Consider the following 56,604-nt stretch of genomic DNA (forward strand, 5'->3'; position numbering starts at 1 on the left):
GGTGCCCGTCTCGGCGGCCCGGCGGCGCAGAGGCGCGTACGAGACGAGGGCGATCCGCTCTCCCGGCGTGCTGCGGCGCAGGCAGCAGCGCAGCGGGGCGCCGCCCTCGCCGTCGGTGAACGCCGTCGTCGGACGTCCGGCGTCGTCCGTGACGCGGAGTTCCGCCAGGGCGCCGGGTGCGATGGGGCGCGCGGTGTACGTCGTGGTCGCGGTGGTGGTCGTCATACGGTCCAGCCTCACGCGTCGCCGGCCGCTCCACCGGCGGGTTCCGGACATCGCGTACATCTCACCTTCCAGGTCTGGCGAGGCCCTGATCGGGCGTACGGTCGTCACGATCTCAACTATCAGGAGGTGCGTGTGGCCTCGACCTACGCAGAGTCCCGCCCCCGCGGCGAGGTGACCGTGGAGGGTCTCGTCGCCGACATCGGACGCGGGGCGGCGGAGTTGACGCCCGGCGAGCCGGCCGCCCTGTACGCCGGGGTGGTGGAGCTGACGGCCTCCGTGGACCGCTTGCGGCGGGTGGCCCGGACGGCACGGGACACGGCGGCGGACGACAATCAGGGGTACGGCGAACCGGGCACCGGTCCGCCCGAACTCGCCCTGACGGAAGTCGGTTTCGCCGCGCTCGCCGAGACGCACCGCCGTGCGGTCCTGGTCCACTGCTACCGCATGACCGGCTCCTTCGACGACGCCGAGGACCTCGTCCGGGAGACGTTCCTGCGGGCCTGGCGGGCCCGGGACACCTTCCGGGCCGGGGGGAGCGTACGGACCTGGATGTACCGAATCGCGACCAACGCCTGCCTGGACCTGCTGCGCCGCACCGCGCGCCGCCCCCACTACTACGGGCCACCGCCCTGCTCGGGCAGCCGCACCGATGAGCCGCCCCCGCGGGTCACCTGGCTCCAGCCCTACCCGGACGCCGAGCTGCCGAAGACGGCCGGGGACGCCGTGGAGCCGTCCGGCGGCCTTGAGCTGCCCCTCCTCGTGGCGATGCAGCACCTTCCGCCCCGGCAGCGGGCCGCGCTGGTCCTGCGGGACGTACTCGGGCTGAGCCTCGCCGAGACCGCCGAAACGCTCGATCTGACGCCGGTCTCGGTCGACGGCGCCCTGCTACGGGCCCGAACCGCCCTGCGCGACCTGCTGCCGGGCGGACGTGCGCGGGGGCCGGCCGAGCGCGAGGCCGCTCTCCTCACCCGGTACATGGCCGCCGGCGAGGCCCACGGCCCGGCCGCGCTGGGCGGGCTGCTCGCCGACGACGTGCTGCTGACCGCGCCGCCGAACCCGTACTGGTGCCGGGGCCGGGACGCCGTCCTGGCCTTCCTGCGGCCGAGCCGGGACCCCGGCTCCCCCGACTTCCTGGGCCACCGGCGGTACCTGCCCGCCCGCGCCAACGGACAGCCCGCGGCCGGGGTCTACCTCCGCCGGCCCGGCACGAACGTCGACCGCGCCCACCTCCTCGACGTGCTGCGGGTCGAGGGCGACCGGATCGTGGAGATCACGTCCTTCGAACCGCATCTCTTCCCGGCCTTCGGACTGCCCCTGCGGCTGTAAGCTCCCGCGGCGCGGTACGGCGAAGGGCGCCCGGCCGGACACCGGACGCCCCTCACCACCGTACGAGCCGTACGGACGACCGCCGCTACCGCGCGTCCGCCGCCTGGGCCTTCAGGGCGCGCTCCACGCCCGAGCGGGCCTCGGAGACGAGGCGGCGCAGGGCCGCGTTCGGCTCGGCCGAGGTCAGCCAGGCGTCGGTCTTGCGCAGGGTCTCCTCGAAGACCTGGACGGCCGGGTAGAGACCGACCGCGATCTGCTGGGCGATCTCGTGCGAACGGGAGTCCCAGACGTCCTTGACGACGTCGAAGTACCTGTCCGTGTACGGCGCCAGCAGCTCACGCTGGTCGGTCTGCACGAAGCCGGCGATGACGGCCTCCTGGACGGCGTTGGGCAGCTTGTCGGACTCGACGACCGACGCCCACGCCTCCGCCTTGGCCTCCGCCGTCGGACGGGCGGCACGGGCGGTCGCCGCGTGCCGCTCACCGGCGGCGGTCTTGTCGCGCCCGTACTCGCCGGCGATCTCCGCCTCGTCGAACCGGCCGACCGCGGCGAGGCGCTGCACGAACGCCCAGCGCAGCTCGGTGTCGACGGCGAGGCCCTCGATCGTCTGCGTGCCCTCCAGCAGCGCCTCCAGAAGGTCGAGCTGCTCCGGCGTACGGGCGGTGGCGGCGAACGCCCGCGCCCACGCCAGCTGGTGGTCGCTGCCCGCCTCGGCGGTCCGCAGGTGCGCCAGCGTGGCGTCGGTCCAGCGGGTCAGCAGCGCCCCGCGGGCGGCCGGGTCGGCGTACAGGTCGATCGCGAGCTTGACCTGGCGGTGCAGGGACTGCACGACACCGATGTCGGACTCCTTGCCGATGCCGGACAGCACCAGGGACAGGTAGTCGCGGGCGGGCAGTTCGGCGTCGCGGGTCATGTCCCAGGCGGACGCCCAGCACAGGGCGCGCGGCAGGGACGCCTCGAAGTCGCCGAGGTGCTCGGTGACGAACGCGAGGGACCGCTCGTCGAGGCGGACCTTGGCGTACGACAGGTCGTCGTCGTTGAGCAGGACGACGTCCGGCCGCCGCTTGCCGGTCAGCTGCGGTACGGGCGTCAGCTCGCCGTCCACGTCCAGCTCGACGCGCTCGCCTCGCACCAGCTTGCCGCTGCCCTCGTCGAGGTCGTACAGGCCGACGGCGATGCGGTGCGGGCGGAGCGTCGGCTCGCCCTTGGCACCGACGGGCAGGGCGGGCGCCTCCTGGCGGATCGCGAAGGAGGTGACGACGCCGTCGGCGTCGGTCTCGATCTCGGGGCGCAGGATGTTGATGCCGGCGGTCTGGAGCCACTTCTGCGACCAGGCGCCCAGGTCGCGGCCGGAGGTCTCCTCGAGCGCGCCCAGCAGGTCGGACAGGCGGGTGTTGCCGAACGCGTGGCGCTTGAAGTAGGCCTGCACACCGGCGAAGAACGCGTCCGTGCCGACGTACGCCACGAGCTGCTTCAGGACGCTGGCGCCCTTGGCGTAGGTGATGCCGTCGAAGTTGACCAGGACGTCGTCGAGGTCACGGATCTCGGCCATGATCGGGTGGGTCGACGGCAGCTGGTCCTGCCGGTACGCCCAGGTCTTCATGGAGTTGGCGAACGTCGTCCAGGAGTGCGGCCACCGGCTGTCCGCGGAGTACGCCTGGCAGGCGATGGAGGTGTAGGTGGCGAACGACTCGTTCAGCCACAGGTCGTTCCACCACTCCATGGTGACGAGGTCGCCGAACCACATGTGGGCCAGTTCGTGCAGGATCGTCTCGGCCCGCACCTCGTACGCCGCGTCCGTCACCTTGGACCGGAAGACGTACTGGTCGCGAATGGTGACAGCGCCCGCGTTCTCCATCGCGCCCGCGTTGAACTCCGGCACGAAGAGCTGGTCGTACTTCTTGAACGGGTACGCGTAGTCGAACTTCTCCTGGAACCAGTCGAAGCCCTGCCGGGTGACCTCGAAGATCGCGTCGGAGTCGAGGTACTCGGCGAGCGAGGGCCGGCAGTAGATGCCGAGCGGCACGCTCTGCCCGTCCTTCTCGTACACGCTGTGCACGGAGTGGTACGGGCCGACGATCAGCGCGGTGATGTACGTGGAGATGCGCGGGGTCGGCTCGAACACCCAGACGTCGTCCTTGGGCTCCGGCGTCGGCGAGTTGGAGATGACGGTCCAGCCGCTCGGCGCCTTGACCGTGAACTGGAAGGTCGCCTTGAGGTCCGGCTGCTCGAACGAGGCGAAGACGCGGCGGGCGTCCGGCACCTCGAACTGCGTGTACAGGTAGGCCTGCTCGTCGACCGGGTCGACGAACCGGTGCAGTCCCTCACCGGTGTTGGTGTAGGCGCAGTCGGCGACGACGCGCAGGACGTTACGGCCCTCCAGCAGGCCGGGCAGGGCGATCCTGGAGTCGGCGAACACCTCGTCCGGGTCGAGCGGGTCCCCGTTGAGCGTCACCTCGTGGACGGTCGGCGCCACCAGGTCGATGAAGGACTCGGCGCCGTTCTCCGCGACGTCGAAGCGCACCGTGGTCACGGACCGGTAGGTCCCGCCCTCTTGCGCGCCGGACAGGTCGAGATCGATCTCGTACGAGTCAACGGTGAGCAGCTTCGCCCGCTGCTGCGCCTCTTCGCGAGTCAGGTTGGTGCCAGGCACGCGGTCATCTCCTCGTCATGTGTCGGTCGCGTCATCCTTCCACGGCGGCACCGCGTCGGGCGACGACCTTCTCCGGCGTCTCCTGTCGGCCTCGCGCGGTCGGGGTGACCTCGCTACGGCGCGGACCGAGCTGTCCGGCCACCGTGGCGCCGAACGCCAGTGCCATGCCGGCCAGCTGCACGGCCGTCAGCGCCTCGCCCAGGGCCGCCCAGCCGACCACGGCGGCGGTCAGCGGGGACAGCGGCGCGAGGAAGGTGACCTGCGTGGCGCTGAGGCGCCCGATCCCGCGGAACCACAGCCAGTAGGCGATCGCCGTGCCCGCCAGGGCCAGGTAGAGGTAGCCGCCGACGGCCGCGCCGTCCAGGGCGGGCGGTGCGCCCTCGACGAAGACGGCGAGGGGCGCGATGAGCAGGCCGCCGATGGTCAGCTGCCAGCCGGCGAGCGCCAGCGGGCCGACCCCCTCGGGGGCGCCCCACTTCTTGGCCAGGACGAGACCGGCCGACATCGACGCCGTGGAGGCGACCGCCGCCAGCAGCCCGGCCGCGTCCAGTCCCCCGGTCGCCCTCAGCACGACCAGGCTGACGCCGAAGGCGGCCACGACCCCGGTGAGCAGGGTGCGGGCGGCGGGCCGCTGCCCGAGCAGCAGCGCCGAGAACGCGAGGACGAACAGCGGTCCGGCCGAGCTGACGACGGCCGCCATGCCGCCCGGCATCCGGTAGGCGGCGAGGAACAGGAGCGGGAAGAACGCGCCGATGTTGAGGGCGCCGAGCACCGTCGCCTTCCCCCACCAGGCGCCGCGGGGCAGCACCCGCACGAGGGCGAGCAGCAGCAGGCCGGCCGGCAGAGCGCGCATGAGGGCGGTGAACAGGGGGCGGTCGGCCGGCAGGAACTCGGTGGTCACGGCGTAGGTGGTGCCCCAGGCGACGGGGGCGAGGGCGGTGAGCAGGACGGTCGCGGCCCGGTTCATGACCGGCACCCCTCTCCGGAAGGAAGTCTGCTTGACGGTGATTAGCTTAGTCCTAAGCAACTTACAATCAAGCTACTTTTTGCGGGCGACCGGAAGCGGGCGGATACTCCCCGCATGAGTGCAGAGCGCAGGGACCCGGTCGACGCGATCGTCGAGCAGTGGGCGACCGAACGACCCGACCTCGACACCACCGCCATGGAGGTCTTCGGCCGCGTCTCCCGGCTCGCCCGCGCGATGGGCGACCGCATGGAGAAGGCCTACGCGGGCCTCGGGATCTCCCGCGGCGAGTTCGACGTGCTGGCCACCCTGCGCCGCTCCGGCCAGCCGTACGCGCTCTCGCCCCGGCAACTGTCCGCGACGCTGATGCTCACCACCGGCGGCATGACCGGCCGCCTCGACAAGCTGGAACGGGCCGGCCTCCTGCGCCGCTCCCCCGACCCGCACGACCGCCGGGGCCTCCAGGTGACCCTCACCGAGCAGGGTCTGTCCGTGGTCGAGGAGGCGGTCGGGGCGGGCCTCGCCGTCCAGACGGCGGCCCTGACCGCGGCCCTGGACGCCGAACGGGCCGGCCAACTGGCCGATCTGCTGAGGGAGTTGCTGCTCGCGACAGAACGGTAGGCGCGCCGACGGCAGGGGCGTGGACCGAGACAGGAGGCTCGGCCGCTCAGCCGACGTGCGCGGTGGGCGCCGCCTCGATCACCGCCACCGTCACCGCCGGCTCACCGCGCGGCGCTACCTCGCCGCGCCGCACCCGTCGGCGCGGCCGGCGCGCGGGCAGGCGCCGTACGACGCGCGAGGGCGCCGTCCCCGGCGCCGTACGGCGGTGTGCGCGTACGGACGTCGGGGACGGCGCCCTCGAGAGGTGTGCCGGCGAAGAGTCAGTGGGCCTTGGCGGCCTCGCCCTTCACGGTGATGTTGGAGCTGGTGGTGTCGCCGCGGTCCTTCGAGCGGTCCAGCACCCACACCAGGCCGGTGATGACCGCGAACAGCACGAGCGGCGCGAACACGTAGAGGCCCAGCGTCTCGATGACGCTGAGGCCCTGACCGGGGTCGTCGCCGTCGTCGCGGGTCAGCGCGAGGGCGGGGGACGACATGAGCAGCATCATCAGCGTCGTACCGGCAGCCAGGGCGCCGGCGCGCAGGGCGTTCTTCTTGTCCACGGTGCAAAGCTAGCGAACGCCCTCCGGGCGCGCGCGTCCGGGGTGCCGTATGAGGTGCGAACGCCGCCGCGCCCCTGCCCCGGTCTCACGCGCCGCCCCCCTCTCGCAGCACCTCCATCAGCGCGTGCAGCCTCGGGGACGCGGCCAGCTCCTCCAGCGTCACCGGCCGGCCCTCGGCGTCCGCGATCGGCAGCCGCCAGTTCGGGTACTGGTCCCAGGTGCCGGGGAGGTTCTGCGGACGGCGGTCGCCGACGGCGTCCGGGAGCCAGACGCCGACCATCCGGGCGGGGGTGCTCAGCAGAAAGCGGTGGACGGCCTGGATCTCGGCCTCCTCCGAGGAGGTGTCGCCACCCCCGCCGGTGCCCTGAAGAAGATCGGTCCGGGAGAGGAGGTCGAGCCACTCGCCGGTGTCGGCGGCGGCCTCCGCGCGTTCCTCCTCGAGCGGGCGGGCCAACAGGCCGAGGCGGTCGCGGAGCTCGACGTGTTCGCCGGTGAGGCGGGCGGCGGTGGAGGGCAGGTCGTGCGTGGTGGCGGTGGCGAGGCAGTCGGCGCGCCAGCGGTCGGGGGGCAGCGGGCGGCCGTCACCCTCCCAGTCGCGTTCGAACCACAGGACGGAGGTGCCGAGCACCCCGCGTTCGCGCAGGGACTCGCGCACGCCGGGCTCCACGGTGCCGAGATCCTCCCCGATCACCACCGAGCCGGCCCGGGACGCCTCCACGACCAGGACGGCGAGCATGGCCTCGGCGTCGTAGCGGACGTAGGTGCCCTCGGTGGGCGGCTCGCCCTGGGGGACCCACCAGAGCCGGAACAGGCCCATCACGTGGTCGATGCGCAGGGCTCCGGCGTAGCGGAAGAGGGCGCGCAGGAGGCGGCGGTACGGGGCGTAGCCCGACTCGGCGAGACGGTCGGGGCGCCAGGGGGGCAGGCCCCAGTCCTGGCCGCGGGCGTTGAAGGCGTCCGGCGGCGCGCCGACGGACATGCCGGACGCGAGGTGGTCCTGCTGGGCCCAGGCGTCGGCGCCGCCGGGGTGCACGCCGACCGCGAGGTCGTGGACGATCCCGAGGGGCATGCCGGCCTCGCGCGCGCTGCGCTGGGCGGCCGTGAGCTGGGTGTCGGTCAGCCAGGCGAGACGGGAGTGGAAGTCGACGCGGTCCATCAGCTCCAGCCGGGCGCGGGCGGTCTCGGCGGAGCGCGGGTCGCGCAGCCCCTCCGGCCACCGGTGCCAGTCGGACCCGTGCACCTCGGCCAGCGCGCACCAGGTGGCGTGGTCCTCCAGGGACTGCCCCTCACGGGCGAGGAAGTCGCAGTAGGCGGCGCGCCGGCCCGGTCCGAGCGGCACGGCGGCGATCAGCTCCAGCGCCTCCCGCTTCAGCTCCCACACGGCGTCCCGGTCGATCAACGCCCCCTTGTCGAGGACGGTTTCCCGCAGCCGCGCGGCCCGGTCCCGCAACTCCCGCACCCGCTCGGGGTCCGTGACGTACGCGAACTCGGGGACGTCCTCGATCCGCAGGTGCACCGGGTCGGGGAAGCGGCGTGAGGAGGGCCGGTAGGGGGAGGGGTCGGTGGGAGCCCCGGGCACGGCCGCGTGCAGCGGGTTGACCTGTACGAATCCGGCGCCCAGCGCCCGCCCGGCCCAGCCGGTCAGCTCGGCGAGGTCCCCGAGGTCGCCCATGCCCCAGGAGCGGCCGGACAGCAGGGAGTAGAGCTGGACGAGGAGGCCGTAGGAACGCCCGGCGGGTGTGGGCAGCCGGGGCGGGGCCACGACCAGGTGGGCGCGGGCGGTGCGGCCGTCGGGCGCGGTCGCGGTCACGGTGTGGACGCCCGGCGGGAGTTGGTCGAGGCGGGCGCGGGTCTCGCCCTGCTCGGTCTCGATCAGCAGGCGGGTGCCGGCGGGGAGCGCGGCGAGGGCGTCCGGCTCGCTGCCGCCGCTCCAGTGGACCACGGTCGGCGGCAGCAGCCGTTCGGCCAGTTCACGTTCCCGGTCGGCCAGCGCGGCACGGGCCGCCTGCGGGGTGCCCGCGTCCACGCCGAGGGCGGCCAGGGCGCGGGTGACGGCGGCGGCCGAGGCGGTGACCGTCCGGTCCGGGGAGGGCCGGTAGGAGACGGCGACGCCGTGCAGCCCGGCGAGCCGGGTGAGGTCCTCTCCGAGGGGTGCGGTCATCTACGGCCTCGTGGAGTCGGAGTCCGCGGCGGCGAGCGGCGGTTCGCTGGTGAGGGGCTCGGCATCGGGGAGCGGGGGTTCGCTGGTCAGCGGGGCCTCGGTACGGGCGCCCTCCGCGCTGCACGCGTACAGGTGGGGTTCCTGGGGGTAGGCGGACGGTGCCGCCGGGCGTTTGGAAGGGTCCGGGAGCAGCTGGTGTGCCGGTGCGACCACGGTGGCCTCCTTGTCGGGGACGGCGCCTTCGTACGGGGTGCACGGCGGCGTCGTACGGCGCCTGACAGCGCCTGACGGTGTCTGGCGGGTTACCGCAGAAAGCCCTACCCAGTGGGCGCCGCGGCAGACGTCCCCGCACCGGACAACACGCATCTCGTCACATTCCTCACCCTGACATTCTCCCCAATGTGGAGCGATTACGGCAGAGCGCGCGCCGTCGGGATTCCGGCGTGAACCGTCGGCGCCGGGCCGGCCGACAGACAGGGTGTGAGACTGTTCCGCCCCATGAGGGGCCACGGGGAGGGCGACACGGACGCGGCGCTGCTGCGGTCCGTCGCCGACGGGGACGCCCGCGCCCTGGCCGCGCTGTACGACCGGCACGCCGGCTGGCTGCACGCGCGGCTCACCCGGCGCTGCGCCGATCCCGAGACGGTGCGGGAGGTGGTGCAGGACACGTTCGTGACCGTGTGGCGGTCGGCGGCCGGACACGGCGGCGGGGAAGCCGGTGGCTGGCTGTGGACCATCGCCGCCCGGCGGCTGGTCGACGCGCGGCGGGCGCAGGAGCGCTCCGCGCGGATCGAGACGGCGCCGATGGACACCGACCGGGTGGAGCGGGCACCGGCGGCGGCCCTGCCGTCCGCGGAGGACCGGGTGCTGGCCGGGCTGGAGTTCGGCGACGTCGGCACCGCCCTCGACCGGATCTCGCCGGAGCTGCGCGAGGTGCTGCGCGCGACCGTCGTCGACGGGCTCACCACCCGCGAGGCGGCCCGGCTGCTCGGCATCCCCGAGGGCACCGTCAAGACCCGCGCGATGCGCGCACGTGCCGAACTGCGCGCTGCCCTGGCCCAGTTGAACCCGATCCCGGCGGGAGGCCCGGCATGACCCACCCCCGATGGCACGCGACCGACACCCTGGCCGCCCGCTACGCCGACGGCACCCTCCCGGAGTCCGACGCCTGGTCCCTGGAGACACATCTGGAGCGCTGCCCGGCCTGCGCGAACCGGGTGTCCCGCGCGGTTCGGGAGGGGGCGGCGGGGCCGGTCCTGGGGGAGGTGAGGGAGGCGGTACTCCGGGAGGCTCTGGGTTCGGCACCTACCGAGGCGGGGGCAGCCGCGCCGGCCCCTGCGCGGGAGGCGAGGATGCGCAGGGCTCTGGGCCCGGCACGGACCGCGGCCGCCGGTGCCGTACCGCCGGCGGCCCGCACGCCCCCGCCGGGCGCGGATCGGCGATCCGCCCGGCCCCCCGCCGCGTCGCCCGCACCGGCGACGCGGGACCCGGCGCCGGCCGGGGCCTACGGGACGGTGCCGGCCCCGGCGGAGGCGCTGGACGCCGCCCGGCCGTCGGCCGGGTCCGCCGCACCGGCGGCCGGGCGGGGCACCGCCGCGCGGACGGGGCTCGCCAAGGCCCCGGCACCCCCGCCACAGCCGGCCGAACCCCGGCCGCAGACCCCCGAGCGGCCCTCGCCCACCGCCCCCTTCCCCCGCGCCCGTCTCTGGTCGTCCCGTACCTCCGGCCGGTTCGCCGCGCTCGGCGTCGTCCGGTTCGCCCCGCTCTGCGTCGGCCGTTTCGTCCTCCGGGCGACGCACGGGAGGCGTGCGGCGGCCCGCGTACCCGGTCTCGCCCGTGTCCTGTGGGCGGCGGGGCCCGCCGTGCGGGGAGCCTGGTGCGTCGCCGTGGTGGTCGTGGCGATGGGCGCGGTCGCGTTGGCCCACGGAGCCGGAGTGGCCGGGGCGCGGCCGTTGCTGCTGGCCCTGGCGCCGGCCGTTCCGGTGCTCGGGGTGGCCCTGTCGTACGGACCGCACGCCGACCCGGCGCACGAGATCGCCGCGGCCTCGCCCAACGGCGGGCTGCGGCTGCTGCTGACCCGCACGGTCGCCGTCCTGGCGGTCAGCCTGCCGCTGCTGACGCTGGCCGGGCTGCTGCTGCCCGGCTCGGGGGGACCGGGTGCGGCGGCCTGGCTGCTGCCGGGGCTCGCGCTGACGCTGGCCTCCCTGGCCCTGGCCGGGTACGCCGGGTCGCGGGCCGCCGCGGCGGTGACGGGCGGGGGCTGGCTGTGCGCGGTGCTCGCCCCGGCGCTGACCTCGCCGTCCGGCGCCCCACTGGCTCGCCTGACCGAGCAGCTCTCCGCCGTCCTCGACGGCGCTCCCGCCCAGGGCGCCTGGGCGGGAGCGGCCGTACTGTCCGCCGCCGCGCTGGCCGCCCGGCGTTCCGTCTACGACCGGTTGCCCTGACGCACACCCGCTCACCGACCGGTACACGTCTTCCCGATGGAGATCCCTTGAGCACGATACGAGTGACCGGACTGCGTGTCCGGCACCGCAGAACCATCGCCCTCGACGGGGTGGACCTCGCCCTGGGCCGGGGTGTGCACGGCCTGCTCGGGCCGAACGGCGCCGGGAAGACCTCGCTGATCCGGGTCCTGGCCACGATCGCGCGGCCCGCCGAGGGGAGGGTGGAGATCCTCGGCGAGGACGTCGGGGAGGCCGCGAGGCGCGGCACGGTCCGGCGCCGGCTGGGCTACCTCCCGCAGGAGTTCGGCCACTACCCGGGCTTCACGGTCCGCGAGTTCGTCGCGTACGTGGCCTGGCTGAAGGAGCTGCCCGCCGCCGACGCCCCGGCCGCGGTCGAGCGGGCCGTCGAACGGGTCGGTCTCGCCGACCGCATCGACGCGAAGGTGCGGACGCTGTCCGGCGGCATGGTCCGCCGGGTCGGCATCGCGCAGGCCATCGTCAACGACCCCGACGTGCTGCTCCTGGACGAACCCACCGCGGGTCTGGACCCGGAGCAGCGCGTGGAGTTCCGGGCGCTGCTGCGCGGGCTGGGCGCCTCATCCACGGTGATCGTCTCGACGCACCTGGTGGAGGACGTGGCCGCCGCCTGCACCGAGGTCGCCCTGCTCGACGCGGGCCGGGTCGCCTACCGCGGCACCCCCGAGTCGCTCAGCGGGCTGGGCGCGGACGACGACGCCGAGGGCGTCGGCGACAACCCGATCGAGCGCGGCTACACCGCCGCGCTGCGCGCCCACCGGACCTCGCTCGCTCCCGCGGCAGGGGCGCCGCGATGAGCGTTACGGCCACGACACCGACAAGCGTGCCCGTCCGGGTCCACCCCTTGCGCGCCGAGGTGCTGCGCGGGTTCGCCCCCTGGGCGGGAGTCGCGGTGTTCGTCACGGTCGCCGCGCTGCTGGCCCCCGTGACGGACCGCTGGCAGGGCGGCTGGGCGGAGACCCGGACCGAGCTGCACACCGTCCTGCTGATCGTCGTGCCCCTGGCCGCGGCGGCGGGCTGTTGGCAGGGCGGCCGGGAGCGCCGGCGCCGTACCGAGGAGCTGTGGGGGACTGCCGCGCGCGGGCCGCTGGCGCGGTTCCTCGCGTCGGCGCTGCCGGTGGCCGGGTGGGTGACGGCCGGGTACGTGGCCGCGGCGGCCGGCGCGTTGCTGGCGACCTGGCCGTATGCCCGGGGCGACCGGCCGTGGCTGGATCTCCTGCCGGCGGACGCGGTGGCGGTGGCGGCCGCCGCGGTGGCCGGTCAGGTGCTGGGACGGGTGGTCGCCTGGCGGCCGGCGGCGCCGCTGCTTGCGGTGGGCGGCTATGTGGCGCTGGGCCTGTCGTCGCGGGCGGACACGGGCGCCGGCCGCTATCTGAACCCGGCGCTCCCCGTCTCGGAGAGCGTGGTGGCGGGGGCGTGGCAGCCCGCGGCCGCGGCGGTGTGGGTGGCCGGCCTGGCGGCGGCCTGTGTACTGGCGTACGCGGCGCGGCGCCGGTACTCGGCCCTGCTGCCGCTCGCGGCGGCGACGGCCGCGGGCGCGCTGCTGGTGCAGGACGGGGCCGGACCGTGGCACCCGAACCCGGCCGACGGCCGCCAGGTGTGTGACACCTCGACCACCCCGCAGATCTGTGTGAACGCCCGCTACGGCGATCTGCTGCCGCAGGTCACGTCCGCCCTCTCGGGCGTCACCGGCCGCCTGGAGGGCGTACGGAATCTCCCTGTCCGGTTCGAGGACCGGCCGGGCGGGCCCCGCCCCGACGAGGCGGAGCTGCCCATGCTGACGCCGATGGGCTGGTCGTTCGTACGGGGCGGGCTGACCGACCCGGAACAGTACGCGTGGGAGGCGGTGGCCGCGCTCCAGCGCCGTGGGGACTGCGAGGGCCCGACGGACCCGCGCGTGAGCCGCGCGGACGATGCCGTGGAGAACCTCCTCGCGCCGATGCCCGCGCGGGAGTACTTCGACGAGCTGGACGCCGGCGGTGACGAGGCCGCCCGCGCCGAGCTGCGCGAGCGGCGGGCCGCGCGTGCCCGCCTCGCGTCGATGGACGCGGACGAGCGCCGGACCTGGCTGTCGGCGTACTTCGCCACGGCCGGCGACTGCGACCCGGAGGGGGTGCCCGCGCTGTGAGCGGAACCCTGCTGTACGCCCGGTCCCGCGCCCTGTCCTGGACGCTGGCCGCACTCGCCGGGACGGCCGCCCTCGCCGGGTGGGCGGCGCTGCGCACGGACACCGCCCCCGATCCCGGACGGGTGCGGACCCTGGTCGTGCTGGCCCCGGTGCTGGCCGCCGCGGTGATCGGCGCCGGCCTTCACACCCCCTTCGACGAGCTGGACCGTACGGCGGTACGCCCCTGGTGGCCCCGCCGGCTGGCCCACCTGCTCGGCCCGACCGCCCTCGCGGGCGCGCTGCTCGCGCTCACCGTCCTCGACGACGGCCCGGCCCTCGGCCCCGCTCCCCTGATCCGCAACCTGCTGGGCTGCGTCGGTGTCACGGCCGCCGCGGCGGTCCTGCTGGGTGCCCGCCTGAGCTGGCTGCCGGTCCTCGGCCATGTCGGGACGGTGCTCCCGGCGTCGGCCGGCGCCGAGGGACGGGCGGCCACGGTGTGGGCCTGGCCGGTGCAGCCGGCCGACCGGCCGTGGACGTGGCTGGCCGCGGTCACGGCGTTCCTGCTGGGCACGGCCCTGTACGCGGCGCGCGGCGCCCGCCCGGAGGCCGCGCCAGGCTGACCCTCGCCCCGTCGCGCGGCCCGTCCCGAAGGGCCCCGTGGCGCTTGGGCCACGGGGCATGCAAAAGCCCGGATCGGTCAGGCGGAGATGCCGTCGATCCGGGCCAGGGCGTCGTCAGCGCCGTACGGTTGCAGGTACGGCAACCAGCGCGGGTCCCGATGGCCGGTCCCGATGATGCGCCAGGCCAGACCCGTGGGCGGGGCGGGTTTGTGCCGCAGCCGCCAGCCGATCTCGACGAGATGGCGGTCGGCCTTGACGTGGTTGCAACGCCGGCAGGACGCCACGACGTTGTCCCACACGTGCTTGCCCCCGCGACTGCGCGGGATGACGTGGTCGACGCTGGTTGCGACGCCACCGCAGTACATGCACCGGCCCCCGTCGCGGGCGAAGAGCGCCCGGCGGGTGAGCGGGACGGGTCCCCGGTAGGGAACCCGGACGAATCGCTTGAGCCGCACCACGCTGGGTGCGGGGACTGTGACGGTCGCGCTGTGCAGGAAGGCGCCGGACTCCTCCAGGGAGACTGCCTTGTTCTCCAGGACGAGGACGAGCGCGCGGCGGAGCGGTACGACGCCGAGCGGCTCGTACGACGCGTTCAGAACCAGGACATGCGGCACGGATGCCTCCTCGGGCGTCGGCGGCACGTGGCTCGCGCCGGGACGATCTGTGGTCAGTCTCCCCTCTTGGTCGGTGGCCGCGCCACCATGTCCCGGTAACGGGCTGGGAGTGTTTTCGACCACACGTGCATACATCCCCCGCACCCCGGCCCGTTCAAGCACAGGTGAGCACGCTCTCTCCTTCACACATCCCGCCGAAGCACACACAATGCCCCGTTAGTGTGGTGCCTCTGCCCCGTCGGTGACCTTTTCGTGACCTGGACCGCCTTGACCGCCACACCGGGGGGAGCAGTGCCGCACCTGGAGGTACCTGCCGTGTCCTTGTACGCCGTCCTGACGGCCGCCGGTCCGTCGCCGACGCCGACCCCCTCGGGGTCACCGTCCGCCGTGACCGTCCCCACCCTCGAGGATGCCCAGGAAGGGGCGACCAACGCCGCCAGCTGGGTCGAGGAGAACTGGTCGACGTGGCTGGCGATCGGCCTGCGGGTACTGCTGATCGTGGTGATCGCCGCGATCCTGCGCGGGGTGGTGCGGCGGGCCATCACCAAGTTCATCGACCGGATGAACCGCACGGTCCAGGCGGTCGACGGCACGGCTCTGGGCGGGCTGCTGGTCAACGTCGAGCGGCGCCGCCAGCGGTCCCACGCGATCGGCTCGGTGCTGCGCTCGGTGGCGAGCTTCCTCATCCTCGGCACCGCCGCGCTGATGATCCTCGGCACCTTCGAGATCAACCTGGCCCCGCTGCTGGCGTCCGCGGGTGTCGCGGGTGTCGCCATCGGTTTCGGCGCCCGCAACCTGGTCACGGACTTCCTCTCCGGCGTGTTCATGATCCTGGAGGACCAGTACGGCGTCGGCGACCAGATCGACGCGGGTGTCGCCTCCGGCGAGGTCATCGAGGTCGGGCTGCGCGTGACCAAGCTGCGCGGCGACAACGGCGAGATCTGGTACGTCCGCAACGGCGAGGTCAAGCGGATCGGCAACCTCTCGCAGGGCTGGGCGACGGCCGGGGTGGACGTCACCGTCAAGGCGTCCGAGGACCTGGACCTCGTCAAGGCCACCCTCGACGAGGTCGCCGAGAAGATGAACAAGGAGGAGCCCTGGAACGAGCTTCTCTGGAGCCCGATCGAGGTGCTCGGCCTGGACAGCGTCCTGATCGACTCGATGGTGGTCCGCGTCTCCGCGAAGACGATGCCCGGCAAGTCCCTGACCGTCGAGCGCGAGCTGCGCTGGCGGATCAAACGCGCCTTCGACGCGGCGGACATCCGCATCGTCGGCGGCGCCACGGTCCCGCCGGAACAGGACCCGGACAACGATCCGACGGCCGCCGTCGCCGCCCCGTCGGTGTACTCCAACACCGCCTCCCCGCAGGCGGCGGCGGCCTCCCCGCTGCCACCCCTGACCCCGCCGGGGGCGGCGAAGTAGGAGAGCGGCACCTCACGGACTGGAAGGGCGACGACTGGACGCCGAAGTCGATTCGACGCGCCGGAGTCGCTTCGACGCCCTCCTTCCCGCGACGGACGGAGGCATTCCGGCCCGGCCGTGTCCTGGCTGAACCGGCTGGCTGGCTGGCTGGCTGGCTGGCTGGCTGGCTGGCTGGCCCAGCCTTCTGCCGGGGCGCGCCCCGTCCCCGCCCCGGTGATCCTCGCCCTCCTCGCCGCGCCGATCTCCCTCCGTACACCCCACCGGATTCTTGTCACGGGAAACCGTGGCCCCGTACGCACCGCCCTGCGCGGAGTGGGCGCCACTGACGTGCGCTTCGCCTCCGCGGTCCTGGTCACCCGAGTTCCGGCCGGCCGAGCAGGACCGCCGTAGAGGGTGAGGACGCGGGAGAGGGCGTCGTCGACACGCCGCTCGCTGACACGTCCGGCCCGCACCTCGCGCCCGAGGTCTGCGGATCCTCAGTCCCCGGACCATCCGGTCACAAGGCCGCACGAGGGGCGGCGTCCGCGTGTCCCGCGGGGCCCGAGCGCCGTGCGCCCTTCCCGCTTCCGCCTCCCCCTTGACGCCTTCCGGCCACCGGGCTTACCTTCCCTGCACAGAATAGGAAACTTTCCTAACAGTGACCGACGGCTGGTCGGCGACGCCCCTCGATGGACTTGTCTCCGCGATCACTGAGAAGCTGGGCGGCCGAGGAAGGCAGGTGCAGAGCCCATGGCAGGAACCGCCGGTACGCCGGGCACCCCGCGCGTCCTCCGCGCCATGAACGACCGCGCCGCCCTGGACCTGCTGCTGGCGCACGGACCCCTGTCGCGCACCCGGATCGGCAAGCTCACCGGCCTGTCCAAGCCGACCGCCTCGCAGCTCCTGGCCCGTCTGGAGGCGGCGGGCCTGGTCCTGGCCACCGGCACCACCGAGGGACGGCCGGGACCCAACGCCCAGCTCTACGAGGTGAATCCCGCCGCCGGTCACGCCGCGGGCCTCGACGTGACCCCCGAACGCGTCCTCGCCGCCGTCGCCGACATCACGGGCCGCACCCTGGGCACGTACGAGGTGTCCACACCCGGCCGAAGGGGCGCGGGGACCGTCGTACGGCAGGTCACCGAGGCGCTGGACGGCGCGGTGAAGGCCGCCGGGCTCGTCCGGAACGACGTGCGGCGGCTGGTCGTCGCCACGCCGGGCGCCTTCGACCCCACCACCGGTCGGCTCCGCTACGCCTCCCACCTGCCCGGCTGGCACTCCCCCACGCTGCTCGACGACCTCGCGGCGGCCCTGCCGATGCCCGTCGAGTACGAGAACGACGTGAACCTGGTGGCCGTGGCCGAACAACGGCTCGGTGCGGCCCGGGGACACGAGGACTTCGTGCTGCTGTGGAACGAGGGCGGCCTCGGCGCCGCCCTCGTCCTCGGCGGCCGGCTGCACCGCGGCTGGACCGGCGGCGCGGGCGAGGTCGGCTTCCTGCCCGTGCCGGGCGCACCCCTGGTGCGGCAGGTCACCAGGGCCAACAGCGGTGGCTACCAGGAACTGGCCGGTTCGCAGGCGGTACCGAAACTGGCCCGCGAACTGGGCGTCAGCGGCATCCCCTCGGGGCCGTACGCCGAGACCGCCGCCGCCCTCGTCGCACGGGCCGTCGCCGAGGAGGACGGCCCGCTGCGGGAGCTGCTCGGCACTTACGCGACCCGGCTCGCGACCGGTCTCGCCGCCCTCGTCTCCGTCCTCGACCCGGAACTCGTCGTCCTCAGCGGCGCCTCGCTGACCGCCGGCGGCGAGGTGCTGCGCGCCCTCGTCCAGGCCGAACTGGAGGAGCTGGCCCCGTCCCGGCCGAAACTCGTCGTCGGCGGTGTCACCGAACGGCCCGTGCTGCGCGGCGCCCTGGAGAGCGCCCTGGCCGCCACCCGCGACGAGGTGTTCGACACCTCGCGCTGACCCACCCCCCATACCCACCCCCCGTCACCCTCATCGCCACGCCCGTCCCTGGGAGGCCCCGTCATGCCCACACGCATTCCCCAAGTGGCCCGGAAAACGGCTTTCGCCCTGACCGCGTCCCTGGCCCTGCTCGCCACCGCCTGTACCGGCCAGGCCTCCTCCGGCGCCGACGACGACGCGTCGAAGGAGACCACGCTCACCTTCTGGCACGCGTGGAGCGCGCCCGGCGAGGTGAAGGCCGTGAAGGACCTGGTCGCCGGGTTCGAGAAGACGCACCCCAACATCCACGTGAACGTCGTCGGCAACATGACCGACGACAAGATCAACCAGGCGCTGCGGGCGGGCGGTTCGAAGGCACCCGACGTGATCTCGTCGTTCACCACCAACAACGTCGGCAAGTTCTGCTCGTCGGGCGCGCTGGTCGACCTCAACCCCTTCTTCGAGAAGGCGGACATCGACCCGGAGACGACGTTCCCGAAGGCCATGAACCAGTACACCCAGTTCGAGGGCGACCGCTGCGCGGTCCCGCTGCTGGGCGACGCGTACGGCCTGTACTACAACAAGACGGCCTTCGCGAAGGCCGGGATCAGCGCCCCTCCCAAGACCTGGTCCGAGTTCGAGACCGTCGCGAAGAAGCTGACGATCCCCCAGGGCGACAGCTACCGGCAGCTCGGGTTCATGCCGAACTACCACGGCTGGGAGACCACGACCGAGCACTACCTGGGCCAGTTCTCGCCCACGTACTTCGACCGGGACGGCAGGTCGACCGTGGCCGACGACCCGGCCGTCGAAGCCGGTTTCGTCCTCCAGAAGAAGCTCGTCGACTCCCTCGGCGGCTACCGGAAGCTGGAGAAGTACCGGGCCGGCCTCGGTGACGAGTGGGGCCCCAAACACCCGTTCCACACCGGCCAGGTGGCCATGCAGCTCGACGGCGAGTGGCGCCTGGGCATGGCCCTGGACGCCAAGCCCGGCTTCGAGATCGGCGTCGCCCCGCTGCCCGTCCCCGACGACCAGGTGGACCAGTACGGCAAGGGCTACATCACCGGCACCATCGCCGGCATCGCCGCCACCAGCGAGAAGCAGAACGCGGCCTGGGAACTGGTGAAGTACATGACGACCGACACGGACGCCGTCGTGAACTTCTCCAACGCCATCCACAACGTGCCCTCGACGCTCGCCGCCCTCAAGTCGCCGAAACTGAAGTACGACCCGCGCTTCAAGACCTTCCTCGACATCGCCGGCAACCCGAACTCCACGACCTCCCCGGCCTCGGTCAACGGCGGCGTGTACCTCTCGACGCTCCAGCAGCTCGGCTTCGACTACGAGAGCGGCAAGCTCAAGGACCTGAAGGCGGGACTGCGGAAGACGGCTGCGCAGATCGACACGGACATCGCGCAGGCGAAGTGACCGTGAGCACGCCCGCACCGAGGTCCAACACGTTGAGGTCGAAGCGCCGCCGGGCGGCGCTTCGCACCACCGCCTTCCTGTCGCCGTGGCTGATCGGCTTCGCGGTGTTCTTCGCCTACCCGCTGCTGTCCACGGTCTACTTCTCGTTCATGCACTACGACGGCTTCAAGCCGCCGACCTGGGCCGGGACCAGGAACTGGACGTACGTCTTCGAGCACTACCCCTACTTCTGGCCCGCCCTGCGCAACACCCTGTGGCTGGTGCTGGTGATGGTCACCCTCCGCGTCCTCTTCGGACTCGGCGTCGGCCTGCTCATCACCAGGATCAAGACGGGTACCGGCGTCTTCCGCACCCTCTTCTACCTGCCCTACCTCGCCCCGCCCGTCGCGGCCACCATGGCCTTCGCCTTCCTGCTCAACCCCGGTACGGGACCGGTCAACTCGCTCCTGGAGGGCGTCGGCATCCCGGCGCCCGGCTGGTTCAACGACCCCGCCTGGTCCAAGCCGGCCCTCACCCTGCTCGCCCTGTGGGGCGTCGGCGACCTGATGGTCATCTTCATGGCCGCGCTGCTCGACGTACCGAAGGAGCAGTACGAGGCGGCGCAGCTGGACGGCGCGTCGGCGTGGCAGCGGTTCCGGTACGTGACGCTGCCGAACATCTCGCCGATCGTCATGTTCGCCGTCGTCACCGGTGTCATCCAGACCATGCAGTACTACACGCAGCCCCTGGTGGCCGGGAAGGTCGCCTCGGGCGTGATCCAGGGCGCGGGCACCCTGTTCGAGCCCGGCTACCCGGACAAGTCGACGCTCACCCTCCCCCAGCTCGTCTACAACCTCGGCTTCCAGCGCTTCGACTACGGCTCTGCCTGCGTGGTGGCCCTGGTCCTCTTCGCCCTGTCGATGGCGTTCACCGCGTTGCTGATGCGGCGCCGGGGCGGGCTCATCCAGGCAGGTGACTGACCCATGACCCGACTACTGGACAGACCGGTGGACTCGACGCCGGCCTCGCCGGCCCGACGCACCGCCCGCCGCCGGGCCCTGCTGGAGTGGATCGCCGTCCACTCCCTCGGCGTGGCCGCCGCCCTCTTCTTCACCCTGCCCTTCGTGTTCGTGCTGCTGACCTCCCTGATGAGCGACTCGCAGGCGCTCAGCCGGGACCTGATCCCGGACACCTGGCAGTGGGACAACTACAGGAGGGTGTTCGACACCCCCGGCTTCCTCACCTGGTGGCGGAACACCCTCCTGTACGCGGGCCTCGGCACCGTCCTGACCGTCGTGTCCTCACTCCCGGTGGCGTACGCGCTCGCCAAGTTCCGTTTCCGCGCCCGCAACCTGACGTTGATGCTCGTCATCTCGATGATGATGCTGCCGCCGCAGGTCGTCGTGATCCCGATGTACCTCTTCTGGGCCCAGCAGTTGGACCTGTCCGGCACGCTGTGGCCGCTGATCGTCCCCATGGCGTTCGGCGACGCGTTCTCGATCTTCCTGCTGCGACAGTTCCTGACCACGATCCCGAACGAGTACGTCGACGCGGCCAAGGTGGACGGCTGCGGCGAACTGCGCACCCTGCTGCGGGTGGTGATCCCGATGGCCAAACCGGGCATCGCCGCGGTCGCCCTCTTCCAGTTCTTCTACGCCTGGAACGACTACTTCGGCCCCCAGATCTACGCCTCCGAGAACCCCGGCGCGTGGACACTCAGTTACGGCCTGGAGTCCTTCAAGGGAGCGCACCACACCGACTGGAACCTCACCATGGCCGCCACCGTGCTGGTCATGGCCCCCGTGATCCTCGTGTTCTTCTTCGCGCAGAAGGCGTTCGTCGAGGGCGTCACCCTGACCGGAGTGAAGGGTTAGCCGGATATGAAACTCACCGTGGTCGGCGGAGGATCGACCTACACGCCCGAACTGATCGACGGCTTCGCCCGTCTGCGGGACACCCTGCCGATCGAGGAACTGGTCCTCGTCGACCCGGCGGCGGAGCGGCTGGAGCTGGTCGGCGGACTCGCCCGGCGCATCTTCGCCCGGCAGGGCCACCCCGGCCGGATCGTCACCACCGCCGACCTGGACGCCGGCGTCGACGGCGCCGACGCGGTGCTGCTCCAGCTCCGCGTCGGCGGCCAGGCCGCCCGCCGGCAGGACGAGACCTGGCCCCTGGAGTGCGGCTGCGTCGGCCAGGAGACCACCGGCGCCGGCGGCCTGGCCAAGGCGCTGCGCACGGTCCCCGTCGTCCTCGACATCGCCGACCGGGTCCGCCGCGCCAACCCGCGCGCCTGGATCATCGACTTCACCAACCCCGTCGGCATCGTCACCCGCGCCCTGCTCCAGGCCGGACACCGGGCGGTCGGGCTGTGCAACGTGGCCATCGGCTTCCAGCGCAAGTTCGCCGCACTGCTGGGGACCTCCCCGACCGAGGTCCACCTCGACCACGTGGGCCTCAACCACCTCACCTGGGAGACGGGGGTGCGCCTCGGCGGCCCCGAGGGCGAGGACGTACTGCCCGCGCTGCTGGCCGACCACGGCGACGCGATCGCCGCCGACCTGCGCCTGCCCCGCCCTGTGCTGGACCGCCTGGGCGTGGTCCCCTCCTACTACCTGCGCTACTACTACGCCCACGACGAGGTCGTACGCGAACTGCGCACGAAGCCCTCGCGGGCCTCAGAAGTGGCCGCGATGGAACGGGAGTTGCTGGAGATGTACGGCGACCCGGGCCTGGACGAGAAGCCGGCGCTGCTGGCGAAGCGGGGCGGCGCCTACTACTCCGAGGCGGCCGTGGACCTGGCGGCCGCGCTGCTCACCGGGTCCGGCAGCCCCCACCAGGTGGTCAACACGTACAACAACGGCACGCTGCCCTTCCTGCCCGACGACGCGGTGATCGAGGTCCAGGCGGCGGTCGGCCCCGAGGGCCCCTCCCCGCTGCCCGTGACGCCGGTGGACCCGCTGTACGCGGGCCTGACGGCGAACGTCACCGCCTACGAGGACCTCGCCCTGGACGCGGCACTGCGCGGCGGCCGCGACCGCGTCTTCCGGGCCCTGCTCGCCCATCCTCTGATCGGCCAGTACGCGTACGCCGAGACGCTGACCGACGAACTGATCGCACACAACCGGGAGCATCTCGCGTGGGCCTGACCGCATGTGTCCTCGCCATCGACGCGGGCAACAGCAAGACCGACGTCGCGGTCGTGGCGGCCGACGGCGCGGTCCTCGCCACGGCTCGCGGGGGCGGCTTCCGGCCGCCCGCCGTGGGCGTGGGCGCGGCCATGGACGCCCTCGCGGCCGCCGTCACGCGCGCCTACACCGCCGCGGGCGTCACCTCGGTCACGCATGTCTCGGCCTGCCTCGCCAACGCCGACCTTCCCGTCGAGGAGGAACAGCTGGCGGCGGCGCTGCACGCGCGCGCGTGGGGCGACTCCGTCGAGGTCCGCAACGACACCTTCGCGATCCTGCGGGCGGGCGTCGCCGAGCCGCGGGGCGTGGCCGTGGTCTGCGGCGCCGGGATCAACTGCGTCGGCATGCGCGCCGACGGCCGCACCGCCCGCTTCCCGGCGCTCGGCAGGATCTCCGGCGACTGGGGCGGCGGGTGGGCCCTCGCGGAGGAGGCCATGTGGCACGCGGCGCGGGCCGAGGACGGTCGGGGGCCCGCCACCGCGCTGGCGCACACCCTCCCCGCCCACTTCGGTCTCCCCACGATGTACGCCCTCATCGAGTCCCTCCACCTGGAGCGCGTCCCCCCGTCCCGCCGCCACGAGCTGACGCCGGTCCTCTTCGCGACGGCCTCCGACGGTGACGCGGTGGCCCGCACGGTCGTCGACCGCCTGGCGGCGGAGGTCGTCGGCATGGCCACGGTCGCCCTGACCCGCCTGGACCTTCTGGGGGAGGAAACCCCGGTACTCCTGGGCGGCGGGGTCCTCACGGCGGGCCACCGCCGGCTGGACGACCGCATCGGCGAGCTGCTCGCGGCGAGGGCCCCGAAGGCGACCCCGAGGGTGGTACGCCAACGCCCGGTGCTGGGGGCGGCGCTGCTCGGCCTGGACCGGGTGGGAGCGGGACAGGAACCACAGGAGAGGGTCCGGGCCCATTTCGGAGGCTGACCGGTGTGGGTGCGGGGGGCGCCGGCCGCGCGTCCGGGCGCCGCGGAGCACCGCCCGCGCCCACACTTGGGCGCGGGGCCGAGGCCGTCCGCGGCGCGGGGCTGAGGCCCGTCGGCGCGCGGGGCCGAGGCCGGCCCGTGCGCGGGGCCGAGGCCGGCCCGTGCGCGGGGCCGAGGCCGGCCCGTGCGCGGGGCCGAGGCCGTCCCAGATCTCCGTCCACCCCTCGCCCCGCCCTCCGGGCGGCCGCCTGCCCTTAGCCGGAGACGACCCCGGCCGTCCCGCGCGCCCAAGGCCGGCCGGGCTGGGCCGCCCGCGTGCCCACCGCCGGGCGAACCTGGCGCTCCCGACACCGTGACGTCCAGGACCGGAAGGGGTGCGGGGAAAGGCGCGACCAGCCACGAGGCGCCCGCACCCCGGCCACTGCCCTGCGCCGCGGCGGAACCGAACGGACACCCCCGACGTGTTCACCACAAGGGCGGACCGCGATCCGGTCAGGATCCGGTGAAGCCCCGGTGCGCAGCCCCTCGCCGAGCGGCGATACTGGCGCAGACAGTTGACCATGGGGGAGGTCAGGCACACGTGGCAAACCCGCCGACAACCATCACGGCGTCACCGCCCGCCCGCCGGACGGCGTTCGCCGAGGGCGTCGACCAGTTGCGCTCCGCCGCGACCACCGAGCCGGGCAGGCTCCGTATCATCGGCGCCGTCCTCGCCTTCCTCGTCGTCGCGTTCGGCGCGGTGACCGCCTGGGAGATGAGCGACCGCGCGGCCGCCGCCGACGACGTGCTGCACAAGAGCCAGCCGCTGAGCACGGCCGCCGCGGACATCTACCGTTCACTCGCCGACGCCAACACCGCGGCGTCCAGCGGCTTCCTGGCGGGCGGCCAGGAGACGGCCGAGTCGCGCAAGCGCTATGAGGACGACATCGACACGGCCGCCGCGAAGCTCGTCACCGCGGCGAACAACTCCGACGCCGGCTCCCCCTCCACCGCGGCGATCACGAAGCTCAACAAGCTGCTCCCCGAGTACAAGGGCCTCGTGGAGCGCGCCCGCACCTACAACCGGCAGGGTTTCCCGGTCGGCGGCGCGTACCTGCCGGTACGCCAACCAGAAGATGCAGGACGAGATGCTCCCGGCCGCCGAGGATCTCTACAAGAAGGAGAACCAGCGGCTCCAGGACGACTACGCGGCGGCCAAGCCGTACCCGTGGGCGGCGATCACCCTCGGCATCCTCGCGCTGGCCGCCCTCGGCTGGGCGCAGCACCGCAACTACCGCCGTACGAACCGGGTCCTGAACCACGGCATGGTCGCGGCGTCCGCGGCCTCCGCCGTCGTACTGCTGTGGCTGGTCGTCGGTCACAGCGTGGCCCGGGCGGGGCTGAACGACTCCTACGACCACGGCGTCCGCTCCCTCGACGTCCTGCACGACGCCCGTATCGCCTCGCTGAAGGCACGCGGCAACGAGAACCTCACCCTGGTCGCCCGCGGCGCCGAGACCGTGAAGGTCGGCGACACGACGTTCGACGCCTACGACCATGACTTCACCGAGGAGATGGCGACCCTCGGCAAGGGCCTGGCGGCGGCGGCGAAGCTCGCCGACGACGAGGCGGGCGAGAAGCCGGTCGCGTCGGCGGAGAGCAACATGGCGGAGTGGAAGAAGCGCCACACCGCGGCCCGCGCCCAGGACGACAACGGCAACTACGAGCAGGCGCTGGCCCTGGTGATCGGCGCGAAGGGCGCGACCGGCGCGTGTTTCGACGGCGTCGACGCCAGCCTGGCGAGCGCGCTCGACCACGAGCGGCACGAGTTCAAGCAGGCGGCCGGTGACGCCCTGGGCGCGATGGGCGGGCTGCCGCTGGGCGCGGCCGTGCTGGCGGTCCTGGCGGCGGCGGGCGCGCTCCTCGGCATCGGCCGCAGGCTGTCGGAGTACCGGTGAAAGGGGGCGTGACGATGCGTGCTCGACGGATGCGGGCCGGTCTGCGGGGCTGGGGCGGGGTGGGCGCGATGGCGCTCGTCTGCGTCCTCGCCCTCGCGTTCGTGCTGGTCCTGCCGTGGACCCAGTCGCCGGGCGACGGCAGCACCGGCACCGGCGGTCCGGGCGTCGCCGCGGGCGCCCAGGCGGTCGACACGGCCTGCCAGGCCCCCGAGAAGCAGACGCTGGCGCCGTCGGCCGCGGACGGGCCGACGATCGCCGCGATCAAGGCCCGTACGGGTGAGAGGCGCAAGCTGATCGTCGGCGTCGACCAGAACAGCTACCGGTGGGGCTACCGCGACCCCAACAACACGGGCGCCGCGCTGGAGGGTTTCGACATCGACCTGGTGCGTCGGATCGCCGAGGACATCCTGGGCGACCGCGACGCCGTCCAGTTCAAGGCGATTCCGACCAACCAGCGCATCCCGGCCATCCAGGAGGGCCGGGTCGACATGGTGGTCCGCACGATGACGATCACCTGCGACCGGATCAAGGACGTCGCGTTCTCCGCGCCGTACTTCAGGACGGGCCAGCAGGTCCTCGCCCCCAAGTCGTCGACGATCACCGGTTACGACGACACGCTGGCGAAAAAGAGGATCTGCACGGCGGCCGGTTCGACGGCCAACACCCGGCTGACCGACGACGTGAAGGCCGGGAAGCTGCCCGCGACCGCCGACATCTCCACCACCGTCCCCAACCAGCTGGACTGTCTGGTGCGGTTGCAACTCGGGGAGGTCGACGCCGTGGTCACCGACGGCGCCCTGGCGGCGAGTCAGGCCGCGCAGGACCCGACGGTGGAGCTGAAGGGCGCCGCGTTCACGGCCGAGTACTACGGCGTGGCGATGAAGCAGGACGCGGACGACCTGGTACGCCGGGTCAACCAGATCCTGGTGGAGTACCGGGCGAACGGCTGGCAGCGGTCGTACGCCGCCTGGCTGTCGGCGACACTGGGTTCGGACCCCGCGACGTCGACGCCGCCCGCGCCGCAGTACCTGCGCACGAGTTGACGGATCGGTCGGCGGACGGCGGACCGAGCAGGAGACGGACACAGCGACGAGAGGTGATCGATGGGCGTCACGGGACCCCCCGGGCCGGTGATGGACCGGGACGAGGTCGACCGTGCGCTGGCGCGGCTCGGCGCGGAGCACGAGGCGATCGAGACCTCGCTCCTCGCCCTCCAGGACCACGCGGGCCGCAGACTCCTCGAGGGCGCCGGGCTGACCGGGGTCACCAAGGAGCGCTGGGCGTCCGCGGAGGCGTCGATCACGCTGCTGTGGACGTACTTCGACGCGTACACCGACGCGTTGCGTTCCGCGCGGGACATCCGCTCACGGCGCCGCTGGTCCAGCCGTGAGGATCTGGCGGAGCTTACGGAGCTGTTGCGCGGCGAGTCCGTCACCGTCGCGGGTTCGGCCACCGCCACCGCGAACGCGCCGGCCCTGACCGGCACCGGCAAGCTCAGCGAGAGCTTCTCGCTGACCGCCCTCGTCGACCGGATGAACGAGCTGTACGCGTCCTCGCTGGACCTGGTCGTCGCCGCCGACGCGGTGTGGTCCGCGCTGCCCGCGCGGATCGATCTACTGGCCGCCGAACTCCAGCGCACCCGTCAGCTCGCGCACTCCGTGGGCGTACGCCCCGGCGAGCATCCGGCGGGTGACGACCTGGAACGGATCACCCGCGCCCTGACCTCGCTGCGCGAGCAGGTGATCTCCGACCCGCTGGCGTTCTGGGTACCCGCGCAGGGCAGTTCGGCACCGGGCGGCGGACGCCCCGACACCGCGGTGTACGACCGCGAGGCGCGCGCCCTGGAGGACGTACGCCGGGAGATCGACGCCGTACTGACCGTCCGGCAGGACGCCGAGCAGCGGCTCGTGCGGCTGCGGGACGTGCTCAGCCGCGCGGACCGGACCCTCGCCGAGGCCCGCACGGCACGCGGCGAGGTGCTCGCGAAGATCGCCGCCACGGAGGTGCCGGTCGTCAGCGGCCCGCCGACCGTGCTCCAGGAGCAGCTGGCGACGGCCGCCGAGTACCGCCGGCACGCCCAGTGGCACCGTCTCTCCCCGCTCCTGGAGTCCCTGGAGCGCAAGGCGGAGGACGAACTGCTGCGCGCCCGCGAGTCGTTGACGGCGGTCACCGCGCCCCTCGCGATCCGCGCGGAGCTGCGCGGCCGTCTCGACGCGTACAGGGCGAAGGTCGCCCGGCACGGGCTCGCCGAGGACCCGTTCCTCATCGAGCGCTACGACGCGGCCCGGCGGATGCTGTGGAGCGCGCCCTGCGATCTGCGCGTCGCCGAACAGGCCGTCCTGCGCTACCAGCAGGCGGCGGCCGAACTGCTCGCCGCGCCACGCGTGCCCGAGCAGGGCGGCCCTCAGGACCACAGGGGGGAGCAGAGGTCATGAGTCAGGCAGGTCAGACGTGCCAGCGACCGGGCTGTGAGGGCTCGTACGAGGACATGGGCGGCGGCGAGCTGTACTGCGACACCTGCGGCCTGGCCCCCGTCGTCGCGTCTGGGGGTCCCCCCTCCGGGGGAGGCATGGTCGCGTCGCCTCCGACCGGGGTGACCCGCGGCGGCAGGAGCTCGACGGGCAGCCGCGGTTCCGCCTCCAGCGCGCGCAGCCCGCGCACCGCCTCGCAGTCGTCGAAGTCACGCCGCTCGGTCTCCGGGCGGCTCTCGCGATCCCTGGCGGGCACCTCCACCGGCCGCTCGCTGTCGGTGCGCAGCTCCGGTTCCACGGCCGGTTCCTCCGGGCGGGCCCGGCTCGGGGTGGGCCTGGTCACGGTGCCGCAGGTACCGCGTCCCGACCCGCGCGCGATGGTCCTCGACAACCCGGAGGTGCCCGAGCGCAAGCGGTTCTGCTCGCGTTCCGACTGCGGCGCGCCGGTGGGCCGGGCGCGCGGTGAGCGGGAGGGCCGCACGGAGGGCTTCTGCACCAAGTGCGGACACCCGTACTCCTTCGTCCCGAAGCTGGGGACCGGCGACGTCGTGCACGGCCAGTACGAGGTCGTGGGCTGCCTGGCGCACGGCGGCCTCGGCTGGGTCTACCTCGCCGTCGACCGGGCGGTCTCCGACCGCTGGGTGGTCCTCAAGGGCCTGCTCGACACCGGGGACCAGGACGCGATGGCGGCGGCGATCTCCGAGCGGCGCTTCCTCGCAGAGATCGAGCACGCCAACATCGTGCGGATCTACAACTTCGTCGAGCACCTCGACCAGCGGACCGGTTCGCTGGACGGGTACATCGTCATGGAGTACGTCGGCGGCAAGTCCCTCAAGGAGATCGCCAACGCCCGCCGCACCCCCGACGGCAAGCGCGACCCGCTGCCCGTGGAACAAGCCTGCGCGTTCGGCATCGAGGCCCTCGAAGCCCTCGGCCATCTGCACAGTCGCAACCTGCTGTACTGCGACTTCAAGGTCGACAACGCCATCCAGACCGAGGACCAGCTCAAGCTCATCGACATGGGCGCCGTGCGCAGGACGGACGACGACGAGTCGGCCATCTACGGCACGGTCGGCTACCAGGCGCCGGAGGTGGCGGAGGTCGGCCCGTCGGTGGCGAGCGACCTCTACACGGTCGGTCGCACCCTCGCCGTGCTCACCTTCGACTTCCAGGGCTACACCACGGTCTTCGCGGACTCCCTGCCCGACCCCGACTCCATCGAGGTCTTCCACCGGTACGAGTCCTTCTACCGGCTCCTGGTCCGCGCCACCGACCCCGACCCGGCCCGCCGCTTCGCCTCCGCGCAGGAGATGGCCGAGCAGCTGACCGGAGTGCTGCGCGAGGTCGTCTCGCTCCAGTCGGGACGCGCCCGGCCCGCGCTGTCGACCCTGTTCGGTCCCGAAGTGAAGGTCACCGACACCGAGTTGTTCCCGAAGCAGGGCGCAGAGGTGTCACGGCTGGGGTCCCGGGTGCTCGCATCGCGGCGCGCCTCGGGTACGGCGGCCCCCACGGGCAACTCCTCCGCGGGTCACGCTGGTTCGGCCGGGCTCGTGCCCGCGCCCCGCGTGCCCGGTGCGGTCCCGGCCGGTGCCGGGGGTACCGCGGCGGGGCTGGTCAGGGCCGTCCCCGCGCCCGCCGCCGGGCTCGCCCTGCCGGCCCCGCACGTCGACCCCACCGACCCCAACGCCGGTTTCCTCGCCGGTCTCATGGCCTCCGCGCCCACCGAGCTGATCACCGCCCTCGCGGCGGCGCCGGCCCCGTCGGTGGAGACCCGGCTGCGGCAGATCCGCGCCTGGCTGGAGAACGGCGACTCCGACGCCGCCCTGATGTCCCTGGCCAAGCTCGAGGGCGAACGGCCCGACGACTGGCGGGTCGTCTGGTACCGGGGCGTGACCTCGCTGGTCACCGGCGACCAGGAGGGCGCCGCCCTCGCCTTCGACGCGATCTACGACGCCTTCCCCGGCGAGCCCACGCCGAAGCTGGCGCTCGGCCTGTGCGCGGAGGTGCTGGGCCAGTTGGACAACGCCGCCGAGTACTACCGCCTGGTGTGGTCGACCGACCCGAGCTTCGTGAGCGCCGCGTTCGGCCTGGCGCGCGTCCAGCTCGCGGCGGGCGACCGCGGAAGCGCCGTACGCACGCTGGAGTCGGTGCCCGAGTCCTCCATCCACTACACCGCCGCCCGCGTCGCGGCCGTCCGCGCCCGGCTCCGGCAGCGGACGGCCACCGCCACCGACGTACCCTTCCAGGAGGACCTCGCCGCGGCCGCGGCACAGGTCGAGGCGCTGGACGCCTACGGGCTCGACCCGACGCGCCGCGAGCAGCTGTCCACCGAAGTCCTCGGCTGCGCGCTGGACTGGGTACTCTCCGGTGGCCGGGGCAGCACCGGCCCCGGCGCCCCGCGGCTGCTGCTCGGCAGTGAACTGGACGAGCGGGGACTGCGCTTCGGACTGGAGCGTTCGTACCGCACGCTGGCCCGGCTGGCGACCGGCGCCGAGGAGAGGATCGACCTGGTGGAACGTGCCAATCGTTACCGCCCCCGGACGTGGGTGTAGTTGATGATCCAGATCCCTGGGCAGGCCGCCCTGCCCACGTGTCCGAGCTGCGCGGAGCCGCTCGATGCGGGTGACCGTTTCTGTGGTGCGTGCGGATACGACCTGTCCGCCGTACCGGCCCGCCCCGACGACACTCCGACGCTCACCATGAACGGGGCACAGGTGCCGGCCCCCGCGCGGATCGCCGGCGGGCCGCCGCCGGGTTCGGCCGTCCCACCGCCGTCCCCGGCCCCGCAGCCGCCCGTCGCCCCGCCGACGGCCCCCGCCGTCCCGCATCCGCCCGCCGCCCCGCCGACGGCCCCCGTGCCACCGGCTCCCGGCGCCGAACCCGACGCCGCCCCCGGGGTCCGGTTCGACCGGCCCGCCGAGCCTGAGGAGTACCCTCTCCAGGCGCCGGACCCGCGGCTGGCCGTCGCCAAGGTGTGTGTGGCCTGTCGGGCGGGCCGGGTCGACGACGACGGGTACTGCGAGAACTGCGGGCACGCCCAGCCGCGCGAACGCGACCACATGGAGCAGGAGTCGGGCCCGATCGCCGCCGTCAGCGACCGCGGTCTGCGCCACCACCGCAACGAGGACTCCTTCAGCGTCGGCCACACCGCGCTGCCCGACGGCGGCCCCGCGCTCGTGGCCATCGTCTGCGACGGCGTCTCCTCCGCGACCCGCCCCGACGACGCCTCGTACGCCGCGGCACAGGCGGCCGGCCGTACCCTGCTGGCGGCCCTGCCGCAGGGCACCCACCCGCAACAGGCCATGCACGAGGCGATCGTGGCCGCCTCGCACGCCGTCAACGCGCTCGCCGAGGAGCCCGCCACGGCCCGTGAGCACGCCCCGCATCAGAACGCCCCGGCCTGCACCCTCGTCGGCGCGGTCGTCACCGCGGGTCTGCTGGTCGTCGGCTGGGTCGGCGACAGCCGCGTGTACTGGGTTCCGGAGGACCGCAGTTCACCGCCCGCCCGGCTCACCGAGGACGACTCCTGGGCCGCCCAGATGGTCTCCGCGGGCCTGATGAACGAGGCCGAGGCCTACGCCGACGAGCGCGCCCACGCGATCACCGGCTGGCTCGGCGCCGACGCCTACGAACTGGAGCCCCACACCGCCGCGTTCAAGCCGGACCGGCCGGGCGTGGTGATCGTGTGCACCGACGGCCTGTGGAACTACGCCGAAGGCGCCGAGGAAATGGCGGAGACGCTCCCCCTCGACGCCGCCGCCCGCCCGCTGCACGCCGCCCAGGTTCTGGTCGGTCACGCCCTGGACGGCGGGGGCCACGACAACGTAACAGTGGCCGTCGTGCCGTTCCCCGCCCCCGCACAGGGGGCAGGATCGGCCTGAGGCGGCGCAGGCGAAGCGCCGAACGGACGCAATGACGCGCGGACAGAGCGCCGCACGGAGGCATCACCGCACGCACGGAGCAGGCTCGGCCGGTACACGACACCGGCCGGACGCGGGGAAGCAGAGGCGGACCGGAGGGGACCGGTCCGTCCACGTCGTCACCCCACACGCCGTGGGATTCCGAGGGGGAGGGGAAAAGGCATGGCCAATTTCTCGAAGTCGAGCGTGCCGCAGTTCTCGGTGGAGGTCTACCAGAACGAGTACCTGCCGGAGGGCGGCCGCGAGGTGAACGCGATCGTGACGGTCACCGCCACCGGCGGCGGCACCGTCGGCACCGCGGTCGCGGCACCGCACGTGTACCCGCCGGGCGCGGGCCCCTCCGCCGCCGTGGCGGTCATGGTCGACTGTTCGGGTTCGATGGACTACCCGCCGACCAAGATGCGCAACGCGCGCGACGCCACGGCCGCCGCCATCGACACGCTCCGCGACGGCGTGCACTTCTCGGTGATCGGCGGCACGCACGTGGCGACGGAGGTCTATCCGGGCGGCGGGCGCCTCGCGGTCGCCGACTCCACCACCCGCGAGCAGGCCAAGCAGGCCCTGCGCCGGCTCGGTGCGGGGGGCGGCACGGCCATCGGGACCTGGCTGCGGCTGGCCGACCGGCTGCTGTCCACCGCCGACGTCGCCATCCGGCACGGCATCCTGCTCACCGACGGCCGCAACGAACACGAGTCACCCGATGCCCTCAGGGCCGCCCTGGACTCCTGCGCGGGCCGGTTCACCTGTGACGCGCGCGGCGTGGGCACCGACTGGGAAGTGAAAGAAGTCACAGGGATCGCCTCCGCCCTGCTCGGTACCGCCGACATCGTCGCCGACCCGACCGGCCTCGCCGCCGACTTCACGCAGATGATGGAGACGGCCATGGGCAAGGAGGTCGCGGACGTCGCCCTGCGGCTGTGGACCCCGGTCGGCACGGCCGTCAAGTTCGTCAAGCAGGTGGCTCCGACGGTCGAGGAACTCACCGATCGACGCACCGAGTCGGGCCCGCGTTCCGGCGACTACCCCACCGGTTCCTGGGGCGACGAGTCCCGTGACTACCACGTGTGCGTCGAGGTCCCGGCCGCGAACATCGGCCAGGAGATGCTGGCCGCGCGCGTCTCGCTGATCATCCCGCAGCCCGGGGACGTCTCCCGCTCCAGCGGGGCCGGGAGTGCGGGTGGCGGCGTGCGGAACCTGGGCGCGCAGGGCCTCGTACGGGCCGTGTGGACCGACGACATGGCCGCCTCCACGTCGATCAACCCGCAGGTCGCCCACTACACCGGGCAGGCCGAACTGGCACAGGCCATCCAGCAGGGGCTGGACCTTCGCAAAGCGGGCGATATGGACGGAGCAACGGCCAAACTGGGCCGGGCCGTTCAGCTCGCGAGCGCGTCCGGGAACGCGGATACTGCGAAACTGCTTGCGAAGGTGGTGGACGTGGTCGACGCGCCGACAGGTACTGTGCGATTGAAAGCCAAGGTCGCGGAGGCCGACGAGATGACCCTCGAGACCAGGTCCACGAAGACCGTTCGTGTAAAGAAGTGACCCAGCAACGCTAGTGGAACACCGAAGGAAAGGGGGACGCGCCGACATGCCGACCTGCCCGAACGGACACCAGTCGGGTTCCGACGACTGGTGCGAGGTCTGCGGTCACCGCATGGCCGGTGCCGTACCTCCGCTCCCTCCCCCGCCGCCCACGGCCGGCGGCGGGTACGGCTTCCCGCCGCCCCCGCCGGGCGCCGGCGGCCGTCCCGACGCCCGGCACCCGTCCGCGGTGCCGAACGCCGAGCCGGAGCTGTGCCCGCAGTGCCGTACGCCCCGCGAGGGCGGCGCGCCCTTCTGCGAGGAGTGCCGGTGGAACTTCCTGACCAATACGGCTACCTCGTACACCCCGGCCGCCCCGCGCACGCCGGGTCCCGGCGCGCCCGGTCCGGGTGGACCCGGCGGTGGTCCGGGGGGTCCCGGCGGTGGTCCGGGGGGTCCCGGCGGTCCGGGTGGACCGGGAAGGCCGGGAGCGGGTCCGGACTCCCGGTTCCAGCCGCCGCCCCCGTCCTTCGGCGGCAGCGACTCGTTCGGCTACCAGAGTTCCCGTCCGTCCCAGGTGAACCGTCCCGCCGAGCCGATCCCGCCGGGCCCCCCGTTCGGCGGAGACCCGTCGCGGACCCCGGGTCAGGGGGGCGGCCCCTCCTTCGGGCGTGACCAGGGCGGTCAAGGCCGTCCCGGTGGCCAGGGCGGTCCCGGTGGCCAGGGCGGTCCCGGTGGCCAGGGCGGTCCCGGTGGGCCGGGCGGCAGTCGGCCGTTCGGCGGTCCTTCCGGCGGTCCCCAGGGTTCTGGTGGCACGGCCGGTGGCGGATCGCCCGCGGGTTCCTACGGGCGTGACCCGTCGGGCGCCCCCTCCGACCCCTTCGGACGCGGCCCCGGTCCCTCGAACCCGTCCTCCGACCCCTTCGCACGCGAGCCCTCCGGCCCCGGCAACCCGACCGGCCGGGGCGGCTACGGCCCCGCCCCCTCCCGGCAGAACCCGGCGCAGCCCGGCGGTCCGGGGGGTGGACCAGGTGGGCCCGGCGGTCACCGCGCTCCCCAGGCCTTCCAGCCGCCCGGCGGCCCGCAGGGGGCCCCGTCCGGCTACCCGCAGGAGACCGGCCGGCCGCAACCGCCGTCCGGCCCGTCCTTCGGCGGCGGTGACGACGACTGGACGCTGCCCCCGCCGTCCCGCACCGGCCCCGGCGGCAACCAGGGCGGCGGCAACCAGGGCGGCGGCTACGGTTACCCCCAGCCCGGCGCCCACCAGTCCCCGCCCCGGCCCGGCCCGGCGTTCGCGCAGCAGCCGGCGACCTGGACGGCGACGATAGGCCCGGACCGCGAGTACTTCATGGCGATGATGCACCGCTCGGGGCCGGAGGCCGCGGGCCTGAACCTGCCCGCGTACTCCCCTGAGCAGCAGCGCACGCTCGGCGGCAACCAGATCACCATCGGCCGCCGCCGGCACTCCACCGGCGAGACCCCCGACATCGACCTGTCGGTGCCGCCGGAGGACCCGGGCGTCTCGCACCAGCACGCGGTGCTCGTGCAGCAGCCGGACGGCAGCTGGGCCGTCGTCGACCAGAACTCGACGAACGGCACCACGGTCAACGGCTCCGACGAGCCGATCCAGCCCTTCGTGCCCGTACCGCTCCAGGACGGCGACCGCGTCCACGTCGGCGCCTGGACGACCATCACGATCCGACGGGGCTAGACCCCGACGGGACCGGACCTCGTCCGGCCTGGCCCCGGCCGGACCGGAATCGACGAGGCAGGGTCCCGGCGGGGCTGGGTCCCCGCCGGACCGGCGTCGACGAGACCGCATCCCGGCGGGGCTCGGTCCTGGCGCGCTAGGCCTCGACGAGGCTGGGCCCCGACGATCCGGGCAGGGGCCAGGCGTACGGCCCCTCCGGGTCGTCCAGCCACGCCCACATCTGCTCGCGGCCGACGGTGACGCCGTACCGGTCCCGTCCGGGTCTGCCCTCGCGCTCCCACAGCGCGTACGCCTCCTGAGGGTCGAGGGTGCCGCGGGTGAGGGCCAGCAGGAAGCGGAACAGGTCGCTCTCCCTGGCCCGCGACGGCACTCCACCGAGGGCGACCGGCTCCGGCGCGGGCCGGTCGGTGCCGCGCAGCGGGACGAAGTAGGCGGGCGTGTGCAGGAAGTGGCCCTCTGCCTGCCCGGCCCGTCCCACCGTCAGCACGAGGAGTCCGGTGGCGAGGGGCGTCAGGACACGGGCACCGGGACGGCACTGGTCGATCCAGGTCCGCGGGACCGACGCCAGCTCGCAGGTCGCGACGACACGGTCGAAGGGGGCGCGTTCGGGAACCCCGCGGGCGCCGTCGCCGGTGACGACGGCCGGCTGGTATCCGGCGACGGCGAGATGCCGCCGAGCCGACTCGGTGATCTCCGGATCGACGTCCACGGTGGTGACCCGCTCGTCCCCGAGCCGGTACGACAGCAACGCCGCGTTGTATCCCGTGCCGGCGCCGATCTCCAGCACCCGGTCCCCGTCCCGCACCCGCAGCTCGGCCAGCATCTCGGCCATCAGCGAGGGCTGACTGCTGGAGGAGAGCAGTTCCCCGTCCCGCAGCCGGGTGGCCAGCGGCACATCCTCGTACGCCCCGCGCACCCAGCGCTCACGGGCCCGAGGATCAGGAGTGTCACCCCACCGCCGCTCGTATCCGCGCACGCCGGCGACGTAGTAGTACGGCACGAAGAGATGCCGCGGTACGACGGCGAAGGCCTGCCGCCAGGCCGGATCGGCGGCGAACGCCCCGCTCGTCTCGATCTCCCGCACCAGCGCCGCCCGCTCGGAGGCGACCAGCTGCTCCCACTCCCTGCCGAGCGCACGCGTTGCCATACGTCCATGCGTTGCCATACGTCCACTGTGCGGCGCGGGGGCCTGCGCGGCGAGTATCCGTGCTCCCATGGCGGGACGTTCCGGGCCTGGAGCCCTTGCGCCGGGAGGTCCTACGCCTGGAGTCCTCGGTCTCGGGGTCTGAGACCATGGGGAGCGTGAAAGAGATCCGGCGCGGAACGCTTCAGGAGCAGACCTTCTACGAGCAGGTCGGCGGGGAGGACACCTTCCGCCGGCTGGTCCACCGTTTCTACGCGGGGGTCGCCGAGGACCCGCTCCTGCGGCCCATGTACCCCGAGGAGGACCTGGGCCCGGCCGAGGAGCGGCTCACGCTGTTCCTGATCCAGTACTGGGGCGGCCCCACGACGTACAGCGAGAACCGCGGCCACCCCCGTCTGCGGATGCGGCACGCGCCCTTCACGGTGAACCGGGCCGCGCACGACGCCTGGCTGAAGCACATGCGGGACGCGGTGGACGAGCTGGGGCTGTCCGAGGAGCACGAACAGACGCTGTGGAACTACCTGACGTACGCGGCGGCGTCCATGCTCAACACCCCGGAATGACCCGGCGTACGGCCGCCCGCGGTGGCGTGCGGCCGCTCAGCGCACGCTGAGGCCCAGGCCGCCGGTTCCTGCGCGCCGTACCGCGACCGAGCCGTACGGCGTGCGCAGCCGCAGCCACGCCCCCGAGGAGTACAGCGCGGTGTCCGGGGCCGCGGTGGCCGGCCGCAGGAAGCCCAGCGACTGAGCCGCGTGCACGGCCCGCACCGGCAGGCCGGTGTCCCCGACCGTCCGGGACCAGATCTCCCGCCCGATCCGGTCGAGTTCACCGCGGGTACGGCCCTCGGCCGGCAGTTCCTCCGTACGGCGGCGGAACTCGGCGACCGCCGCGCCGACCATCGCGCGCAGCGCGTCCGGCGCCGGAAGGCCGTCCTGCGGCTGCCAGCCGCCGCGGGGCGGCAGGACACCCGCCCAGGGCGGCCCGGTCACCGCGGCGGGCACGGCGGCCGTGGCCACCGTCTCGTCGACGCTCTCCAGCAGCTCCCCCGCGGACACGGTCGCGTCCAGGGTGACGTCGAGACCGTTCTCGTACGGCTTCGCCAGCCGGACCGCCCGGATCGCGAGGACCTCGAAGGACGGCGGCCGTCCGAAGGCGGCCAGCGCGGTGCCGGCCGCCTGAAGCCGGACCGCCGCCGAACGGTCGTAGTGGAGCAGCCGGGAGAGGAAGGCCGCGAGATCCGCCGCCTCTCCCTCGTCGGCGAGGTGGAGCACCGTCATGCGGCGACGGCCTCCTTGTCGTCGTCCCGGTACTCCTCGAGGAACTCACGCTCCTCGTCGGTGAGCCGCCGCGGTCGCTGCGCCGCGAAGTCGAACGGCACGATCACCGTCGAGGCGCTGACGTAGACCACGTCGCCGTCCTTCACCTCGTACGCGATGGTGAAGGACGCCGCGCGTACCCGCGTGATCCACAGCTCGATGTCGACCGGCGTGTGCCGGTGGACGAGCTGCCGCTTGTAGTCGATCTCGTGGCGCGCCACCACGGACCCCTGCTTGAAGTCCTTCTCCGGGCGGAACAGGAAGTCGATACGGGCTTCCTCCAGGTAGCGGAGGAACACCACGTTGTTGACGTGGCCGTACGCGTCCATGTCCGCCCAGCGCAGCGGGCAGCGGTAGATGTGCCGCAAGATCAGCCCCGGGTCAGCTTCTTGTAGGTGGCGCGGTGCGGGCGGGCCGCGTCCGGACCGAGTCGCTCGATCTTGTTCTTCTCGTACGACTCGTAGTTGCCCTCGAACCAGAACCACTTGGAGTCGCCCTCGTAGGCGAGGATGTGCGTGGCGACCCGGTCGAGGAACCACCGGTCGTGGGAGACGACCACGGCCGCACCCGGGAACTCCAGCAGCGCGTTCTCGAGGGAGGACAGGGTCTCCACGTCGAGGTCGTTCGTCGGCTCGTCGAGCAGCAGCAGGTTGCCGCCCTGCTTGAGGGTGAGCGCGAGGTTCAGGCGGTTGCGTTCACCGCCGGAGAGGACGCCGGCCGGCTTCTGCTGGTCCGGGCCCTTGAAGCCGAAGGCGGAGACATAGGCGCGCGAGGGCATCTCGACCTGGCCGACGTTGATGTAGTCGAGCCCGTCGGAGACGACCTCCCACAGCGACTTCTTCGCGTCGATGCTCTCGCGGCTCTGGTCGACGTACGAGATCTTGACGGTGTCGCCGACCCGGATCGAACCGGAGTCCGGCTCCTCCAGACCCTGGATCATCTTGAAGAGGGTGGTCTTGCCGGCGCCGTTCGGGCCGATCACGCCGACGATGCCGTTACGCGGCAGCGTGAAGGAGAGGTCGTCGATGAGGACCTTCTCGCCGAAGGCCTTGCTGAGGTTGGTGACCTCGACGACGACACTGCCCAGACGCGGGCCCGGCGGGATCTGGATCTCCTCGAAGTCCAGCTTCCGCATCTTGTCGGCCTCGGCGGCCATCTCCTCGTAGCGCGCCAGACGCGCCTTGGACTTGGCCTGACGCCCCTTGGCGTTCGACCGCACCCACTCCAGCTCCTCCTTGAGACGCTTCTGCCGCTTGGCGTCCTTCTGGCCCTCGACCTTGAGGCGGGAGGCCTTGGACTCCAGGTAGGTGGAGTAGTTGCCCTCGTAGCCGATGGCGCGGCCGCGGTCCAGCTCGAGGATCCAGCCGGCCACGTTGTCCAGGAAGTACCTGTCGTGGGTGACGGCGACGACGGTGCCGGCGTACTTCGCCAGGTGCTGCTCCAGCCACTGCACGGACTCGGCGTCCAGGTGGTTCGTGGGCTCGTCGAGCAGCAGCAGGTCGGGGGCCTCGATCAGCAGCTTGCACAGCGCGACGCGGCGCTTCTCACCACCGGAGAGGTTGGTGACCGGCCAGTCGCCGGGCGGGCAGCCCAGGGCGTCCATGGCCTGCTCCAGCTGGGCGTCCAGGTCCCAGGCGTTGGCGTGGTCCAGGTCGTCCTGGAGCTTGCCCATCTCCTCCATGAGCGCGTCCGAGTAGTCGGTCGCCATCAGCTCGGCGACCTCGTTGAAGCGCTTGAGCTTGCCCATGATCTCGGCGGCGCCGTCCTGCACGTTCTCCAGGACCGTCTTGGACTCGTCGAGCGGCGGCTCCTGGAGCAGCATGCCGACGGAGTAGCCGGGCGACAGGAAGGCGTCGCCGTTGGACGGCTGCTCCAGCCCGGCCATGATCTTGAGAACGGTGGACTTACCGGCACCGTTGGGACCGACCACACCGATCTTCGCGCCGGGCAGGAAGCTCAGCGTCACGTCGTCAAGGATGACCTTGTCGCCGTGCGCCTTACGCGTCTTGCGCATGGTGTAGATGTACTCAGCCAAGAGAAACCGTCCGGCAGCTTGAATTCTGGCAGTGGGCAGATACACCCCATCTTGCCTGACGGCTACCCCTCGAAGGAAACCCGTTCGGTCGGGGGTCCGTGACCTGGGGCTTCACGGTAGGCCGAGGTAGCTCCACTGTCAGCTCGACTGTCACCGCGGGTCGCCGTAGGTGGGCCTGGGGAAACCTCGGACGGCCGGGAAGAGGCCCGGGGCGGCCCGGAGACGGGTCCGGAGACGGGGCGGCCCGTGGGTGTCGCTCGCCTGCTGCGCCGGGCTATCGTGCCTCCGTGCCGAGCGCGGCGGAGCGCCCCCTTCTCTTCCTGGACGTCGACGGTCCCCTCATCCCGTTCGGGTCGCCGTCGGCCTGCCCAGCAGCCGCCACGGTCGGCGCCTCGATGCCTGTCGAGCAGGGGAACCCCCTGCTGGAGCGGCTCGACCCCGGGGTCGGGGCGCGTCTCACGGCTCTGGGCTGCCACCTCATATGGGCCTCGTCCTGGATGGCGGAGGCGAACGAGACGGTCGCCCCACGCATCGGACTGCCGAAACTGCCCGTGGTGGAGTGGCCGGACGTCTGCGCCGAAGAAGGCCCGCGCGGCCTGCACTGGAAGACCCGTCCTCTTGTCGAGCGGGCCGACGGCCGGCCGTTCATCTGGGTCGACGACGAGATCAGCGCGATGGACCGACAGTGGGTCAGCGTCGGCCACCCTGGGCCGGCGCTGCTCCATCGCGTCGATCCGACCAGAGGTCTCGGGGACGCCGACTTCGCCGCCCTGGCCGGTTGGCTCAGTGCCCTGGCGCCGAGGTGAGCCGCTGCGGGGATGCGACGTGAGCCCGCTCCGGCGGGTGTCGTCGACCGCTCCGGCGGCGGGGAGAGCATCGGCCCTGGGGTCAACCCGGCCGGCCGGGGCCGTGCCCGGCCACCGAGACGATGACGCGGGGGCTGCTCAGCCCCGCGCGTCGTTCTCCTTGCGACCCACGAGCACCAGGACCGTGCCGCCGATGACGACCAGGCCGATCGCGGTGCCGGCGATCAGGGGGGTGACGTCGGAGCTGCCCGTCTCGGCGAGGTCGGTGCCCGAGGAGGCGGTGCCACCCACCGTCGCCGGGCTCGGTTCGGCGAGCGTCTGGGTGGTCAGGCCGGTCTCGGCGGCTCTGGTCCGGCAGTCCAGGACACCGGTGAAGCGGCTCTGCGTGCCCTGCGGGCCGGTGATGGTGAAGTCGTAGGCCTGATCCTCCTGGAGGGGGATCGTCACCGTCTGGGAAGTACCGGCGGGGATGCTGTGGCGCACGCCCATCAGCTCGAAGGTGAAGGCCTGGTCGCCCTGGTTGGCCGCGGTGAGGTCGACGCCGCTCCTCGGGCAGTTCTTCGCCGCGGCGAGGGCCGGTATGGCGCCCGCCTCGGCCCAGGTCGCGGACGCCGCCGCGGAGACGGTCGACTCACTGGAGCCGGCCAGGATCTGGGTCTGGCTGCGACTCTCGGACGCGAAGGCACGGCCGACGGGGACGGTGGTGGAGGCCTGGACGGTCAGCTCGGCGGCACCGGCGGCGGTGTCGGCGGGCACGTCGAAGAACAGCTCGCTGCCGTCCTGCGCGGTGGTGACGGGCTTGCCGTCCTTGCCGACGATCCGGACGCCCGTGGTCGCGGCGTTCAGCGGCGGTGCCACCGTCACCGCGCCCGCGCTGGTCCGTACGGTGACCGGGCCGAGCAGTTCGCCGGGGTGGCCGGACACGGCGGGCCCGTCAAGGGTCAGGGAGGCGCGGGGCTCCGCCACGGCGCGGGCGGCCTTCTGGAGGTAGTCCGCGAGCCGTTCGGCCTGCGGGTCGACGGCGTCGACGTCCGCGCCGTCCGAGTAGCGCCAGATCGCCACCTGGGTGCCGGCCGCCGCGTCCTGCTCGGTGAGGCCCTCGGCGATACCGGCCTTCTTGGCCAGCGCGGCCAGGTCGTTGACCTGCGGGTAGGAGTTCTGGAGGATCCAACGGATGCGGCCCGCGTCCTTGTTGACGCCCAGTGACGTGCCGCTCCAGGGCGTCTCCTGGTACTTGGCGTCCTGCTGCGTGGGGTTGTGCAGGTCCACGCAGTAGGTCTGGAGGGTGCCGCCGCCCTCGACGGACATCTCGAACAGCCCGGCCGAGACCTCCTGGTCCCCGCTCTCGCCGTGCAGCACGGCGGCGCCGTACGTCTTGAGGCCGCCCATCGTCGCCGTCGCTCCGCCCTGGGTCCGCGCCGCGGTCTCGGCGACGGCCGTGCCCGCGGTGGCGAGGACGCCGACGGCGACAAGCCCGGACACCAGCGTCCCCGCCGCGAGGCGGAGCGCTCCCCGTCCGCGCGCGAACGGCGCGGAGAACGAAGAAATCACGTAATTCCCCTTCGAGCGAGACCCGTTGATGTGGGGGGCGGGTCCCACCAGCAGAATCAGAAGCCCCGTGAGCCACGTCCGGCATCCTAGAGAGGCGGGCGTACCGGCCTTCCCGGTCAGGTCGTCCGATGGGTGATCCGACTCGGAATCGTTATCCCCAAGATCACCCACCGGCCGGGCTTATCGACAAATCCACCGAATACTTCAGGAGGTATCCGCCGATAAGCCACCGACCGGTCAGACCGATACGTCGGCTGACTTCAGGTCACGGCCGCCGGCTCGCGTCGCCTGGACGACTTCGGCTTCGCCAAGTCCCCGGACGGGGTCTCCCAGTCGGGTTCCGGCGGCGGGGGTGCGCCGACCGTGGCGGCCGGCTCGGGCCTGGCCGCGCGGCGGAAGGCGGCGGTGCCGCGGGCGAGGTCGTGGCCGATCGACACGGCGTCGATGTCGGCCGACGTCCAGTTCTGTCCCTCGCGCGCTTCCGTGCGCACCTTCAGCCGGCCCTGCACGATCACCGCTTCGCCCACGTTCAGCGACGCGGCCACGTTCGTCGCCAGTTGGCGGTTGGCCCACACCGTGAAGAAGTTGGTGTGGCCGTCGGTCCAGGTGTTCTTCTCCCGGTCCCAGTAGCGCGAGGTCACCGCCAGCCGGAACCTCGCCGACGCTCCCGTCGACAGTTCCCGGTACACCGGCTGCGTCGCCACGTTCCCCACCGCGCAGACCATCGTCTCGTTCATCGAGAACCCCTCCCTCACCCGGCCGTCGTGCCGGGTGGTCACGCCTACGGGCCCGTCCCGTACGGCTCCGTCACCGGGGCGGGGGGGGGGGGGGGGGGGGGGGGGGAACAACACCACCCCCCCCCCCCCCCCCCCCCCCCCCCCCCCCGCCACCGTCGCCACGACCGCGTCCGCCGCGATCGCCGCGAAACCAGACTGCCTCCGCCGGGACGGGCCCGCCGAGCGCTGTGGATCACCACCCGCCTGTGGAGAAGTCCGTCACCCGAGAGAGGGATCCACGACACACCGGCCCCGGATCACCGCACGGCCCGCGCCCAGCCCCGCGCCCGGACTCGCGCCCGGACTCCCGCCCCCAAGCCCCTCCCTCATCTGGACAGCGCCTGCGCGCCCATCACCCGCCCGTACTGCTCCCGCACCTCCCGGTACCGCAGCAGCTCGGCGGCCACGGGGTCCAGGACCCTCGCTCGGCCACACCCGGCGGCCGCCTCCCGCAGGCGTCGTTCCGCGTCCTGGCCGTATCTGCGTGCCGGGCCGCGGGCCGCGATCCGGCAACTCCACTCCACCAACGGGCCGCCGATGATGCCCGCCAGCATCAGCAGCACCGGCACTCCCAGGTTCGGTGACATGACCCCGGCGATCTGGCCGACCAGCCACAGTCCACCGAGGACCTGGAGGACCGTCATCGACGCCTGCGCCAGGACAGCCACCGGCCACCAGCCCGGCCGCGGCGGGCGTCCCTCCGGCACCCCGGCCCGCGCGGTCAGCTGGTCCAGCGCCTCGGGCAGCCCCTGCGAGCCCCGTACGGCGGCCTCCCGCACCGCCTGCGCCCACGGCGCGGGCAGACCCGCCGAGGCGCGCTCCGACAGCGTGCGCACCGCCTGCTCCACGCGCTGACGCGCGGTGGCCTCCTCGTCGGCCTGCGAGCGGACCTGAACGCCGCCGGCCGGGGGTTCTCGGCGGTCCTGGTACCACCGCCACAACCTCAGCCACGGCGTCCCGCACGCACGGTTGGCGTTGCGCAGCCAGGCGCGTTCGGCGGCCTCACCGGCGGCTACGGCGCCCACGGCGTCCGCGAGCCGGGCGGCGAAGTCGTCCCGCGCCTCCTCGCTCAGACCGGTGCGCCGCTCCGTCGCGTAGACGGGCCGCAGCCGCCAACCGGCGGCGTCCACATCGGCCGAGATACGCCGCGCCGCGGCACCGCGTTCCCCGACGAACTGGCCCAGCAGCTCGCGCAGTTCCCCGATGCCGTCGCCGGTGAGCGCGGACAGCGCGAGGACGGTCGCGCCCGGTTCGCCGTACTCGCCGAGGGCGACGCCGTCCTCGTCGAGCAGCCGCCGCAGGTCGTCGAGGACCATCTCGGCGGCCTCGCCCGGCAGCCGGTCGACCTGGTTGAGGACGACGAACATGACCTCCGCGTGGCCCGCCATGGGCCGCAGATAGCGCTCGTGGAGTACGGCGTCGGCGTACTTCTCGGGGTCGACGACCCAGATGACGGCGTCCACGAGGGCCAGTACACGGTCGACCTGTTCGCGGTGTTCCACGGCGGCGGAGTCGTGGTCGGGCAGATCGACCAGGACGAGCCCGCGCAACTGGGCCTCCGCGTCAGCGCTCTGCACCGGCCGCCGGCGCAGCCGGCCCGGGATGCCGAGCCGGTCGAGCAGGCTCGCGGCGCCGTCGCTCCAACTGCACGCGATGGGAGCGGCGGTGGTGGGCCGGCGTACGCCCGTTTCCGAGATGGTCACCCCTGCGAGGGCGTTGAACAGCTGGGACTTGCCGCTGCCGGTGGCTCCCGCGATCGCCACGACGGTGTGCTGCCCGGAGAGCCTGCGCCGGGCCGCCGCCTCGTCGAGGACGCGGCCCGCCTCGGCGAGCGTCCTGCTGTCGAGCCGGGTACGGGAGAGCCCCACCAGTTCGCGCAACGCGTCGAGCCGCGAGCGCAGGTGGCCGTCGTAGGCGAGCGGGGCCGTGGGCCGGGAGCCGCCGGACCGGGCCTCCAGGGCGGCGGCGGCCTGTTCGGCGGCGGTGGCCTCGGTCACGCGACGCGCGATGAGACCGTCACCCCAGGGTTCACCGGAACCGGGGTTCTCCTGCGCGAGGTGACCGTCACCGTCCCTCCCGTGACCGTCACGACCGCGCGCGGGAGCTTCGGTCTCCGGCGGGCGTGCCGGACGGTCGGTGTCGGGCACGCGTCGGGGGCGTTCGACCTCCGCCCGCGCGGGGCGGCCCTCGTCCCTCGCACGCGCGTGCGCCTCACCCTCGGCCCTCGACCAACGACCCGAGGACTCACCGCCCTCCGACAGGCGGACCGGGCAGTTCCTGTCCCGCACTCCCGCGAGAGCGTGGCTCTCCCCCACAGCCGCACGCACCGCGCCTCCGGTCTTCGACCGGCCACCAGGGGGCTCGTCGGCCGCGCTCGCACGCGCGGGTCGGTCGTCTCCGTCGGCAGACGTGGAGGCGCTCTCGGCCGCCCCCGCGGGACGACCCCTTCCGCCCGCGCACGACGCGGCCGGCGCCCCCTCGCCCGCAGGGGCGGGACGCTCCCCCTCGCCCACACGCGTGGAACGTTCCCCCTCGCCCACCCGCGTGGAACGCTCCCTCTCGGCCCCGCGCGCGGGCTGCTTGTCCCCGGCCCCTTCCGGGGAGCGCTCCCCGTCCGCCACGCCCGCGGGATCCGCTCCTTCGGTCCCGTGAGCGCAGCGATCTACTTCGGCGTCACGCGCGCGACCGTCAGGGTGCGTCACGCCGACGTGATCCGCCTCGCCCCCCTGCCCGTCCTGGTCGCCCGCTCGGCCGTCTTCCTCTTCCCGACCGCCTGAGGAACCGTCTCCGCCCTCGCCGGCCCGGGCGTCCTGAGGGATCTCGCCGGGCCCCCACGCCTCCCCTCCGCCGCCCGTCCCGGGCTCCTTCACCCCCGACGGCCGCTCTTCCCGGCCGTCCTGCGCGCCCGGCTCCGACTCGCCGGGCTGATCCACCAGGCCTGCCCTGCCTCCCACGCCCTCCAGGTCCCGCTGACCCCGGTGATCGCCGTGCCCCCCTTTCCCGGCCTGCCCACGACGCTCCGCGTGTTCCCCGTGTCCCGCGGGGTCCGTGTGATCCGTGTGGTCCGTGTGGTCCTGGTTCGTGACGGCGGTCACCGGTCACCTCTCCTTCTGTAGTACGGACAGCGCGGCAATGAGTTCGGCCTGGGGTTCGACGTGTACGTCGAGTCCGTCGAGCGGGGCGAGCCGGCGCTCGCGTTCGTTGTGCATGACACGGTCGAGATGTTCGGCGAGCAGCCGCCCGCCCCGGTCGCGCAGCCGCAGCGCGCCATGGGCGCCGATGCGTTCGGCGAGTCCCTCGCCCGCCGACCGGGCCCTGCGGCCGCCGAGCAGGACGGTGGCGACGAGGGCCGCGACGAGTTCGGGGTCGGGTGCGGCACCGCGTTCGAGGCCGCGCACCTCGTCCTCGGCGTACTCCTCCAACTCGCGGCGCCAGCGCCGCACGGCCATGCCGATGCGGTGTTCGGCGGTCTCCAGGGAGGGGTCCCGGTCGAGCAGTTCCCTGGCGCCCGCGGCCGGCTCGCGACGCCAGGCCTCGTCGACGCGTTCGTCGGCCGCGGTGACGGCGCACAGCAGCAGCGCGGCCAGGCTCTCCGCGAGGGCGTCGAGCAACTCCCCGGCGGTGCAGTCCAGGGGGAAGGCCCGCCAACGCTTGAGGGCGTCACCGGCGAGCACGGCGCCGCTCTGCAACCGGCCCCGCACGCGCGCGTACTCGCTGTCGTACGCCCCGTCGACGGCCGAGGTCAGCCGCAGCGCGGCCGCGTACTGCGCGGCGGCGGCGCCGGCCAGTTCGGGCATCCGGGACTTGAGCGAGTCGAGGACGCCGTACGCCGTGCGGGCCATCACGTCGTGGCGGGCGGCGCGGTCCTGCGCGTGATGGATGAGCCAGGTGCGCAGCGGTGCCACCGCAGTGGCCGGGAGCAGCCCTCCGCCCCAGGCGGACTCGGGCAGTTCGGGCACGGTGAAACGCGGTACGTGGCCCAGGCCGGCCTTGGTGAGCAGGGCGCCGTACTGTCGGGACACCTCGGAGACGACCTGGTGGGGTACGCGGTCGAGGACGCTCACGAGCGTCGCGTTGTACTCCTTCGCGGTGCGCAGCAGGTGCCAGGGCACGGCGTCGGCGTACCGTGCGGCCGTGGTGACCATGACCCAGATGTCGGCGGCGCAGATGAGTTCGGCGGCCAGGACGCGGTTGTCGGCGACCAGGGAGTCGACGTCGGGTGCGTCGAGGAGGGCGAGGCCGGGCGGCAAGGTCTCCGCGGTCTCGATGCGCAACAGGCGTCTGCCGTCCTCGCCGGGCAACAACAGGTCGTCCGCCGACTCCTGATGGGGCACCCACACGCGCGTGAGGTCGGGCAGTACGCGCATGCCGCTGAACCAGTGATGGTCCTCCGGGTGGCACACCAGTACCGGCGTCCGGGTCGTCGGCCGCAACACGCCCGCCTCGCTGACCCGTCGCCCCACCAGGGAGTTGACGAGTGTCGACTTGCCGGCGCCGGTGGATCCGCCCACCACGGCCAGCAGAGGTGCCTCGGGCTGTCTCAGCCTGGGGACCAGATAGTCGTCGAGCTGGGCGAGGAGTTCGTCGCGGTTGGCACGCGCGCGTGGGGCCCCCGCCAGGGGCAGCGGAAAGCGCGCGGCGGCGACACGGTCGCGCAGGGCGGAAAGTGCGTCGAGCAGCTGGGGCCGTACGTCCAAGGTCACCACATGCGAAGAATGCCCAATTTCAGGGGATTTATGAAGCATATGGACATGTCTGCGCGCCGATGAGACAGAAGGGACGGAAGGGACGACCGGGACAGAGGCGCAACGCAGGCATAACGAGTGCACAACACCCGGCGCTCCAGGCGCCAAAAGCGATGCGGGATTCGCACCTGCCTGCGATTATCAGGACCGCTTCACCGAACCTCCACATCGAGTCACGGAGGCGAAGTGCTCAGGACAAGGAACCGGGAGCCCTATCCTTGTCCCCGGCAACGTCACGGATCAGCCCACACCCGGGCACCAGGTACGAGGCCACCACACCCGGCCCCCGTAGCTCAGTGGATAGAGCAGGCGCCTTCTAAGCGCTTGGCCGCAGGTTCGAGTCCTGCCGGGGGCGCAAGTCTCCGCCCTCCCTTTGGGAGGGCATTTTTGCTGGTCACGGCGTGTTTCACGCGCCACGACGAAGCCCCGGACACTTCCCCGACGATCAAGGGGAGGGTCCGGGGCTGTCCGGCTGTCACCGGGTTTTCGCGGGTGGCCCTGTCGAATACGTGTCGAAGTTCTCAGCGATTCTCGGTGAGAAGCCTCAGCCTCCGTCGGTCAGCTCGGGAAGATCCCCGGCGGCCTCCAGGCGCCTTTTCAGATCAGGCAGCTGCCCCTCGACGCAACGCGCGTAGGTGGCCAGCAGCACCGGCACGCTGTTCCCGGCCCATTCGGCCATCTGCGCGGGTGGAATCCCGTCATTGAGCCACTTCGTGAGGCGCGTGTGCCGGTTGTCGTACACCCGCCTCCCGGTGGGCGACTCGAAAACGTGCGGGGGCAGGACGGCCGGCCGGCGGCGGTCAGGTCGGCGGGGTCGCAGGTCATCGGTCGTTCCTTCCGGGTCAGGTGAGCTGGGCGGCGATGGCGTCGGCGAGGTGGGGCGGGACGCCGAGGCGGGCGCGCAGGGTGTCGGTGTCGATGGGGGCGCCGGTGCGGTCGCGGTAGTCGGCGGCGACCTTGCGGGCATGGTCGACGAGGACGGCGGGAACCGCGGGCGCCGGGGCGGCGGGCGGAAGCGCCGGCGGTTCCTCCACCGGGTCCGTGGCCGGGGTGGGCTTCGTGTCCGGCACGGGTTCGGGGTCCGGTGCGCTGTCGTCCGCGGGGTCGGGTTCCGGGGTCGGGGCGGGTGCCGGCGGATCCTGCGGCCGGTGTTCGGCGGAGTGGGCGAGGAGGGTGCCGCCGAGGAAGGCGAGGGCGGGCCATCCGGCGATGCCCAGGCGGAGCAGGGCGGGCGGGTCGGCCAGGTCGAGGAATCCGGCGGTGGCGACGTTGGCGCCGAGGGAGGCGAACAGGGCGATGAGGAACCAGCACCAGGCCAGCCGGGACGGCCCCTCGCTCCGGAGTCGTCGCCAGGCGGCGACCAGGAGCAGGTCCACCGAAACCGGGTAGGCCCAGGCCTTCCAGCCGTCCTGTCCGGCAGCGGCGGCCAGGTCGTGCAGGTGGGCGAAGGACAGGGCACCGGCGATGACGGCCTGGACCAGGACAGCGTCGACGCGCAGGCCGTGGCGGGCGGCCATCAGGACTCCTCACCGGTCGGCGGCTCGGGGAGCGAGGCGGCCAGACAGGGGCTGACGACATCGACGAAGTCGAGGTCAGCACCGAGGGTGTCGGCGTAGAGAGCGAGCTGGCCCAGGAGGAGCACGGTGCGGGCGAAGTCCTCGCAGTCGGGGCACATGACGTGGGTTCTCCCTTCATCAGGCATGGCAGGGGTAGGGACTTGACGCGAAGGGCGGTCGCGCCGGCCGATGGGACGAGCGAGAGATCAGGCGGTGGCCGGAGAAGGCTCAACCGACGGCACAGGAAAGGCGGCGGGTCCGGCGAGAGCGGGCCGGAAGGGGGCCAGTTCGGGCAGGGCCGGGGTGCGGTCGGCGTGCCGGTTGCAGAGGTTCACGGCCTGGCGCAGCGAGGTGTGCGGGGCGCGGATGCGGTGCCAGCCGCCGGAGGAGTCACCCGCGATGGCGATCCCCCGCATCTCCGCCGGGATCTGGATGGCGGCGAGGACGGCGTCCGGGGAGATGTCGCCGAAGGCCATGTTGGCGCTGGTCTCGTCGTTGACGCGGTGGGCAGTGCGGCCGGTGAGCTGGGCACGGAGCATGGTGATGCCCTTGCCGAGTTCGGAGCCGAAGCGCTGCCCGCAGATCTCCAGGTAGATGCCGGCCGCACGGCCGAGCTGGGCGAGACGGACCAGCGCAGTGATGATCCGGTCCCGCCGCTTCTCCTCCTCCTTGCTCGCGAACAGGGCCAGTTCGGCAACCTCGTCGACCAGGACCACGACCGGAACGGGGCGCAGGTGGTCGGGCAGGTCCCAGATGTCGGCAGCGATCTCCGCGTCCGGCACGTCGACCGTAATCCGCTGCTGGGCACGGATGAGCCGATAGACGTCTGCCATCCGAATCACGAGCGCGTCGAGCAGTTCGGCGGCGGTGTCAGGATTGTCGGCCAGTGCGGAGAACCGGCGGGCCAGCGGGAACAGCTCCACCCCCTGTTTGCAGTCGATGCCGACGAGGGCGACGTCCATCGGGGCGAGTCCGACGACCAGGTTGCGCTGGTAGACGGACTTGCCGGATTCCGTGGCGCCGAGGGTGAGGGCGTGAGGTATCGCCCGTTAGTCGCGGTAGTGCACCGAGCCGTCCTGCCGCAGGGCGACGGGAACCCGCATGGGCCGGGTCTCGGTCGTGGCGGGCATCTGCACCCGCTTGAGTACGTCGTATCCGGTCATCCGCAGCTCTACGACGCCGGACCGCAGCTCACGCGAGGTGACGCCGTACATCGAGAACGAGTGCCGCAGCCGGTCCGAGGCGGCGGCGATGTCGAAGGCGTCCTGGCCCGGGGCGCAGCTTGAGCCGTAGGACCAGGCCGGTGCGAGTCGGCCGCAGCCGCAGGATGCGCGGTGGACGGGACTCCGGCAGCGGGCGGTTGGTGGCCCGGTCCACAGACTGCCCGACTCGCCGGAGCTTACGGGGCCATGATCACTCGCCCCATGGCAGCTCCCGCCCAAAGCCGTTCCGCCGACCGCTCTGTAGAGTGCTGCGCCACGACACGACACGCTCAACTTCAGGGGGACGCCTGGTGTGGAGGACCTTGTTGCCCGGTACGCGTGGGCTGATACCGATGAGCTCGAGGCTTACACCGTCTCCGTGATCGCTGGCAGGACCGAGGACGAGGTGATCCGGGCCTTCGGGGGAGATGCGGACGTGTCGCGCATGATGACGTTCGCCGAGGCCTCGCATGAGCAGGCAAATCAACGCTGCGAAATGCTTCGTGTCGTCACCGCCGAGGGACATGTCGCGGCTGTCGAGTGGGGATACCACGGAAGCATTCCGGAGATCGCCAGGCGAGCCTCAGCCGACGGCGGGGAGTTCTTCAGCGTCTACCGAGACATTAACGCTCGTTACCAGGTCATGCATGCCGTGGACGGACGGGTGGACGGCATGTTCGACCCGTTCGATCTGCTGGATGCAGCCTGGTCGGAACCCCAACCGGACGTGCCTACGTGGGCTGCCGGTGTCTCCTTTCACATGGAAACCCTGTGCGCCGAATCCTTCGCGCTGACGGAGCGCACGATGGGCGTCGCGGTGGACCCCGCATGGATCGACACCCGACTCCCTACCGTGCTCCTCCCCTCACCCAGCGTGCTGTTCGAGGACCCGAAGGCGGCGTGGACCCCGTGACGATCGAATCCCTGAGAGCAGGGCTGGGCAGATTGGCTTCCCCTGCGCGCCGGGTGCGGTGCAGCAGAGCAGCACAGCAACCCCGCCGACCACGGGCGACCGTCCCCTACCGTCAACGCCCGTACGAGCAGGCCGGATGGCCTCAACGACCGCCCCGCCCGTAGTTCGCATCCAGCGGGTCAGCCCGTGCCACAGGCGTGCCAGAAAGAGCGGGGACTCACGGGGAACGGCGGCGGGGAACGGGGCTCCAAGTCCGCCGGCACGGGAGCCAGCATGCACCAGGTCAGCGCCCAACTCGCCCCGCCTCTCTCCTAAAGTGGTTGTCCAGCCCGCTCACCGCGTCCACACCCGCAGGAACTCTTCGGCCGGAATGGCCTCCAGCGGATCCTCTTCAGGATCGACCGCTTGGTCTGTGAGGAAGCCGTGCTCGTCCTCCAGGTGCTCCCAGCTATAACGGTGGAGTTGGCCGGCCGAAGTCAGCTCGGCTTGCTTGAGGACGATCAACGCACCACGGTCGGGGACCGCTTCGATGTACCAGCGGCCGCCCTCCTCGTCCTCGTGGTGGAAGTAGCGCCGTAGGGTGGCGCGCTCGTCGAGTGCTCGGTAGTACGCCACGATCTCCGCGATGCGCTCCAGGTCAGCCACGGAGTCATCGTGTCAGGGTGCGAGTCGCGGTTGCGCCGTTCTGACATCTACGGCTGACATCAACGGCGCCGGACGCCAGCACTTCTAGGTGGTGCAGCATGAACGGCGTGGCCGGGCGGTCGCCCGGCAGGGCCGAGCAGCGATCGAACTCATAAAGCGGTGGTCAGAACGCCACCGCAACTCGATGGCCAGGGACAGATCGCTCTGGCTACGCTTCAGGGATGTGTCGGTATGCGGCTGCCTACAAGCGCCACTTCGTGTGCTTGGCCTGCCGGTCTTCGTTCAAGCAAGGCTTGAAGCCGTCCGGCGATCACCTCTGTCCTCGCTGCCGTCAGCCAATGGTCAACGCCGGTTTCGACGTGGCCATTCCGCGCCGCAGGGACAAGCGGGGCTGGCGCACCCTTGAAGCCACTCTCCGAGCCGGGATCACCTTCCACTCGTGCGGTTGCAGTGGGCCGGGCTACCGCCCCAGAACGTGGTCAGAGGTTCGGGAACGGCGAACCGCCGCAAGCAGGCTTGGTCTCAGCGAGTTCGACGCACTCCAACAACATGATCCAGGGACAGCGCCACCGTCCGAGCAGTGAGTGTCTAACTGCGTGACAACGCCGACACACAACGACGGACGACCGCGAACGTCAGCGGACCATCAATGCAGATGAGCGGCACACAAGCCCCAGGCGCCGCCCCCACCCAAGTTGCTTCGGGACGAAGAGGTCACGTGTCACAGTCCGGGTTCGCCGGCCGGCGACAACTCTTCGTTGTCCTAAAGCCCTGGACGCTGCATCCTCGGCGTATGCCGGTCTCTCCCGACGCCCGCGACCTCTGCCAGTCCGTCTTCGAGGCGGGCCATGTCGAGTTGGCCGTCATGGCTCTGGAGACCTATGCCGGGCCAGATGAGGCGTGGGTCCACCAGGCCGCCATCAGGCTGAGCGAAGGGCAGCTTCACCGTCTGGCCCACTGGTTGAACTCGGCCGAACGAGAACTGGGCACCTTCCGCTGGTACGCCGGCGAACCCTCAGATGTATCACCCGAGTCGCACCGGTTCGCAGTCGAGTTCAGCAACGGGCTGATCGACAAGGATGTCCCCAGGCCACCAGAGCCACGGTAAGCCGTGTGCCATACGCGTGCCAGATCGTGCGGGGAACCACGGGGAACAGTGGAGACTGGCCGCGCAGGTGCCCGAGTCTTCGAATCCGCTGCGCCGCAGGTCAGCGCAGCAATTGTTGGCAAAGAACCCAAGCTTCCCAAGCTCATAGCTCGGTGTTCGAGCGGCGGCATCAGGTGTACAAGTAAGGTCCGCTCCGACCCAGTCGTAGAGGCAGATGGAGGCGGGGACCATGCGGCCTCGGGGCGTCGTCCTGGAAGACGCGGAGCGCATCCAGTGGGGCTTCGCTCCGTTCGTGGGAGTTGGACCACTGCGGTTCGGGATGAGTCATGAGGAGGTGGTTGGCGCGCTGGCTGTGGACCACGCCACCGTGATGGTGCCCGGCAGTTGGGCTGACTTCCACCTTCCGACCTCCCACGGGCCGGCCCTGAGGACCTATTACGCAGGCGTCGACCGCCTTCACGGTATTGCTGTCGACGCTCTGCACGGTCCGCAGGTCGCCATGGACGGGTTGCGGCTGGTCGGGCAGGTGCCATCCAAGCTGGCGGCCCTCTTCGTCGACTACGTGATGTCCAAGGGCTTGAGAGACGACGTCTACTTTTCTCAGGAAGGGGACCCGGGAGCTGATGAACTTGGGGTCGTGCTGCGCGCGCAGCGCGCCGGAGACATGCTGCTCACTCGTCCGGTCCTTGTGGCACGTGAGTGGGCTGATCGCGTCTACGACACATCGGAAGGGCCCATCCCCGACGAGGAGTGGCGGGTGCACGCGTGACCGTCAGGGACACGGCGACCTGCACTGACGAGGCGGTCGCACTTCGTCTCAGTTTCCGTCTCATTCAGCGCCGTTCACGGCCGTTCAGGGAAGACCCGCAGCCGATGCCGGCCGAGGAGCCGACCACGCGTGAACGCAGGTGAACAGCCCCGTACGAGACCAAGCAGAGCACCAACACAGTTGGAAAGCGTGTTGGCGGTGCAGAGCGTCAGCAGGTGTCCGGCCGTGCCGGGGCCGGTTGGGCCTGCCGGACGCCGGTGCATGCCACCAGCGTGTTGCCGTCCTCGGCGAGGAACAGCATGAAGACCCACGATTCGTCGGCAGTCCTAATTTGGCCCAGTCGAACCGGTCGGCCGTATAGGTCGAGGCGTTGCACGGCCCGCGCCAAGCTGGAGGTCTCGATGTCTTTCCGAAGGGTGTGACGGAGCCGACGCTTGTAGACCGTCGCCAGTGACTTCGCTGACGTTGCACCGTCCCAGACAACGTGAGAAGCGCCAGCGCGAAGGGCAGACAAGGCGGCCGACGACGTTTCGTCGCCACCGCCCAGCAGGCGTTCGAGCTGTTCCCGCTCCATGACTTCACCCCCCAGGTCGGGATCCTGCTGTACAGCAACGAAGTCAGCAACCCCAGCAACCGTCAGCGACCGCCACCAACCCGCACGACCCTTCCTACAGCCTGTATGACCCCCGATGACCGATCTCTCCAGAGCTACGGATCAGATGGGCGTCGGGCTGCGGGCCCGGATATCCCCCGCATGCACCGGGGAGCTCCGGCGCTGGGACACCGTCAAAGCCCCAGACAACCGAGGCCGCTTTGCCTACGATGCCCTTCATGCCTCAAGGACGCCCGGCCATCCCGCAGCCAATGCAGCGCCAAGTGCGCGTCGAAGCCGGCCACCGTTGTGCAATCCCAACTTGTCGGGCCACCCCTGTGGAGCTTGCGCATATCCGTCCCTACGCCCAAGTCTTGGAGCACACGTTTGAGAATTTGATCGCGCTGTGCCCAACCTGTCACACGCGCTTTGACCGCGGTGACATCGACGCAAGATCGATGCGTCAGTACAAGGCGAACCTGGGTCTCCTCTCGGGCAGGTACGGCCCTTTGGAACTTCAGGCTCTTCAGTGGTTCGCTGATGACACGACCCGTCAAGAGATCGATATTCCTCGCGGGGTCGACTGGGCGTTCGGCAACCTAACCCGTGATGGGCTGGCCGTGGTCGTGGACCGGCCCCCCACATGGGGCTCGGTGTCAGACGGGTCGATCGGCACCGTCGGCCTGCGGCTCACAAACGTAGGGCACGACGCCGTGCGGAAACTGCTGGATGCCCAGCCCCTGGAGTGAGTGCGCGACGACCAGGTTCAGGCTGACCTGAGCAAGCAGCGGCCTCGGTGTCCGGATGGCCGCCGTTTCAGGACTGAGATGCGTTTCGCAGTCGTTCAGGTGTCTACAGAGGGCATACAGCTCGAACAGGGCCTTCTCTCCTGCGGCTCGTCCGCGCTCCTCCAAGAGGCTGGCTATGGCAGCTTCCTGCTGCTCGCGCATCGCCGCGGCCTGATGCCGCTGTTGGAGCCATCCGCCGAGCAGGGCCCCTCCGGTCCCACCACGGCACCACTGAACTCGATTAGCCCGACCAAGATTTCCGTCTGCATCGACTCCCTACTTCCTGACGGGCGTCACGACGGCGAAGACGCGTTGCCTTCCTCTCGCGGGTCGACGTTGGCGGGGTCGGGGCCCTGCATCAACTCGAAGCGACGCCGCTGGTTCAGCTCGTGCTGCGCGGCTCTGCGCTGCTTCTCCTCTGTCCGCTCGGAGAGGGACGGGAGGGGGTCGGAACGGATGTAGGCCGACAGGAGGTCGGTCAGCTCGTCCGTTAGCTCCGCGAGCCAGCTCACCGCGAAGAAGTGCCGGACACCGGCAGCCCTGAACCGTCTCATCACGATGAGGAGGGATTTCACGCGGTCGCGGAGTTCCCGGTTCGGGATGCGGGCCACAGCTCTCTCGACGTTCTCCATGTGGCCAAACACAATGTCCAGGTATGACGCCCGCTCGTCCGTGGGCATCGTGGCGACGTCGCTCCTGACTGATCCCAGAAACTCCCCGAGCGTGATCAGCTCGCTCAGGGCCCTGTCCGCTGCTTCTTGGCCGATCTCCGCGAGGCGGGCCTCCTGGGCCAGCTTCCTCTGGTGGGACAGGGTGAGCCACACGCCACCGAAGGAAGCGGTCCCACCGACCAAGGCGCCGCCGAAGCCGATGAGACCTGAGAGAACTTCTGGTTGCATGCCGATCATCATGCCGACGGGACCAACCCAATGGGGCTGATCCCGTCAAGTCCTCGGCGGCCGGCTCACCGCTCGTGGACCCGGATCCTCTTGGGAGGGGCTTGGGCGCCTTGAGAATGGCCGGAGAGGACGCTGGCAGTGGCCGGTTGCAGACCGATGCCCCAAGCAGTCAAGGCCGTACTGGCAGATCTCCGACGTCAGCACTGGCGATCTCCAGTGCCCCAGCTAGCAGTCCAGCTCATCGACCCTGCTCATAAAACGAGTACCTCTTCAATGCGCTCACGGAGGTCGTCGTCGCGGTTCAGTCGAGAGCTGTCAGCGTTCGGAACGCCTCTTCTCGTCGGACCCGTCCGGCGTGACGCAACAAGGAGAGGGACTCGGATCTTGTCCGAGTCCCTCTCTCCCAAGCTTGCCGCAGTACCCGCCTTGCCGACCGTCCCCCTCAGATGCGGTGAGGTTCACTCACTTCCAGGAGGTGGCCGCGGCTGGTCGCGACGCGGAGCACGTCCCGCAGAGCCTGGTGCAGTTCCTAAGCCAACCGTCGCAGGCCTTCCGGACCGGCCTCTTGGTCGTCGAGGGCACCCAAAGCTTCTTCCAACAGTTCAGTGGCCGCTTCCAGTTGTTCCGCTTCGATGTTGTCCGCCAGACGCGACATGTAGCCGCCCCTGTCGTCGGTACTCAGGTAGCAGGGCTTGCCCTCCGGTCCCGACCACGGGAGGAGGCGCAGTTCGTTCCGTGCTGTCATCCTGCCGTCTGCCTCTCGTCGGGGTTGTGATAGGTGGTGAAAACCGCGTCGGCTCGATCCCCTGGAAAGACCAGAAGGGCCGCCTCGACCACTCGGCCGGTGGGGTCGGTCGCGACGCGCGTGATCGCCAGAACTGGCACGGCGGAGTTCGTCCGCAAAGTCGATGACTCGTCCGGCGTCGGCGGGCGGGCGCATACCGTTTCTCGGACAGCAGCCGGCGGAGAGCCGAGTACGGCGAACCTCTTGACCGCCTCCAGGTACGAGGATTCGTCTTCGAGCACT

At 72.2% G+C, this 56,604-nt stretch carries 50 protein-coding genes, 1 tRNA gene and 3 pseudogenes (2 of these 54 only partly in view); 29 read left to right on the forward strand and 25 right to left on the reverse strand.

The window, feature by feature from the left end; genetic code table 11:
• Positions 1 to 225, reverse strand: the beginning of a protein-coding gene (locus ACZ5Y0_RS02360) for a DUF1203 domain-containing protein (RefSeq protein ID WP_469126760.1). 279 nt of this gene lie to the left of the window's left edge; 225 of the gene's 504 nt are visible here — the first part of the coding sequence; its start codon is at positions 223 to 225; the stop codon falls past the left edge of the window.
• A gap of 132 nt (positions 226 to 357) precedes the next feature.
• On the opposite strand from ACZ5Y0_RS02360, the gene ACZ5Y0_RS02365 reads away from it, so the two are divergent.
• Positions 358 to 1,551 carry an RNA polymerase subunit sigma-70 gene (locus tag ACZ5Y0_RS02365; protein WP_469126761.1) on the forward strand — a complete coding sequence of 398 codons (1,194 nt, stop codon included), beginning with the start codon at positions 358 to 360 and terminating at the stop codon, positions 1,549 to 1,551.
• Between the two features lie 85 nt (positions 1,552 to 1,636).
• Here the strand turns inward: ACZ5Y0_RS02365 and pepN are convergent, their stop codons facing one another.
• Positions 1,637 to 4,204 carry an aminopeptidase N gene (gene pepN / locus ACZ5Y0_RS02370; protein WP_469126762.1) on the reverse strand — a complete coding sequence of 856 codons (2,568 nt, stop codon included), beginning with the start codon at positions 4,202 to 4,204 and terminating at the stop codon, positions 1,637 to 1,639.
• 31 nt (positions 4,205 to 4,235) lie between these two features.
• Positions 4,236 to 5,171 carry an EamA family transporter gene (locus tag ACZ5Y0_RS02375; protein ID WP_469126763.1) on the reverse strand — a complete coding sequence of 312 codons (936 nt, stop codon included), beginning with the start codon at positions 5,169 to 5,171 and terminating at the stop codon, positions 4,236 to 4,238.
• A gap of 114 nt (positions 5,172 to 5,285) precedes the next feature.
• Between ACZ5Y0_RS02375 and ACZ5Y0_RS02380 the strand changes: the two genes are divergently transcribed.
• Complete coding sequence (locus tag ACZ5Y0_RS02380) at positions 5,286 to 5,789, forward strand: MarR family winged helix-turn-helix transcriptional regulator (protein WP_469126764.1); 504 nt, start codon at positions 5,286 to 5,288, stop codon at positions 5,787 to 5,789.
• A 260-nt stretch (positions 5,790 to 6,049) separates the two neighbouring features.
• Here the strand turns inward: ACZ5Y0_RS02380 and ACZ5Y0_RS02385 are convergent, their stop codons facing one another.
• From ACZ5Y0_RS02385 to ACZ5Y0_RS02395, 3 genes are all read right to left on the reverse strand, one after another.
• On the reverse strand, positions 6,050 to 6,331 hold the full coding sequence (locus tag ACZ5Y0_RS02385; RefSeq protein ID WP_469126765.1) for a hypothetical protein: 282 nt from the start codon (positions 6,329 to 6,331) through the stop codon (positions 6,050 to 6,052).
• Positions 6,332 to 6,416: 85 nt separating this feature from the next.
• Positions 6,417 to 8,492, reverse strand: coding sequence for a 4-alpha-glucanotransferase (malQ, locus tag ACZ5Y0_RS02390; protein WP_469126766.1), 2,076 nt, complete (start codon positions 8,490 to 8,492; stop codon positions 6,417 to 6,419).
• The gene (locus ACZ5Y0_RS02395; protein ID WP_469126767.1) at positions 8,493 to 8,705 is read right to left on the reverse strand and encodes a hypothetical protein; all 213 of its coding nucleotides are present in this window, start codon (positions 8,703 to 8,705) and stop codon (positions 8,493 to 8,495) included.
• Positions 8,706 to 8,990: 285 nt separating this feature from the next.
• Here ACZ5Y0_RS02395 and ACZ5Y0_RS02400 point away from each other — a divergent pair, with 285 nt between their 5' ends.
• The 5 genes from ACZ5Y0_RS02400 to ACZ5Y0_RS02420 are packed head-to-tail and all read left to right on the forward strand — an operon-like array spanning position 8,991 to position 13,699.
• Positions 8,991 to 9,587: an RNA polymerase sigma factor gene (locus ACZ5Y0_RS02400; RefSeq protein WP_469126768.1), complete on the forward strand. Its 597-nt coding sequence runs from the start codon at positions 8,991 to 8,993 to the stop codon at positions 9,585 to 9,587.
• Complete coding sequence (locus tag ACZ5Y0_RS02405; protein ID WP_469126769.1) at positions 9,584 to 10,936, forward strand: zf-HC2 domain-containing protein; 1,353 nt, start codon at positions 9,584 to 9,586, stop codon at positions 10,934 to 10,936. Before ACZ5Y0_RS02400 ends, ACZ5Y0_RS02405 begins: the two co-directional genes overlap by 4 nt.
• Positions 10,937 to 10,983: 47 nt before the next feature.
• Positions 10,984 to 11,769, forward strand: a complete 786-nt coding sequence (locus ACZ5Y0_RS02410; RefSeq protein WP_469126770.1) for an ABC transporter ATP-binding protein — start codon at positions 10,984 to 10,986, stop codon at positions 11,767 to 11,769.
• Entirely contained in the window at positions 11,766 to 13,100 is a 1,335-nt protein-coding gene (locus ACZ5Y0_RS02415) for a hypothetical protein (RefSeq protein WP_469126771.1), read from the forward strand. The genes ACZ5Y0_RS02410 and ACZ5Y0_RS02415 overlap by 4 nt, the downstream gene beginning before the upstream one ends.
• Positions 13,097 to 13,699, forward strand: coding sequence for a hypothetical protein (locus ACZ5Y0_RS02420; protein WP_469126772.1), 603 nt, complete (start codon positions 13,097 to 13,099; stop codon positions 13,697 to 13,699). The genes ACZ5Y0_RS02415 and ACZ5Y0_RS02420 overlap by 4 nt, the downstream gene beginning before the upstream one ends.
• A gap of 77 nt (positions 13,700 to 13,776) precedes the next feature.
• On the opposite strand, the gene ACZ5Y0_RS02425 is transcribed toward ACZ5Y0_RS02420, so the two are convergent.
• Entirely contained in the window at positions 13,777 to 14,313 is a 537-nt protein-coding gene (locus ACZ5Y0_RS02425) for an HNH endonuclease (RefSeq protein ID WP_067244152.1), read from the reverse strand.
• A 315-nt stretch (positions 14,314 to 14,628) separates the two neighbouring features.
• Here ACZ5Y0_RS02425 and ACZ5Y0_RS02430 point away from each other — a divergent pair, with 315 nt between their 5' ends.
• The 14 genes and pseudogenes from ACZ5Y0_RS02430 to ACZ5Y0_RS02495 all read left to right on the forward strand — a co-directional run bounded on the left by ACZ5Y0_RS02430 (position 14,629) and on the right by ACZ5Y0_RS02495 (position 34,732).
• On the forward strand, positions 14,629 to 15,735 hold the full coding sequence (locus tag ACZ5Y0_RS02430; RefSeq protein WP_469126773.1) for a mechanosensitive ion channel family protein: 1,107 nt from the start codon (positions 14,629 to 14,631) through the stop codon (positions 15,733 to 15,735).
• Between the two features lie 729 nt (positions 15,736 to 16,464).
• Entirely contained in the window at positions 16,465 to 17,676 is a 1,212-nt protein-coding gene (locus ACZ5Y0_RS02435) for an ROK family transcriptional regulator (RefSeq protein ID WP_469126774.1), read from the forward strand.
• Positions 17,677 to 17,739: 63 nt separating this feature from the next.
• A complete protein-coding gene (locus ACZ5Y0_RS02440; protein ID WP_469126775.1) occupies positions 17,740 to 19,083 on the forward strand; it encodes an ABC transporter substrate-binding protein in 1,344 nt (447 codons plus the stop codon).
• 2 nt (positions 19,084 to 19,085) lie between these two features.
• Complete coding sequence (locus tag ACZ5Y0_RS02445) at positions 19,086 to 20,042, forward strand: carbohydrate ABC transporter permease (RefSeq protein ID WP_469126776.1); 957 nt, start codon at positions 19,086 to 19,088, stop codon at positions 20,040 to 20,042.
• A 3-nt stretch (positions 20,043 to 20,045) separates the two neighbouring features.
• Positions 20,046 to 20,936, forward strand: coding sequence for a carbohydrate ABC transporter permease (locus ACZ5Y0_RS02450; RefSeq protein WP_469126777.1), 891 nt, complete (start codon positions 20,046 to 20,048; stop codon positions 20,934 to 20,936).
• Between the two features lie 6 nt (positions 20,937 to 20,942).
• Positions 20,943 to 22,208 (forward strand): 6-phospho-beta-glucosidase, encoded by a 1,266-nt coding sequence (locus ACZ5Y0_RS02455; RefSeq protein WP_469126778.1) that lies wholly within the window; start codon positions 20,943 to 20,945, stop codon positions 22,206 to 22,208.
• Positions 22,199 to 23,170 (forward strand): N-acetylglucosamine kinase, encoded by a 972-nt coding sequence (locus ACZ5Y0_RS02460; protein ID WP_469126779.1) that lies wholly within the window; start codon positions 22,199 to 22,201, stop codon positions 23,168 to 23,170. Before ACZ5Y0_RS02455 ends, ACZ5Y0_RS02460 begins: the two co-directional genes overlap by 10 nt.
• A 579-nt stretch (positions 23,171 to 23,749) precedes the next feature.
• Positions 23,750 to 25,106 (forward strand): annotated as a pseudogene (locus ACZ5Y0_RS02465) (hypothetical protein).
• Between the two features lie 14 nt (positions 25,107 to 25,120).
• Positions 25,121 to 26,149, forward strand: coding sequence for a glutamate ABC transporter substrate-binding protein (locus tag ACZ5Y0_RS02470; protein WP_469126780.1), 1,029 nt, complete (start codon positions 25,121 to 25,123; stop codon positions 26,147 to 26,149).
• 60 nt (positions 26,150 to 26,209) lie between these two features.
• The gene (locus tag ACZ5Y0_RS02475) at positions 26,210 to 27,541 is read left to right on the forward strand and encodes a hypothetical protein (protein WP_469126781.1); all 1,332 of its coding nucleotides are present in this window, start codon (positions 26,210 to 26,212) and stop codon (positions 27,539 to 27,541) included.
• A complete protein-coding gene (locus ACZ5Y0_RS02480; RefSeq protein ID WP_469126782.1) occupies positions 27,538 to 30,129 on the forward strand; it encodes a serine/threonine-protein kinase in 2,592 nt (863 codons plus the stop codon). The genes ACZ5Y0_RS02475 and ACZ5Y0_RS02480 overlap by 4 nt, the downstream gene beginning before the upstream one ends.
• 3 nt (positions 30,130 to 30,132) lie before the next feature.
• On the forward strand, positions 30,133 to 31,458 hold the full coding sequence (locus ACZ5Y0_RS02485) for a PP2C family serine/threonine-protein phosphatase (RefSeq protein ID WP_469126783.1): 1,326 nt from the start codon (positions 30,133 to 30,135) through the stop codon (positions 31,456 to 31,458).
• A 201-nt stretch (positions 31,459 to 31,659) separates the two neighbouring features.
• Positions 31,660 to 33,042, forward strand: coding sequence for a vWA domain-containing protein (locus ACZ5Y0_RS02490; RefSeq protein ID WP_469126784.1), 1,383 nt, complete (start codon positions 31,660 to 31,662; stop codon positions 33,040 to 33,042).
• 46 nt (positions 33,043 to 33,088) lie between these two features.
• On the forward strand, positions 33,089 to 34,732 hold the full coding sequence (locus ACZ5Y0_RS02495; protein ID WP_469126785.1) for an FHA domain-containing protein: 1,644 nt from the start codon (positions 33,089 to 33,091) through the stop codon (positions 34,730 to 34,732).
• A gap of 136 nt (positions 34,733 to 34,868) precedes the next feature.
• Here ACZ5Y0_RS02495 and ACZ5Y0_RS02500 read toward each other — a convergent pair whose 3' ends face one another.
• Entirely contained in the window at positions 34,869 to 35,879 is a 1,011-nt protein-coding gene (locus ACZ5Y0_RS02500) for a methyltransferase domain-containing protein (protein ID WP_469126786.1), read from the reverse strand.
• A 146-nt stretch (positions 35,880 to 36,025) separates the two neighbouring features.
• On the opposite strand from ACZ5Y0_RS02500, the gene ACZ5Y0_RS02505 reads away from it, so the two are divergent.
• Positions 36,026 to 36,439, forward strand: a complete 414-nt coding sequence (locus ACZ5Y0_RS02505) for a globin (protein ID WP_469126787.1) — start codon at positions 36,026 to 36,028, stop codon at positions 36,437 to 36,439.
• A gap of 36 nt (positions 36,440 to 36,475) precedes the next feature.
• Here ACZ5Y0_RS02505 and ACZ5Y0_RS02510 read toward each other — a convergent pair whose 3' ends face one another.
• Genes ACZ5Y0_RS02510 through ettA form a run of 3 tightly spaced genes read right to left on the reverse strand, consistent with a single transcriptional unit; the run spans position 36,476 to position 39,227 of the window.
• Entirely contained in the window at positions 36,476 to 37,153 is a 678-nt protein-coding gene (locus ACZ5Y0_RS02510; RefSeq protein WP_469126788.1) for a DUF8185 domain-containing protein, read from the reverse strand.
• Positions 37,150 to 37,560, reverse strand: a complete 411-nt coding sequence (locus tag ACZ5Y0_RS02515) for an acyl-CoA thioesterase (protein ID WP_469126789.1) — start codon at positions 37,558 to 37,560, stop codon at positions 37,150 to 37,152. The genes ACZ5Y0_RS02510 and ACZ5Y0_RS02515 overlap by 4 nt, the downstream gene beginning before the upstream one ends.
• A 2-nt stretch (positions 37,561 to 37,562) precedes the next feature.
• On the reverse strand, positions 37,563 to 39,227 hold the full coding sequence (gene ettA, locus ACZ5Y0_RS02520; RefSeq protein ID WP_467512868.1) for an energy-dependent translational throttle protein EttA: 1,665 nt from the start codon (positions 39,225 to 39,227) through the stop codon (positions 37,563 to 37,565).
• 287 nt (positions 39,228 to 39,514) lie between these two features.
• On the opposite strand from ettA, the gene ACZ5Y0_RS02525 reads away from it, so the two are divergent.
• On the forward strand, positions 39,515 to 40,033 hold the full coding sequence (locus ACZ5Y0_RS02525) for an HAD domain-containing protein (RefSeq protein ID WP_469126790.1): 519 nt from the start codon (positions 39,515 to 39,517) through the stop codon (positions 40,031 to 40,033).
• A 138-nt stretch (positions 40,034 to 40,171) separates the two neighbouring features.
• Here ACZ5Y0_RS02525 and ACZ5Y0_RS02530 read toward each other — a convergent pair whose 3' ends face one another.
• From ACZ5Y0_RS02530 to ACZ5Y0_RS02540, 3 genes are all read right to left on the reverse strand, one after another.
• Positions 40,172 to 41,584, reverse strand: coding sequence for a TQXA domain-containing protein (locus ACZ5Y0_RS02530; protein WP_469126791.1), 1,413 nt, complete (start codon positions 41,582 to 41,584; stop codon positions 40,172 to 40,174).
• Between the two features lie 260 nt (positions 41,585 to 41,844).
• Entirely contained in the window at positions 41,845 to 42,321 is a 477-nt protein-coding gene (locus ACZ5Y0_RS02535) for a single-stranded DNA-binding protein (protein WP_469126792.1), read from the reverse strand.
• A gap of 365 nt (positions 42,322 to 42,686) precedes the next feature.
• A complete protein-coding gene (locus ACZ5Y0_RS02540; protein ID WP_469126954.1) occupies positions 42,687 to 44,873 on the reverse strand; it encodes a YfjP family GTPase in 2,187 nt (728 codons plus the stop codon).
• A 135-nt stretch (positions 44,874 to 45,008) separates the two neighbouring features.
• Between ACZ5Y0_RS02540 and ACZ5Y0_RS02545 the strand changes: the two genes are divergently transcribed.
• The gene (locus ACZ5Y0_RS02545) at positions 45,009 to 45,137 is read left to right on the forward strand and encodes a hypothetical protein (RefSeq protein ID WP_469126793.1); all 129 of its coding nucleotides are present in this window, start codon (positions 45,009 to 45,011) and stop codon (positions 45,135 to 45,137) included.
• A gap of 321 nt (positions 45,138 to 45,458) precedes the next feature.
• On the opposite strand, the gene ACZ5Y0_RS02550 is transcribed toward ACZ5Y0_RS02545, so the two are convergent.
• Positions 45,459 to 47,066, reverse strand: coding sequence for a dynamin family protein (locus tag ACZ5Y0_RS02550; RefSeq protein ID WP_469126794.1), 1,608 nt, complete (start codon positions 47,064 to 47,066; stop codon positions 45,459 to 45,461).
• Between the two features lie 321 nt (positions 47,067 to 47,387).
• Between ACZ5Y0_RS02550 and ACZ5Y0_RS02555 the strand changes: the two genes are divergently transcribed.
• Positions 47,388 to 47,460: transfer RNA gene (locus tag ACZ5Y0_RS02555), tRNA-Arg, on the forward strand.
• A gap of 189 nt (positions 47,461 to 47,649) precedes the next feature.
• Here the strand turns inward: ACZ5Y0_RS02555 and ACZ5Y0_RS02560 are convergent.
• The 4 genes and pseudogenes from ACZ5Y0_RS02560 to ACZ5Y0_RS02575 form a co-directional block, all read right to left on the reverse strand.
• Entirely contained in the window at positions 47,650 to 47,847 is a 198-nt protein-coding gene (locus ACZ5Y0_RS02560) for a hypothetical protein (protein WP_469126795.1), read from the reverse strand.
• Positions 47,848 to 47,947: 100 nt separating this feature from the next.
• Entirely contained in the window at positions 47,948 to 48,622 is a 675-nt protein-coding gene (locus tag ACZ5Y0_RS02565; RefSeq protein ID WP_469126796.1) for a DUF2637 domain-containing protein, read from the reverse strand.
• The gene (locus ACZ5Y0_RS02570; RefSeq protein ID WP_469126797.1) at positions 48,622 to 48,780 is read right to left on the reverse strand and encodes a hypothetical protein; all 159 of its coding nucleotides are present in this window, start codon (positions 48,778 to 48,780) and stop codon (positions 48,622 to 48,624) included. The genes ACZ5Y0_RS02565 and ACZ5Y0_RS02570 overlap by 1 nt, the downstream gene beginning before the upstream one ends.
• Before the next feature lie 87 nt (positions 48,781 to 48,867).
• Positions 48,868 to 50,032 (reverse strand): annotated as a pseudogene (locus ACZ5Y0_RS02575) (FtsK/SpoIIIE domain-containing protein); the annotation flags it as partial.
• Between the two features lie 144 nt (positions 50,033 to 50,176).
• Here ACZ5Y0_RS02575 and ACZ5Y0_RS02580 point away from each other — a divergent pair.
• Positions 50,177 to 50,776: a DUF6461 domain-containing protein gene (locus ACZ5Y0_RS02580; RefSeq protein ID WP_469126798.1), complete on the forward strand. Its 600-nt coding sequence runs from the start codon at positions 50,177 to 50,179 to the stop codon at positions 50,774 to 50,776.
• Between the two features lie 333 nt (positions 50,777 to 51,109).
• Here ACZ5Y0_RS02580 and ACZ5Y0_RS02585 read toward each other — a convergent pair whose 3' ends face one another.
• Entirely contained in the window at positions 51,110 to 51,421 is a 312-nt protein-coding gene (locus tag ACZ5Y0_RS02585) for a hypothetical protein (protein ID WP_469126799.1), read from the reverse strand.
• Between the two features lie 793 nt (positions 51,422 to 52,214).
• Here ACZ5Y0_RS02585 and ACZ5Y0_RS02590 point away from each other — a divergent pair.
• Complete coding sequence (locus ACZ5Y0_RS02590; RefSeq protein WP_469126800.1) at positions 52,215 to 52,529, forward strand: hypothetical protein; 315 nt, start codon at positions 52,215 to 52,217, stop codon at positions 52,527 to 52,529.
• Positions 52,530 to 52,848: 319 nt separating this feature from the next.
• On the forward strand, positions 52,849 to 53,298 hold the full coding sequence (locus tag ACZ5Y0_RS02595; RefSeq protein WP_469126801.1) for a hypothetical protein: 450 nt from the start codon (positions 52,849 to 52,851) through the stop codon (positions 53,296 to 53,298).
• A 208-nt stretch (positions 53,299 to 53,506) separates the two neighbouring features.
• On the opposite strand, the gene ACZ5Y0_RS02600 is transcribed toward ACZ5Y0_RS02595, so the two are convergent.
• Positions 53,507 to 53,872, reverse strand: a complete 366-nt coding sequence (locus tag ACZ5Y0_RS02600; protein WP_469126802.1) for a hypothetical protein — start codon at positions 53,870 to 53,872, stop codon at positions 53,507 to 53,509.
• A gap of 290 nt (positions 53,873 to 54,162) precedes the next feature.
• Here ACZ5Y0_RS02600 and ACZ5Y0_RS02605 point away from each other — a divergent pair, with 290 nt between their 5' ends.
• Entirely contained in the window at positions 54,163 to 54,639 is a 477-nt protein-coding gene (locus ACZ5Y0_RS02605) for an HNH endonuclease (RefSeq protein ID WP_469126955.1), read from the forward strand.
• Here the strand turns inward: ACZ5Y0_RS02605 and ACZ5Y0_RS02610 are convergent.
• From ACZ5Y0_RS02610 to ACZ5Y0_RS02625, 4 genes and pseudogenes are all read right to left on the reverse strand, one after another.
• Complete coding sequence (locus tag ACZ5Y0_RS02610) at positions 54,547 to 54,840, reverse strand: hypothetical protein (protein ID WP_469126962.1); 294 nt, start codon at positions 54,838 to 54,840, stop codon at positions 54,547 to 54,549. The two genes, ACZ5Y0_RS02605 and ACZ5Y0_RS02610, sit on opposite strands and share 93 nt — an antisense overlap.
• Positions 54,841 to 54,971: 131 nt before the next feature.
• The gene (locus ACZ5Y0_RS02615; protein ID WP_469126803.1) at positions 54,972 to 55,577 is read right to left on the reverse strand and encodes a hypothetical protein; all 606 of its coding nucleotides are present in this window, start codon (positions 55,575 to 55,577) and stop codon (positions 54,972 to 54,974) included.
• Between the two features lie 442 nt (positions 55,578 to 56,019).
• Positions 56,020 to 56,322: pseudogene (locus tag ACZ5Y0_RS02620) on the reverse strand (hypothetical protein).
• Positions 56,319 to 56,604, reverse strand: partial view of a GntR family transcriptional regulator gene (locus tag ACZ5Y0_RS02625; RefSeq protein WP_469126804.1) — the 3' portion only. 458 nt of this gene lie beyond the right edge of the window; 286 of the gene's 744 nt are visible here — the last part of the coding sequence; the start codon falls outside the window, past its right edge; its stop codon occupies positions 56,319 to 56,321. Before ACZ5Y0_RS02625 ends, ACZ5Y0_RS02620 begins: the two are co-directional and overlap by 4 nt.

Source organism: Streptomyces sp. NPDC033216 (assembly GCF_055577115.1).

Coding starts and splice junctions, on each gene's coding strand:
- ACZ5Y0_RS02485 (WP_469126783.1), top strand. CDS start 30,133: ATGATCCAGATCCCTGGGCAGGCCGCCCTGCCCACGTGTCCGAGCTGC.
- ACZ5Y0_RS02595 (WP_469126801.1), top strand. CDS start 52,849: ATGAGTCATGAGGAGGTGGTTGGCGCGCTGGCTGTGGACCACGCCACC.
- ACZ5Y0_RS02500 (WP_469126786.1), bottom strand. CDS start 35,879: ATGGCAACGCGTGCGCTCGGCAGGGAGTGGGAGCAGCTGGTCGCCTCC.
- ACZ5Y0_RS02590 (WP_469126800.1), top strand. CDS start 52,215: ATGCCGGTCTCTCCCGACGCCCGCGACCTCTGCCAGTCCGTCTTCGAG.
- ACZ5Y0_RS02605 (WP_469126955.1), top strand. CDS start 54,163: ATGCAGCGCCAAGTGCGCGTCGAAGCCGGCCACCGTTGTGCAATCCCA.
- ACZ5Y0_RS02375 (WP_469126763.1), bottom strand. CDS start 5,171: ATGAACCGGGCCGCGACCGTCCTGCTCACCGCCCTCGCCCCCGTCGCC.
- ACZ5Y0_RS02440 (WP_469126775.1), top strand. CDS start 17,740: ATGCCCACACGCATTCCCCAAGTGGCCCGGAAAACGGCTTTCGCCCTG.
- malQ (WP_469126766.1), bottom strand. CDS start 8,492: ATGACCGCACCCCTCGGAGAGGACCTCACCCGGCTCGCCGGGCTGCAC.
- ACZ5Y0_RS02450 (WP_469126777.1), top strand. CDS start 20,046: ATGACCCGACTACTGGACAGACCGGTGGACTCGACGCCGGCCTCGCCG.
- ACZ5Y0_RS02405 (WP_469126769.1), top strand. CDS start 9,584: ATGACCCACCCCCGATGGCACGCGACCGACACCCTGGCCGCCCGCTAC.
- ACZ5Y0_RS02380 (WP_469126764.1), top strand. CDS start 5,286: ATGAGTGCAGAGCGCAGGGACCCGGTCGACGCGATCGTCGAGCAGTGG.
- ACZ5Y0_RS02615 (WP_469126803.1), bottom strand. CDS start 55,577: ATGCAACCAGAAGTTCTCTCAGGTCTCATCGGCTTCGGCGGCGCCTTG.
- ACZ5Y0_RS02455 (WP_469126778.1), top strand. CDS start 20,943: ATGAAACTCACCGTGGTCGGCGGAGGATCGACCTACACGCCCGAACTG.
- ACZ5Y0_RS02415 (WP_469126771.1), top strand. CDS start 11,766: ATGAGCGTTACGGCCACGACACCGACAAGCGTGCCCGTCCGGGTCCAC.
- ACZ5Y0_RS02610 (WP_469126962.1), bottom strand. CDS start 54,840: ATGCGCGAGCAGCAGGAAGCTGCCATAGCCAGCCTCTTGGAGGAGCGC.
- ACZ5Y0_RS02565 (WP_469126796.1), bottom strand. CDS start 48,622: ATGGCCGCCCGCCACGGCCTGCGCGTCGACGCTGTCCTGGTCCAGGCC.
- ACZ5Y0_RS02495 (WP_469126785.1), top strand. CDS start 33,089: ATGCCGACCTGCCCGAACGGACACCAGTCGGGTTCCGACGACTGGTGC.
- ACZ5Y0_RS02600 (WP_469126802.1), bottom strand. CDS start 53,872: ATGGAGCGGGAACAGCTCGAACGCCTGCTGGGCGGTGGCGACGAAACG.
- ACZ5Y0_RS02435 (WP_469126774.1), top strand. CDS start 16,465: ATGGCAGGAACCGCCGGTACGCCGGGCACCCCGCGCGTCCTCCGCGCC.
- ACZ5Y0_RS02510 (WP_469126788.1), bottom strand. CDS start 37,153: ATGACGGTGCTCCACCTCGCCGACGAGGGAGAGGCGGCGGATCTCGCG.
- ACZ5Y0_RS02475 (WP_469126781.1), top strand. CDS start 26,210: ATGGGCGTCACGGGACCCCCCGGGCCGGTGATGGACCGGGACGAGGTC.
- ACZ5Y0_RS02480 (WP_469126782.1), top strand. CDS start 27,538: ATGAGTCAGGCAGGTCAGACGTGCCAGCGACCGGGCTGTGAGGGCTCG.
- ACZ5Y0_RS02490 (WP_469126784.1), top strand. CDS start 31,660: ATGGCCAATTTCTCGAAGTCGAGCGTGCCGCAGTTCTCGGTGGAGGTC.
- ACZ5Y0_RS02505 (WP_469126787.1), top strand. CDS start 36,026: ATGGGGAGCGTGAAAGAGATCCGGCGCGGAACGCTTCAGGAGCAGACC.
- ACZ5Y0_RS02535 (WP_469126792.1), bottom strand. CDS start 42,321: ATGAACGAGACGATGGTCTGCGCGGTGGGGAACGTGGCGACGCAGCCG.
- ACZ5Y0_RS02400 (WP_469126768.1), top strand. CDS start 8,991: ATGAGGGGCCACGGGGAGGGCGACACGGACGCGGCGCTGCTGCGGTCC.
- ACZ5Y0_RS02470 (WP_469126780.1), top strand. CDS start 25,121: ATGCGTGCTCGACGGATGCGGGCCGGTCTGCGGGGCTGGGGCGGGGTG.
- ACZ5Y0_RS02570 (WP_469126797.1), bottom strand. CDS start 48,780: ATGTGCCCCGACTGCGAGGACTTCGCCCGCACCGTGCTCCTCCTGGGC.